Below are 50242 nucleotides of genomic sequence, written 5' to 3'. Positions count from 1 at the left end.
CCATACGGAGAACATCTGGCTGCGAACCAAGCGCCACAACGCCAGCGGCAAGGTCGTCTCCGGCACCGGCGGGGTCTGCTACCTGTACTTCCCGGCGCGTCCGACCCCGGCCCAGCGCAGGGCGCTCGCGGCGGTGGGCGTGCGCTGAGCCCCCGTGCGTCCGCGGCCCCCGGCTTTCCGGCCGGGGGCCGTCGCGCTGTCCGGCGGTCCGGCTGTGAGGAAGCTCTCTGCCGCGCACGGCGCGGACGATGGCAAGGTGGAGCAATCGGTGGGGGGACCGGGGGAGACCACTGCACGCACGAGACCAGCGAGATGCCATGACCGCGAACACCGCCACCGCCACCCGCGTCCGCACCGGCGGGCCCCGTGAGGACGGCCCCCAGATCGTCGAGCACATCATGGGCTGGACGCTCGTCGTGGTGCTGTCGATGCTGGTGACCCAGCTCGGCCTGCTCTGACCGTACGCACCATCGCTGCACCATCGCCCGTCCGTTCGCCGTCCGACGGCGCGGCCGCGGGCCCGGCACGGTGGCACCCTCCCGCCGCGGTCGTCCGGCGGTCCCGTGCAACCGGGCCGCCCTCGGCCCGGCCGGCATCACGCCCGGCGGTGCGGCCGGGCGGTCGGTGGACGGCGGGCCGCACCGCCCCGCGCCGGCCTCCGGCTCCGGGCCGGGACCAGCGGGCGCCTCCACGGCGCGGAGGGGCACGGGCACCCCGAAGCCGATCGGCCCGCCCCTCCCCGCGCCGCGATGCGCGGGGTCGCGCAGCGTTGCACGGGGCCGTGCCTCGCACCCCTGCCGCCCACCGCCGCCGAGGACGCCCGGCGGGACGATGCGGGCGACCGTGGTACCGGACCCCGCCCCTCCGCCCCGGCCTCCGCGCGCCGCGGCCGATGCGTCACCGGCAATTCTTGAAGTAAGCGGTCGTTAACCGGTGACGCGATCTCCGCGATCGGGCATACTCACAGCGCACAGCCCGCTGATCAGCGCTTCCGCGACCCGGAGCGCCCCGGCCGGCTGGGCGCCACAGAGCCACCCGGCGGAGCCGCCCACCCACGGTGCCCTCCCGCCGCCGTGCCCGAAAGGGAGGAGAGCGTCGCCATGCCCGACCGCGCCCCGCAGCCGGTGGACCGGCAACTGCCCACGGACGAGGCCAGGGACCTGATCTCCCTCGTCCGCGACATCGCGCAGCGCGAGATCGCGCCGCACGCGGCCGAGGAGGAGGACGCCGGACGCTTCCCGCGCGAGGTCTTCGCCCTCCTGTCCGAGGCCGGACTGCTCGGCCTGCCCTACGACTCCGAACACGGCGGCGGCGACCAGCCGTACGAGGTCTACCTCCAGGTCCTCGAGGAGCTGGCCGCGGCCCGGCTGACCGTCGGCCTCGGCGTCAGCGTCCACACCCTCGCCTCCTACGCCCTCGCCACGCACGGCACCAAGGAGCAGCGGGTCGAGCACCTGCCCGCGGTCCTCGGCGGAGGGCTGCTCGGCGCCTACTGCCTCTCCGAGCCGTCCTCCGGCTCCGACGCCGCCTCGCTGCGCACCCGGGCGGTCCGCGACGGCGACGACTGGGTGATCACCGGCACCAAGGCCTGGATCACCCACGGCGGCGTCGCCGACTTCTACACCGTCATGGCCCGCACCGGCGAGGAGGGCCCGCGCGGCATCACCGCGTTCCTCGTGCCCGGCGACGCCGAGGGGCTGAGCGCGGCGGCACCGGAGAAGAAGATGGGCATGAAGGGCTCGCCCACCGCACAGATCCACTTCGACGGCGTGCGCGTCCCCGACGCCCGGCGCCTCGGCGACGAGGGCCAGGGCTTCGCCATCGCGCTGGCCGCCCTCGACTCCGGACGGCTCGGCATCGCGGCGTGCGCGATCGGCGTCGCCCAGGCGGCGCTGGACGAGGCGGTCGGCTACGCCACCGAGCGGCGCCAGTTCGGCCGGCCGATCGCCGACTTCCAGGGGCTGCGCTTCATGCTGGCCGACATGGCCACCCAGATCGAGGCCGGCCGGGCCCTGTACCTGGCGGCGGCCCGGCTGCGCGACGCGGGCCGCCCCTTCGCCAAGCAGGCGGCCATGGCCAAGCTGCACTGCACGGACACGGCGATGAAGGTCGCCACGGACGCCGTGCAGGTCCTCGGCGGCTACGGCTACACGGCCGACTTCCCCGTCGAGCGCTACCTGCGTGAGGCCAAGGTCCTGCAGATCGTCGAGGGCACCAACCAGATCCAGCGCATGGTCATCGCCCGTCACCTCGCGGGTCCCGAGTCGCGGCGCTGAACTGCCCCGGCCGGACCAGGGGCGCCGCGAGCCGGACCCACTCCGGGTCGTGGCGTCCGGGCAGCGTCCGGCCGCCCTTGGCCCAGGCGCGGACGAGATCGCGGTAGATGGGCGGGTCCTGTGGCGGCGGAGCGGGCTGCGCGGGCGTGCGCGGGACCGTTTCCGCTGCTGCGGGGACGAGCATGCGGTACTGACGCCCGGTCGCGGTGTGGGTGGGGGTCATATCCGGGCAACGCGGAAACGGCCGGACAGGTCACCGGCCCGCGCAATCGAGCATGAGTTCCCGGCCGTCCGGGGACGTGCCGGAGCCGCCCCGCGCGTCAGGACGCGGGGCGGCCGACCGGTCGGCGAAACGTGCGGGGGCGCGACGCTCAGGCGGCGTGGCGGCGCATCGACGGCACGCGCATCGGGCGCGAGCCCGGGCCGCCGACGTGCGAGAACGGCTGCGTCCGCCAGTCGAGGCCCTGCGGCAGGGTCAGCAGCAGGGCGGTGTCCTGCTCCTGCGGCTCCACGGTCTCGTCCGCGGGCCGGGCGTCGGCGGCGCTGCGGCCGGTGCCGCGGCACACCGTGAGGCCGAACGGGTTCCACGGAGAGGCGCACAGCGCGTGCTCCGGCAGGAACTCCTCGTCCGACAGCAGGGCGATGGGCTGCGCGCAGTCCGGGCAGATCACCCGGTACATCTCGAAGGTGTCGTACGCGTCTGCCTCGTCGGCGTCGAAGGCGTCGGGTTCGACGCCCTCCGGCTCGGGCTCGGCGACCGGCTGGAGTCGCTTGGGCGCGGTACGACCAGGGCGTTGAAGACTCTGCATGGGATTCTCCCCCTCGGGCTGGGCCGTGACGGCAGTGCGGCCTCGACCACAGCAAGCACTTCCCGTCCGCCCGGCGGGGTAATCACGAGCACATCACGGAGAGCGCGCCGAGGCTGTGGCGTTGGTCACATGCCGGGCACGGGCGCCCGCCCGCGCGACCGGCGGGGGCACATCACAAACCGGTTATGACCTGCGCTGCACGGGTATCCGCGGAGATCACCCGCACTGTAGGTTCTTGCGCCATGGAGGAGCTGGACCGACAGATCGTGCAGCTGCTCGTCAAGGACGGGCGGATGAGCTACACCGACCTGGGCAAGGCCACGGGCCTGTCCACGTCGGCCGTGCACCAGCGCGTGCGCCGGCTGGAACAGCGCGGCGTCATCCGCGGCTACGCCGCCGTCGTGGACCCGGAGGCGGTCGGGCTGCCGATGACGGCGTTCATCTCGGTGAAGCCGTTCGACCCCAGCGCCCCCGACGACATCGCCGAACGCCTCGCCGGCGTCCCCGAGATCGAGGCCTGCCACAGCGTCGCCGGCGACGAGAACTACATCCTGAAGGTGCGCGTGGCCACCCCGCACGAGCTGGAGGAACTGCTGGCGCGGGTGCGTTCCCTCGCGGGCGTCTCGACCCGTACGACGGTCGTCCTGTCCACCCCCTACGAGGCCCGGCCGCCGCGCATCTGACACCGCGCCGTCCGGCGGCGAGCCCCGCGTGCGGGAGGTTCGGCGCGGCGCGGGAAACTGTCCGTCATGAGTGAGCGCACCGCCCCGACCGAGACCGTCCTGCTCCGCCGCGGAGAGGTCCACAGCCCCGCCGACCCGTTCGCCACGGCCATGGTCGTCGAACGCGGCCACATCGCCTGGGTCGGCTCCGAGGGCGCGGCCGACGCCTTCGCCGACGGCGTGGACGAGGTGGTCGACCTCGACGGCGCCCTGGTCACCCCGGCGTTCACCGACGCGCACGTGCACACCACCTCCACCGGCCTCGCGCTCACCGGCCTCGACCTGTCCGGCGCGCCCTCCCTGGAGGCGGCCCTGGCGAAGGTGCGGGAGTTCGCCGCCGCCCGCCCCCACGACCGGGTGCTCCTCGGGCACGGCTGGGACGCCTCGCGCTGGCCCGGCGGCCGTCCCCCGGCCCGCGCCGAACTGGACGAGGCCACCGGCGGGCGGCCCCTGTACCTGAGCCGCATCGACGTCCACTCCGCCGTCGTCACGACCGCCCTGCTCGACCTGGTCGCCGCAGACGTCCCGCGCGAGGACGCCCCGCTCACCCGCGACGCCCACCACGCCGTCCGCGCCGCCGCCCTCGCCGCCGTCGGGCCGGCCCAGCGCGCACAGGCGCAGCGCGCCGCCCTCGCGCACGCGGCCTCCCTCGGCATCGGCGCGGTCCACGAGTGCGGCGGCCCCGAGATCTCCTCCGAGGACGACTTCACCGGCCTGCTGCGGCTCGCCGCCGAGGAACCCGGAATCAGGGTCGTCGGCTACTGGGCCGAACGCGACGTCGACAAGGCCCGCGAGCTGGGCGCGCTCGGCGCCGCCGGGGACCTGTTCGTCGACGGCGCCCTCGGCTCGCACACCGCCTGCCTGCACCGGCCGTACGCCGACGCCGGCCACACCGGCACCGCCTACCTGGACGCCGCGGACGTCGCCGCCCATGTCGTCGCCTGCACCGAGGCGGGGATCCAGGCCGGTTTCCACGCGATCGGCGACGCGGCCGTGACCGCGGTCGTGGAGGGCGTGCGCGCCGCCGCCGAGAAGGTCGGCCTCGCCCGCATCCGGGCCGCCCGGCACCGCGTCGAGCACGCCGAGATGCTCACCCCCGAGACCGTCGCCGCCTTCGCCGAGCTGGGCCTGACCGCGTCCGTCCAGCCGGCCTTCGACGCGCTGTGGGGCGGCGAGGACGGCATGTACGCCGAGCGCCTCGGCGCAGAGCGCGCCCGGACCCTGAACCCCTTCGCCGCCCTGCTGCGCGCCGGCGTGCCCCTCGCCCTCGGCTCCGACAGCCCGGTCACGCCCCTGGACCCCTGGGGCACGGTCCGCGCCGCCGCCTTCCACCGCACGCCGGAGCACCGGGTCTCGGTCCGCGCGGCGTTCACGGCGCACACGCGCGGCGGCTGGCGGGCGGTCGGCCGGGACGACGCCGGTGTCCTGGTGCCCGGCGCGCCCGCGGACTACGCCGTGTGGCGCACCGGCGAGCTGGTCGTGCAGGCCCCCGACGACCGGGTCGCCCGCTGGTCGACCGACCCGCGTTCCGGCACGCCGGGCCTGCCCGATCTCAGCCCCGGGACGGACCTGCCCGTCTGCCTGCGCACGGTGGTGGGCGGACGGACGGTCTTCGTACGGCCGGGCGAGTGATCTCCACGGGCCGGACGGCACGGCCCGCGCGGCGGGGCGGCGTCGCGCGACCTGCGTATCTCCGGGCGGGGCCCCCGCACGCGGGTGAACCCGCAGGTCGGACGGCTGTTGACAGGCGGCGGCCCGGGGCCGGTAGGTTCGGCCGGGTCCACCACGGGACGCCCGACCGGGGACGTCCGCAACTCGCCGTGGCGCCGCTGGGTCAGGGACGGTGTACCGCACCGGGGCACCGTCGCTGGGAGCCAGGCGCAGCGACCGCGCCCACGGCGGGGGAACGTTCCGGCCCGGTCGGGACGGTGTGACCCGGGTGGGGCCCGGGCGCTCAGTAGACAACGGCTTTCGGTCGACCCGCAGCCAGCGGGTCCCAGGTCGGCCCGAAGGGCGCCGGGCCCCCCTCCGCAAGGGCGGGCGACGAGGCCGGACGGCGGGCCGTCACCGGGAGCTCGCCGGACCGACATCGCGCGTACGAACATCGCGTCACGTCGGCGCAGGCGGCGGCCACTATGGTGGACCTCTGCGTACGGACGTGAAGGGGCAGCAGTGAACGACGGCGAGGGGACCCGCGCGGCAGACGCCCAGGAGAGGCGTTTCGGCCCGCTCGGCACGCCATTGGTGATCATTCCGACCTACAACGAGGCGGAGAACATCAAGGCCATCGTCGGCCGGGTGCGCGAGGCCGTGCCCGCGGCGCACGTCCTCGTGGCCGACGACAACAGCCCCGACGGCACCGGCAAGCTCGCCGACGAACTCGCCGCAGGCGACGACCAAGTGCACGTCCTGCACCGCAAGGGCAAGGAGGGCCTGGGCGCCGCGTATCTCGCGGGCTTCCGCTGGGGTCTGGAACACGACTACGGCGTGCTGATCGAGATGGACGCCGACGGCTCCCACCAGCCCGAGGAACTGCCCCGCCTGCTGACCGCGCTCAAGGGCGCCGACCTGGTGCTCGGCTCCCGCTGGATGCCGGGCGGCCGGGTCGTGAACTGGCCCAAGGGCCGGGAGCTGATCTCCCGCGGCGGCAGCCTCTACTCCCGCGCCCTGCTGGACGTCCCCATCCGCGACGTCACCGGCGGCTACCGCGCCTTCCGCCGGGAGACCCTGGAGGGCCTCGGCCTGGAGGACGTCGCCTCGCAGGGGTACTGCTTCCAGGTCGACCTCGCCCGCCGCGCGATCAAGGCCGGCTATCACGTCGTGGAGGTCCCCATCACCTTCGTGGAGCGGGAGCACGGCGACTCCAAGATGAGCCGGGACATCCTGGTCGAGGCGCTGTGGCGGGTCACCTCGTGGGGCGTGGGGGAGCGGGTCGGGAGGATCATCGGCCGGGGCGGTCCCGAGAAGCCGTGACCCCGCCGCCGTGCCGTCCCGCCCTCGCCGGAGGGCTTATGCCGTGCTGAGCACCCGGCGGGCACACTGGGACCATGACGACTGGCGCTTCGACCTCTCCCCGCCCCGCCCGGCCCCGGCGCTCCCGGCTGCGGACGTTCCTGCCGCTCGCCGTCGCCGGCTGGCTGGTGCTGGAGATCTGGCTGCTGACCGTGGTCGCGGGCGCCGCGAGCGGGTTCGTGGTCTTCCTGCTGCTCGTCGCAGGCTTCCTGCTCGGCTCGGTGATCATCAAACGGGCGGGACGGCGAGCCTTCCGCAACCTCAACGAGGCGCTCGAGCGGGGCACCCCGCCGTCGAGCGGCGGCGGCAACGGCCTGATGATGCTGGGCGGACTGCTGCTGATGCTGCCCGGCCTGGTCTCCGACGCCCTCGGTCTGCTCCTGCTGGTGCCGCCGGTCCAGAAGGCACTGAGCCGGTACACGGAGCGCACGGTGGAGCGCAGACTCCGCGCCGCCGCGCCGGGCGGCCTCGGCGACGCCTTCCGGCAGGCCCGTATGCACCGGCCAGACGGCAAGGTCGTGCAGGGTGAGGTCGTCCGGGACGAGCCGGGCGACACGCCGCGCGAGCCGCGCCCGCCGCTGAACCGCTGAGCGGGACGGCCGGGCGGGACGGCCGGGCCGGAACAGCACCACGACCGCGGGCGCCGTACGTCTGGACGTACGGCGCCCGCGGTCGTTGTTCTGCCGGCGCTGGGATCATGGCACCCGGCCCTCGGACCGGGCCGCCGGGACTAGGCCGACTTGCGGCTGTCCCGCGGGTGCACCGCGATGTTCATCGCGCCGGAGCGCAGAACGGCCAGCCGCTCCTCGAGGACCTCTTCGAGCTCCTCGCGCGTGCGCCGCTCCATCAGCATGTCCCAGTGCGTACGCGCGGGCTTCGCCTTCTTCTCCTCCGGGCCGTCGCCGTCGACAAGGAGTGCCTGGGCCCCGCAGACCTTGCACTCCCACTCCGGCGGGATCTCCGCCTCTACCGAGAAGGGCATCTCGAAGCGATGTCCCTTCTCGCATGCGTACTCCACGGCCTGGCGCGGGGCCAGGTCGATGCCGCGGTCCGTCTCGTAGCTGGTCACCACGAGGCGCGTGCCGCGAAGAGCTCGCTCACTCATGAATCGTGCCTCCCGGGCTTGTCGCCCACAGGACAGGTGTCGCTGTCGTCGTCATCCGGTCAACGTCCGGTCGGCGGTAAAGATTCCCGTTCGGAGTCCCGTTCCGGGTCATGCGTCGCCGTCGTGGCCGCAGCCTTGTCAACCAGTGCAGTACCCACCGGCGCCCGGTTTGTCACACCTATTCGGAGATGTCACCCAGCGTTTCGGCATCTTTGACGCGCAGTAACGGTACGCCTGGCAGGCCAAACGCGTACACTACAGCCCTTTCGGCTCCAGTGCTAAATCCTTTCGGGAACGGGGTTCCCCGCGTCGGCGATCGCACGCCGTACGGGCACCCTCGCGAGCAGCAGGAACCCGAGGAGGAAGAAGGCCACCAGGGAGATGATCGCGTCCCGGTAGCTGCCGGTCAGCTGGTAGGTGAGGCCGAACAGCAACGGTCCCAGCCAGCTCGTCCCGCGGTCGCTCAGCTCGTACGCCGAGAAGTACTCGGCCTCCTTGCCGGGCGGCACCAGATGGGAGAACAGGGAGCGGGACAGGGCCTGGCTGCCGCCGAGGACGAGCCCGATCCCGGACGCCAGCACGAAGAACCACACCGGCGCCCCGGCGGGCAGGAAGTAGCCGGCCGCGAGGACCAGGGTCCAGGCCGCCAGCGAGCCGAGGATGGTCCGCTTGGCGCCGTACCGGCGGGCCAGCCGCCCCAGCGCCAGCGCGCCGGCCACCGCCAGCACCTGCACCAGCAGCACGGCCCCGATCAGCGTCGACTGCCCGAGGTCCAGCTCCTTCGAGCCGTAGATCGACGCCTGGGAGATCACCGTCTGGATGCCGTCGTTGTAGACGAGGTACGCCAGCAGGAAGGACAGCGTCAGCGGGTGGCGGCGCATGTCGCGCAGGGTCGCCGCGAGCTGCCGCCAGCCGGTGGCGGTCGCCTCACGGGCCGGGGCCGCCCCGCGGTCGCGCAGCCTTCGCAGCGGGATCACCGTGAACACCCCCCACCACAGACCGGCCGACGCCAGGCAGATGCGCACCGCCTGGCCCTCCGAGACGCCGAAGGAGTCGTGGGCGAGGTACAGCACCAGATGGGCGACCAGGACCAGCGCGCCGGAGGCGTAACCGAAGGCCCAGCCGCGTGAGGAGACCGCGTCGCGCTCCTCGGGGGCGGCGATCCTCGGCAGGTAGGAGTTGCAGAGCATCATCGCCACGGACTGCGAGGCGTTCGCGACGATCAGCAGCAGACCGCCGAGCAGATAGCGCTCGCCGTCCAGGAAGAACATGCCGGTGGTCGCGGCGGCGCCCAGATAGGCGGCCACGCCGAGCAGCGGCTTCTTGCGGCCGGTCCGGTCGGCGGCGGCGCCGGCCAGGGGCATCGCCAGCACGGCCACGATCACCGACAGCGACACCGAGTACGCGAAGAAGGAGCCGGCCCGCACCGGGATGCCCAGCGGGTGCACGAACCCGTCGGCGTCCGCGGCCTCCTCGGCCACCGAGGTCAGGTAGGGGCCCAGGAACACCGTGAGCACGCTCGTCGAGTAGACCGAGCAGGCCCAGTCGTAGAAGTACCAGCCGCGTCGCTCGCGCCGCCGCTCGGCGGCCTCGTCGGCCGCAGGTGTCCGCACGGTCTCGGTGCCCACCCCGTGCCCTCTCTTCCCCGTGAAGGCGCCGCGCGGGGGCCGTGCCGGCGGGGGAGCGGGGCCTCAGACCCAGACGCCCCGTTCCTCCATGACCTTGCGCAACGTGTCGATGTGATCGGTCATGATGCCATCGACCCCGAGGTCCAGCAGCCGGTGCATGCGCTCCGGTTCGTTGATCGTCCAGACGTGCACCTGAAGCCCGCGCGCGTGGGCGGCCCGGACGAAGCGGCGGTCCACCACCTGGATGCCCGACTGGTACTCCGGCACCTGGGCCGCGACCGCCGAGCCGCGCAGCGCCGCCGGCACGCCCCAGGAGCGCAGCCGCAGGTTGAGCACGCCGCGGGTGCCGTACGAGGTCGCCAGCCGCGGCCCGGCCAGGCGCTGGGCGCGCACCACCCGCGCCTCGGAGAAGGACCCCACGCAGATCCGGTCCCAGGCGCCGGTCCGGGCGATCAGGTTGAGGAACGGATGCAGTGCGGACTCCGCCTTGAGGTCGACGTTCCAGCGCACCTCGGGAAAGGTCTCCAGCAGCTCCTCGAACAGCGGCACCGGCTCGCTGCCCGCCACCCGCGCGCGGCGCACCTCGTCCCAGGGGAGGTCGGCGATCCGGCCCTGCCCGTCGGTCACCCGGTCCAGCGTCGCGTCGTGGAAGGCGACGAGCCGGCCGTCGCGGGTGGCGTGGACGTCGGTCTCGATGTACCGGTAACCGGCCTCCACCGCGCGCCCAAACTGCAGCACGGTGTTCTCCAGGCCGTCCGCCGCGCCGCCCCGGTGCGCGAAGGGGATCGGGCCGGGGTGGTCGAGATAGGGGTGCCGTATGCGCGTGGTCACGGACGCAGTATGACCCGCCGGGGTTGACCGGCGGCAACGACCGTGCTGCCGTCGGATGCCGACGGGACGGCGAAAACGCGCAGGAAGAACTGGGCGAGCGGGCCGATGGACACCGCGTACAGCAAGGTGCCGGCGCCGATGGTGCCGCCCAGCGCGAACCCGGAGGCTACGACGGCGACCTCGACCGCGGTGCGCATCAGCCGGATCGAGCGGCCGGTGCGCCGGTGCAGCCCGGTCATCAGCCCGTCGCGCGGGCCGGGTCCGAAGCGGGCGGCTATGTAGAGGCCGGTGGCCACCCCGTTGAGCAGGATGCCGGTGGCCAGCAGCGGGACGCGCACGGCGAGGGCGTCCGAGGCGGGCGCCAGGGCGAGGGCGCCGTCCATCGCCAGGCCGACCACGACGACGTTGGACACCGTGCCCAGCCCCGGGCGCTGGCGCAGCGGGATCCACAGCAGCAGCACGCCCGCGCCGACGACGATCGACACCACCCCGATGGTCATACCGGTCAGTTCGGCGAGCCCTTGGTGCAGCACGCCCCACGGTTCGAGCCCCAGGCCGGCCTCCACGAGCAGCGCCGAGCTGACTCCGTAGAGGGCGAGGCCCAGGTAGAGCTGGACGAGCCGACGCAACAGACGTCCCCCGGCGCGGGCGCCCGTTGGGCTGGAGGAGGTGGCGTGATTTCTGGAGGTGGAGAAGTCCTGTGAGCCGGATGAGCCCGGTGAGCCCAATGAGTCTGGTGTGTCTGGTGAGTCTGATGAGACGGACAAGGTGTCCCCCGGTGGTCGTCGTGGCCTGACGCATGCCACTCTGTGGCGTGGAGCGATCGGCCATCCATGGCCAATTCGGGGAAGGTGGACTGATAGTCATGGCCCAGTGGACTTCCGCGGTGGGCGCGGCGCAGCTCGGCCGGCTGCTCAAGTCGCAGCAGGACCGCCCGGCGGGCCCCGGCACACGCCGCCCGCCCGCCTACCGCTCGCTCGCCGACGGCATCCGGCTGCTGGTCCTGGAGGGCAGGGTGCCGGTCGCCGCCCGGCTGCCGGCCGAACGGGAACTGGCCCTGGCCCTGTCCGTCAGCCGCACCACCGTCGCCGCCGCCTACGAGGCGCTGCGCTCGGAGGGCTTCCTGGAGTCCCGGCGCGGCGCGGGCAGCTGGACCGCCGTGCCGGCCGGCAACCCGCTCCCCGCGCGCGGCCTCGAACCGCTGCCCCCGGAGGCCCTGGGGTCGATGATCGACCTCGGCACGGCCGCGCTGCCCGCGCCCGAGCCCTGGCTCACCCGCGCGGTCCAGGGCGCCCTGGAGGAGCTGCCGCCGTACGCGCACACGCACGGCGACTACCCGGCCGGGCTGCCCGCGCTGCGTGCCATGATCGCCGAGCGCTACTCCGCGCGCGGCATCCCCACCATGCCCGAGCAGATCATGGTGACGACCGGCGCGATGGGCGCCATCGACGCGATCTGCCACCTGTTCGCGGGGCGTGGCGAGCGGGTCGCCGTGGAGTCGCCGTCGTACGCCAACATCCTCCAGCTGATGCGGGAGGCGGGGGCGCGGCTGGTGCCCGTGGCGATGGCCGAGGGTCTCACCGGCTGGGACATGGACCGCTGGCGCCAGGTCCTGCGGGAGGCGGCGCCGCGCATCGCCTATGTCGTCGCCGACTTCCACAACCCGACCGGCGCCCTCGCCGGCGAGGACCAGCGCAGGCGGCTGGTGGAGTCGGCCCGCTCGGCGGGGACGGTGCTGGTCGCCGACGAGACGATGAGCGAGCTGTGGCTGGACCCGGACGTGGAGATGCCGCGGCCCGTGTGCGCCTTCGACCCGGCCGGGTCCACCGTCATCACCGTCGGCTCGGCGAGCAAGGCCTTCTGGGCGGGGATGCGCATCGGCTGGGTGCGGGCGGCGCCGGACGTGATCCGCAGCCTGGTCGCCGCGCGCGCGTACGCCGATCTGGGCACGCCGGTGCTGGAGCAGCTCGCGGTGAACTGGCTGTTCAGCACCGGGGGCTGGGAGCAGGCGGTGGAGATCCGGCGGGAGCAGGCGCGGGACAACCGGGACGCGCTGGTCGCCGCGGTGCGCCGGGTGCTGCCCGAGTGGGAGTTCGAGGTGCCGCGGGGCGGGCTGACGCTGTGGGTGCGCGCTGGGGGGCTGTCCGGGTCGCGGCTCGCGGAGGTGGGGGAGCGGGTCGGCGTGCGGGTCCCGTCCGGGCCGCGGTTCGGGGTCGACGGGGCCTTCGAGGGGTATGTGCGGCTGCCGTTCACCGTGGGCGGGGCGGTGGCGGAGGAGGCCGCCGCACGGCTCGCGGCGGCGGCCCGGCTGGTGGAGAGCGGCGGGACGGCGGGAGCGGACGCGCCGCGCACGTTCGTGGCGTAGGCCGCGGCGGGTGGGGACCGGGGGCCTACGGGGTCTTCGCCGGGGCGGTGTCGGCCCCCACCGACTCGGCGTCGAGGGTGGGCACGGGCGCGGGTCCGGCGTCGAGGGTGGGCACGGTCACCGGCTCGCCGTCCAGGGTGGGCACCGGGGTCTTGATCGTGACGACCGGCTCGGGGGCCGGCGCGTCCGCCGGCTCCGGCGCGGCCTCGCCCTCGACGGGGACCCGCTCGCCGTCCGCCGGGGCGGTGCGCGGCGGGAGCAGCTCCAGCACGGCCTGCCGGTGGGCGTCGCTCGTGGCGTCGTCGTACGGGTCCGGCGTCGCCGGCACCTGGAGACGCAGGACCGGGCCCGTGCCCAGGCGGGCGTAGCCGCGGCCGGGCGGGACCTGGGTCGGGGGCGTGGTGTGCGGGGGCGCGCCCAGCACGGCCTCCAGCTGGGCCGCGGTGGCCTGGCCGAGCGCCACGCGCGCGCGGGTGTGCTGGCGCACCGGGTCGCCGAGCGCGTCCAGGGTGTCGAACTGCTCGGCCACGACCACCGTGACGCTCGCCGCGCGGCCGTGCCGGAGCGGGATCTGGAGCAGGGACTGCGGGTCGCGGTGACCGTCGGCCGCGGCCACCTGGCTCAGCGCGGCCGGGCGGTCCAGCAGGATCCACAGGGGCCGCCTGGTGTCGTCCGGCGGCGGCTGGCCCGCCTGACGGGCGCGGTTGACGGCGATGAGCCGCCGTTCCGTCTCGGTGGCGGCCCACTCCAGGCCGGCCAGGGCGCCGGCGAGCGCGCACTCCACCGCCAGCACGCCGTCCCGTCCGGTCAGACAGGCGTATTCGCCGGTGCCGCCGCCGTCGACGACGAGCAGGTCGCCGTGCTGGACCGCCTGGAGGGCCACCGACCGCAGCAGCGTCGACGCGCCGCTGCCGGGCTGGCCGACGACCAGCAGATGCGGCTCGGTGGAGCGGATGCCGGTGCGCCAGACGACCGGCGGGACGTCGCGCCGCTCCTCGCCGTGGGTGAGCGGGAGCGTGCGCGGGACCTCGCCGGGGTCGGTGAAGCCGAGGACCGTCTCGCCGGGGGCGGTGACGAAGGGCTGGGCGGCGATGTCCGTGGGCAACGGCGCGAGCACCGAGACCGTGAGCTGGTTGCCCTCCTCGTCCCACAGGAAGTGGTACTCGCGGCCGCGGCCCGACTTGGCGCCGACCAGGTGCTCGATCCGCGCCCGGGCCTCGCGCTCGCCGTCCGCGAAGTAGGCCGGGTAGCGGATCACGAGATGGGTGGTGCGGCCGGTGCCGTCGAACTCGTACTCCGGGAAGGCCTTCTCCCACGCCCCGCCGTGGGAGTAGAGCGGGGCCGGGTCCTCGGGCACCGAGAAGTACGGGACCAGCGCCTCGTACAGGGCCCGCAGCCGCTGCGTGCGGGAGTCGTCCGCGCCGTCGCCGGCCGACCGGGAGCGGTCCCGCCCCTGCCAGGCCGCCGCCGCCATGAGCGTGACGACGGCGAGCAGCGGGCCGTACGGCACGAGCGTGACGACCAGGAGCACCGAGGCCGCCATGAACAGCAGGGGGCCCCGCCGGTCCTTGGGGGTGCCGGCCCACTTGCGCCGCCCGGCCGAGGCCAGCCGGCGCAGACCGCGCGTGATCGTGATCAGCGGGTGGAGGACGTCGGTGGCGCTGTCGGCCGCCGTCCGGGCCAGCTCCCGGCTCCGCGCGAACCGGGCGCTGCCGTTGCTCAGAATGCGGGGGAGGGGGCGCCGGGCCACTGCTGTCTCCTGGAGGTGCGTACGAGCGGGTCGGGGGGTCCGGGCGGACGGGGCGTCAGAACTTGAGGCCGCCCAGGAGGCTCGCCAGGCTCTCGCCGCCCGCCTTGATGCTCGGCGCGATGGCCGTGCTGGCGAGGTAGAAGCCGAACAGGACGGCGACCAGGGCGTGGGACACCTTGAGCCCGTCCTTGCGCAGGAAGATGAAGACGACGATGCCGAGCAGGACGACGCCTGAGATGGACAGGATCATGAGGTCTCCTGGTGTCGAGGGGGACAGTCACCATGAGTACTTCCAGGATCACAGCATGTATCCATACGATTAAAGGTGCAACTGGGTGAAAATCGCTCGATTTCGCCCAGGTGGCGGAGGTCGTCCCCGGCCTGTCGCCCGTGCGTCGTGCCCGGCGGGTGCATTGCTGATCCTTGCCTCGGCGGGCGCCGCTGATGTGCCCGCCGAGCCAGTACGCTGGCATTTCACCCGTACGGCCGCACCGCTCGCGGACGGACGGTGCTCCCCCCCCCACGGTCCCCGACGCGTGCAGTGAGAGGCGGTCCCGCCGATGACCGAAGCCCCCGACCCCGAGGTCGTGGAGTTCGCGACCAGGATCTTCGAGCTGGCCCGGCGGGGCCGGACCGAAGAACTCGCGGCGTACGTGGACGCGGGCGTGCCGGCCGACCTCACCAACGACCGCGGCGACTCCCTCGTGATGCTCGCCGCCTACCACGGCCACGCGGGAACCGTGCGCGCGCTGCTGGAGCGCGGCGCCGAGGCCGACCGCGTCAACGACCGGGGGCAGACCCCCCTCGCGGGGGCGGTTTTCAAGGGTGAGCAGGAGGTGATCCGGGCCCTGCTGGACGGCGGCGCCGACCCCTGCGCGGGCACTCCCTCGGCCATCGATACGGCACGTATGTTCGACAAGGGGGACCTGCTGGAGCTGTTCGGCACCAGCTGACCGCAGCGCCGCGGCCGGCCGGGAAACCCCGTCCGACCAGGCGCGACACGGAAAACGGGGGAGGCGGTACGGGACCGCCCGAAATTTCGGTCGCGGCATCGAGAAGCGCCGGGTCATCATGACGTCGTGATTCACGGACGCGATGGCTGGGCAGGTGTTGCCGCACCGCGCGGGCCGTGATGCGGCCCGCATGGGCCACCGACGAGAGGCAGAGGAAGATGGTCTACAACAAGCAAGAGACGGCGGGCGCCCCGACGTGTTGTCACGCGGCCAGGTAATGCACGTCCCCGGTTGCGTCGACGCTTGATGTGAGGCTGTTTCCCATGTTCGATCCGGTCATAGCGCCCAGTGGCACGCTGCTCGGCCTGCTCCAGCGGGGCCGCGGCGACGGCACGCTGCACGCGCTCACCGCCCCGCGCGACGAGGCGCTCACCGCGCTCGACCAGTGTGTGCGCCACGACCCCCGTCACGACTGGCAGGTCGAGAACCGCTCCCTCTACTACGCCCGGCTCTACCTCGACCTGGGCGGCGGCATCGACGCCATCGAGGCGCACCTGTTCGCCCCCGAGGACCTCGTCGACACCGACGAGTCCCGCACCGGTCTGGCCCTCGCCGTCCTCGGCCACCTCGCCTCCTACGGCAGGCGCGACGCCCTCGCCCTGCTGCGCCGGTACGCCGCCCACGGCGGCAACTGGGCCTGGGCCCTGGACGAACTCGCGCTGCGCGACGACGACGCCGGGCTTCGTGCCCTGGCCGCGCCCGTGCTGGCCCGGTTCGCCACCGACGCCGAGGGCGAGGCCGAGCTGGCCGCAGCCGTGCGCGACGCCTTCGAGCCCCGTCCCTGGCGGCTGTGGGCCGACGATCCGCGCCCGTCCATCGCCGGGCGGGTCCGCGCCGCCCAGGAGACCGGTTGCTTCGACCGCTGGACGCGCCAGATGCGGCCGGCCGGCCCCCGGCCCGGCTGGAGCGTCGCGGCCGTCTTCGCATGGGCCCAGCAGGGCATCGAGCGCGGCGCCGCGCTGCATGTCCCGGCAGCCCGCTGCCTCGCCGCCGTGGCGGGCCCCGAGGACCGGCCCGAGATCCTGCGAGCCGCCCAGGACGGCTCCGAGGGCGCCCGCTGCACCGCGCTGCGCTATCTCGCCGACAGCGCCGACCCCGATGCCCTCGACCTGATCGAGCTGGCCGTGGCGACCGGGCCGGCGCCCGTCCTGCAGGCCGCCGTCGACGCCTTCGAACGGATGAGCGGGCCCGTCGCCGTGGACCGGGCGCGCGGCTGGGCCCGTCGGCCCGACGAGCTGGGCGCTGCCGCCGGGCGGGTGCTCGCCTGCCGGGGCGGGACCAAGGACAGCGACCTCGTCCTCGGCGCGCTGCGCGAGGCCGTGCGGGGCGAGGGCCCGGACGCGCCGACCCTGTGGACCCTGGTCGACGGCGCCGGGCGTCTCGGCATCGTCTGCGCCGCCCCCGTGCTGCGCCACATCTACCGCGAGACGGCCTCCTCGCACCTGCGTGGCAGGGCGGCCAGGGCGCTCGCCGCCACCGACCCCTCCTTCCCCGCCGGATTCGCCGTCGAATGCCTTTGGGACTGCGAGGAGACCACCAGGGAACTCGCCGCCCGGCACGCCGAGACCGGCGACGCGCGGGTCGAGGAGCAACTGCGGCGGCTGGCGTCGGATCCGGCCGAGGAGGCGGAGGTCCAGACGGCGGTGCGCAGCCGGATCGGCCCCGACGCGCCCGCCGTGTGAACGAGGGGTTACCCGGGAGTCAGAAGTACATGGACGAGGCCTGACCTGCGCGGGTGTGCAGCGCAACGCTCATGGACCGTTCCCCGGCCGGAAAGATCGACGTTGACGCGGCCACGTCCGGCACGGCGACAACACCCCTATGCGTGTCGTCATCGTGACCGAATCCTTTCCCCCCGATGTGAACGGCGTGGCCCACTGCGCGCTCCAGACCGCCCGACACCTCGTCGATCGCGGTCACGCTCCCCTCGTCGTCGCACCGGCTCCCGCTCCCGGACAGCAGGCCGGCGCTCTCGCGCCGTGCCCGGTCGTCCACGTCCCCTCCCTCCCGCTCCCCGGCTACCCCCAGGTCCGCGTCGCCCTCCCCAGCCGGCGCCTGGCCGCGGCGCTCGTCGAGCACCGCCCCGACATCGTGCACCTGGCCAGCCCCTTCGTCCTCGGCGTCCGCGGCATGGCCGCCGCCGCCCGGCTGCGCATCCCCGCCGTGGCCGTCTACCAGACCGACCTGGCCGGATACGCCCGCACCTACCTGGGCGCCGGCGAGGCGGCCGCCTGGCGGCGCATCCGCTCCGTGCACTCCGCCGCCGACCGCACCCTCGCCCCGTCCACCGCCTCCCTGCGCGACCTGGAGATCCACGGCGTGCCCCGAGTCCGGCTGTGGCGGCGCGGCGTGGACACCGCGCGCTTCCGCCCGGGGCTGCGCGACGAGGCACTGCGCCGGGAACTCGCCCCGGGCGGCGAGCTGATCGTCGGTTACGTCGGACGGCTCGCCCCCGAGAAGCACGTCGAGCTGCTCTCCGGCGTCTGCGGCCTGCCCGGCGTGCGCGTCGTGGTCGTCGGCGACGGACCGAGCCGGCCCGGTCTGGAGGAGGCGCTGCCCGGCGCCGTCTTCCTCGGCCGCCGCACCGGCGACGAACTCGCCCGGATCTTCGCCTCCTTCGACGTCTTCGCCCACACCGGCCCGTTCGAGACCTTCTGCCAGACCGTCCAGGAGGCCATGGCGAGCGGCGTTCCCGTCGTCGCGCCCGCCGCCGGCGGCCCGCTGGACCTGGTCGACCACGGGCGCACCGGAATCCTCGTCCCGCCGCGCGACGCCGACGCCGTACGGGAGGCCGTGGCCGCCCTGGCCGCCGACGCGGAACTGCGCCGCGTCTTCGGCGCCACCGCGCGGGCCACGGTCGAGGGCCGCACCTGGGCCGCCGTCGGCGACCAGCTCATCGAGCACTACGCGGCCGTGCTCGAAGCCCGCAGGCCGGCGGTGGCGGCATGAGCGAGCCCCTGCGCATCGTCCGCCTGGCGAACTTCGTCGCCCCCTCCTCCGGCGGTCTGCGCACCGCCCTGCGCGAACTCGGCAAGGGCTTCAAGGCCGCCGGCCACGAGCCCGTCCTGATCGTGCCGGGCGAGCGCCACACCGACCAGGAGACCGAGCAGGGCCGCGTCATCACCCTGCCGGGGCCGCTCCTGCCCGGCACCGGCGGCTACCGCGTCCTGATCGACCGGCGCCGCGTCGCCGCCCTCCTGGAGGACCTGGGCCCCGACCGCCTGGAGGTCTCCGACCGCACCACCCTGCGCTGGACCGGCAAATGGGCCCGGCGCGCCCGGGTGCCCGCCGTGATGGTCTCCCACGAGACCGCCGACGGCGTGCTGCGCACCTGGGGCCTGTCCGAGAACCTGTCCCGCCGCGCCGCCGACAGCCTCAACGTCCGCACCGCCCACACCTACTCCAAGGTCGTGTGCACCACCGAGTTCGCCGAACGGGAGTTCGTCCGCATCGGCGCACGCAACGTCGTACGCGCCCCCCTGGGCGTCGACCTGGTGGCCCGGCATCCCGCCCTGCGCGACCCCGCGCTGCGCGACCGGCACGCCCACGCGGACGAGACGCTGCTGGTGATGTGCTCCCGGCTGTCCGTGGAGAAGCGGCCCGGCACCGCCCTTGACGCCCTGGAGGCGCTGCGTCGGCGCGGGGTGCGGGCCGTGCTGGTCGTCGCCGGCGACGGACCGCTGCGGGCCCGGCTGGAGCAGCGGGCGACCGAGCGCGGTCTGCCGGCCACCTTCCTCGGGCACGTCTCCGACCGCGGTCTGCTCGGCGCCCTCCAGGCCTCCGCCGACGTGTGCCTGGCCCCGGGGCCGGCCGAGACCTTCGGGCTCGCCGCGCTGGAGGCGATGGCCTGCGGCACACCGGTCGTCGCCAGCTCCTCCTCCGCGCTGCCCGAGGTGATCGGCTCCGCCGGGGCCACCGCGGCGGACAGCGGCAACGCCTTCGCCGACGCCGTCCAGGCCCTGCTGGACGGGCCCGAGAAGACGCGCCGGGAGGCGGCACGCGCGCGTGCCGAGTGCTTCGGCTGGGACACCGCCGTACGGGAGTTCCTCGCCGCGCACGACGCCAAGGCGACCGAGCGGCCCTTCGTCCCCGCGGAGGGCCTCGCATGAGACCCCCCGTCCGTTACGTGGCCCTCGGGGACTCGCTGACCGAGGGAGTGGGCGATCCGGTGGGGAACGGGTGGCGCGGCTGGGCCGCGCTGCTCGCCGGCGGGCTGTGCGAGCAGCCCGCCGGGTTCACCAACCTCGCGGTCAGCGGCGCCCAGACCCGGGACGTCCTGGAGAACCAGCTGCCCGCGGCGCTGACCCTGCGCGCCGACGTCGCCTCCGTCCTCGTCGGCGTCAACGACACGCTGCGCCGTACCTTCGACGTCCATCACGTCGCCGCCCGTCTCGACCGGGTGTACTCGGCCCTCGTCCAGCAGGGCGCGGTGCTGCTCACCGCCTGTCTGCCCGACCCCGGCGCGATGCTCGGGCTGCCCGGCGCCCTGGCCCGCCCGCTGGCCCGGCGCCAGCAGGCGGTGAACACGGTCGTGCACGCGCTGTCCGAGCGGTACGGGGCGCTGCACCTGCACGCCGCCGAGGGCGCCTGGCTCACCGACCGGGCCATGTGGAGCTCCGACCGGCTGCATCCCGCAGAGCGCGGCCACCGGCAGCTCGCGCTGCGCTTCCACGCCCTGCTGGCCGAGGCGGGCCTGGCGACCGGTCCGGCGCCCTCGCCCGAACCGGAGTTCCCGCCGCCCAGCAGGTCGGCGAGCCTGTGGTGGCTGGCCACGCAGGGCAGCGCCTGGATCGCGCGCCGGTGCAACGACCTGCTGCCCCAGTTGCTGCGCCTGGCCGCCGACGAGATGCGCCACCGCGCGCGGGGGACGGTCGGCCTGCTCGATCTGCGGGCCGCGCAGTCGGTGTCCGCGGCGCTGGCCGCGCTGCCGGCGCCGGAGCCCGTGGCGCGGCGGACGGGGGTTGCGGACCTCACGGCGGAGGGCCTGAGGGCGGAGGGCCTGACGGCGGCGGATCGGGCGGCGGCGCGGGGCCCGGCAGGGAGGAGGGACCTCGCCGTCGCCGACCTGGCGGTGAAGGAGCACGCCGTGCAGGGACCGACGGCGAAGGATGCGACCGTGAACCACCTGCCCGTGCCGGTGTCCGTCGGCGAGGCGCGGCCGGGTGCGGGGGTGGCCGCGTAGCGCCCGTACGGCGGGGATCCGGCGTGCGGTCAGCGGCGGCGCACCGGCACGAACCGCACCGGCGTGCCCGGGACCGCCTGAGCCGCCGCCGCGAGGTCGGCCGCGCGGACGACGGCGATCACCGGGTAACCGCCGGTGGTCGGGTGGTCGGCGAGGAAGACGACCGGCCGGCCGTCGGGCGGGACCTGGACCGCACCGAGGACCATGCCCTCGCTGGGGAGTTCGCCCGCGCGGGCCCGCTCCAGCACGGGCCCCTCGGTGCGCAGGCCGATGCGGTTGCTCGCGGGGGACACCCGGTACGCGCGCGAGGCGAACGCCGCCACCGCCGACGGGGTGAACCAGTCGTCGCGGGGACCGAGGGTCACCCGCAGGACGAGCTCGGCCGGGGGCGCCGGCTGAGGGGCCACGTCCACACGCGCGTGGGGCGCCCCGGCCATCCGCCCGAGGGGCAGCACCGCGCCGTCCGTGAGCGGCGGCGGGCCCAGGCCCGACAGCAGGTCCGTGGAGCGGCTGCCGAGCACCGGCTCGACGGCGATGCCGCCGGCGACGCCCACATAGCCGCGTACGCCCCGCACGGCCGGGCCGACGTCCAGCAGCGCGCCGCCGGGCACCCGCACCGGCGCGCCCCAGGCGGCCGGGCGTCCGTCGACGGTGACCCGGCAGGGCGCGCCGGCGACCGCCACGGTGACCGTCGAGCGGGGGCGCAGGGCGCAGCCGGCGAGGGTCGTCTCCAGGACGGCCGCCTCGGGCGGGTTGCCGACCAACCGGTTGACCAGCGCCGCCGCGGGCGGGTCGAGGGCGCCCGAGCGGGGCACCCCCAGGTGGGCGTGGCCCGGACGCCCCAGGTCCTGGACGGTGGTCAGCGCCCCGGCCCGTACGACGGCGAGCGCACGGTCGCTCATGACCGGCCCACCCGCCCCGCCGGAACGAAACGGACGCGCGTGCCCGGCGACAGCAGGGCGGCCGGCGCGCGCGTGTGGTCCCACAGCACCGCGTCGGTGGTGCCGATCAGCTGCCAGCCGCCCGGCGACGTGCGCGGGTAGACGCCGGTGTAGGCGCCCGCCAGCCCGACCGAACCGGCGGGCACGGCGGTGCGCGGCGTGTCGCGGCGGGGGACGTGGTATCGGGGCGGCAGACCAGTGAGGTAGCCGAAGCCGGGCGCGAACCCGCAGAAGGCGACCTCGTACTCGGTCCCGCAGTGGATGCGGGCCACCTCTTCCTCGGACACGCCCCACAGGGCGGCGACGTCCGCGAGGTCGGGCCCGTCGTAGCGCACGCGCAGCTCGACCGCCTCCCGCGCGGGCGGGGGAGCGGGCGGCGCTTCGGCGGCGGTCAGCTCACCGGCCAGCCGGCCCGGCTCGGCCAGACCGTCGAGGAGGACCGTACGGGCCGCAGGGACGATCTCCCGCACCACGAGCGAGCCCTCCGCGCGGCGGCGCAGCAGCTCGGCGTGGAGCGCCCGCGCCTCCCGCCCGGAGGCCACCTCCACGAGCAGGGCGTCGTCGCCGACGGGCAGCACTCTCATGCGAAGGCCTCCACCCGCACCCCGGACTCCTCCAGCCGCCGTCTGACCCGACGGGCCAGCTCTACGGCGCCGGGCGTGTCCCCGTGCAGGCACAGGGAGCGCGCGCGTACGCCGATGCGCGCCCCGGACAGGGAGGCGACCTTCCCGGTCCGGGCCAGGCTCAGCGAGCGCTCCACGACGGCCTCCGGGTCGCTGATCACGGCTCCGTCGTGGGCGCGCGGCACCAGCGTGCCCTCGTCGGTGTACGCGCGGTCGGCGAACGCCTCCGGGACGGCCGGGAGCCCCGCCTCGCCGGCCAGCTCCAGCAGCCGTGAGCCGGGCAGTCCCAGCACCGGCAGCGCGCCGCCGGCCAAAAGCACGCCGTCGACGACCGCGCGGGCCTGCGCCTCGTCGTGCACCGCGCGGTTGTACAGCGCCCCGTGCGGCTTGACGTAGGCCACGCGCGCGCCCGCCGCACGGGCGAACACCTCCAGGGCGCCGATCTGGTACGCCACCTCGGCCGCCAGCTCGGCGGGCGGCACGTCCATCGCGCGCCGCCCGAACCCGGCGAGGTCCCGGTAGGAGACCTGGGCGCCGATCGTCACCCCGCGCGCGGCGGCCAGCTCGCACACCCGGCGCATGGTGGGGGCGTCCCCGGCGTGGAAGCCACAGGCCACGTTGGCGCTGGTGACGACGGACAGCAGTCCCTCGTCGTCGGTCAGCCGCCAGCGCCCGAAGCCCTCTCCCAGGTCGGCGTTGAGATCGATCGCGGTCATGAGTCCCCTCGTGCCGGACGTGCGCTGTCCATTTTCTCACCCGAATGTGTCACCCGATGCGTCACCCGATTGCTGGCCGGGAAGACCTCGGCCTCGCCGTCCGACCCCACCGGACCGTGTCACCCGACGCGGTACTGCTCGTCGCGGGCGTCGGTCAGGAACATCTGCCCCGGCGCATGGGTGATGGCGAACGGCGGCCGGGACGCGATCACGGCGGCCTGCGGAGTCACGCCGCAGGCCCAGAACACCGGGATGTCCTCGGGCTCCGCGACCACCGGGTCGCCGAAGTCGGGACGGGCCAGGTCGGCGATGCCGAGGGCGGACGGGTCGCCGCAGTGCACCGGGCCGCCGTGCACCGCGGGCAGCAGACTGCTCTCCCGGATCGCCGCCGCCAGGCGCCCGGGCGGCACCGGACGCATCGACACCACCATGGGGCCGTGCAGCCGCCCGGCGGGCCGGCACTGACGGTTGGTCACGTACATGGGTACGTTGCGCCCCTGCTCGATGTGGCGCAGCGGGACGCCCGCGCCGGTCAGCGCCCACTCGAAGGTGAAACTGCACCCGATCAGGAACGACACCAGGTCGGGCCGCCAGTGGCGGAGCACGTCCGTCGGCTCGTCCACCAGCTCGCCCTTCCGCCACACCCGGTAGCGCGGCAGATCGGTTCGCAGGTCCGCGTCCGCCGCGAGCACCGTGGTCACGGCGCCCGGGTCGGTCACGTCGAGCACCGGGCAGGGCTGGGGATTGCGCTGGCAGAACAGCAGCATGTCGTACGCCCAGTCGGCGGGCACCGAGATCAGGTTCACCTGGGTGTGGCCCGCGGCGACCCCGGCGGTGGGGCCGGCCAGGCCCGCCCGGAAGCGGGCGCGGGCGGTTTCCGGGCTCCACGCGCGCGCGTGCGGGTCCACGACGGTCAGGGGACGGTCCTGTGTGCGGTTCACGCCAGTTCCCTTCCACGAGTCTCGGGCAGTCCGAACAGGGCCAGTGCGGCGAGGCCGTAACCGATCGCGCCGAAGACCAGCGCGCCGCCGACGCCCCAGCTGTCCGCCAGGAAGCCGACCGTCGTCGGGAAGACGGCGCCCACGGCCCGGCCGGTGTTGTACGTGAAGCCCTGCCCGGTGCCGCGCACCTCGGTCGGGTACAGCTCGCTCAGGAAGGAGCCGAAGCCGCTGAAGATGGCCGACATGCAGAACCCGAGCGGGAAGCCCAGCACCAGCAGCAGGGTGTTGGCGCCGCTGGGGATGTTGGCGTACGCCAGGATGCACACCGCCGACAGCAGGGCGAACAGCCAGATGTTGCGCCGGCGGCCCAGCCGGTCGGTGAGGTAACCCCCCGTCAGGTAGCCGAGGAACGCGCCGGAGATCAGGAACGTCAGATAACCGCCGGTGCCGACGACCGACAGGTCGCGCTCGGTCTTGAGGTACGTCGGCACCCACGTCGCCAGCGTGTAGTAGCCGCCCTGGACGCCGGTGGAGAGCAGCACGGCGAACACGGTCGTGCGCAGCAGACCCGGCGCCGCGGCCGTGCCCGGCCGGAAGATCGCGGCGAACGAGCCCTTGTGCGGGGCCCTCTCGCGGGCGGCGACCGCCTCCGGGGCGTCGTGCACCCGGCGGCGCATCCAGATGACCAGGACGGCGGGCAGCGCACCCGTCCAGAACATCACCCGCCAGGCCAGTTCGTCGCCGAGGAACGAGAACACCAGCGTGTAGACGATCGCCGCCAGGGCCCAGCCCACGGCCCAGGAACTCTGGATCACGCCGAGGGTGCGCCCGCGGTGCCGGGCGCTCGCGTACTCGGCCACCAGGATCGCGCCCACGGCCCATTCGCCGCCGAAGCCGAGGCCCTGGAGCGCCCGGAACACCAGCAGCGTCTCGTAGTTGGGCGCGAAGCCGCAGGCCACGGTGAAGACGGCGTAGGTGATCACCGTGATCATCAGCGCCCTGACCCGGCCGATCCGGTCCGCCAGCACGCCCGCGAGGGCGCCGCCGACCGCGGAGACCACCAGGGTGACGGTGGTGAACAGGCCCGTCTGGCCGCTGTCCAGGCCGAAGTGGGCGGCCAGCGCGACCATGCTCAGAGGGAGCGTGAAGTAGTCATACGAATCGAGCGCATAGCCGCCGAAGGCTCCGGCGAAGGCGCGTCGTCCGCGCGGGCCGAGGGCGCGGAGCCAGGCGAAGGCGCCGGTGTCCGCGGAGCCGCCGTTGCCGCTGGGGTCGCCCGTGCCGGCGGGCCCGCCCGTGCCGGCGCGATCGCCCGGTCCGGGTCCGCGGCCGGTGGCCGTGGGGCGGGGTGCAGGGGCCGGGGCGCCCGGCGCGGAGTCCGGGGACGGGACCGGCGCGGAAGCGGGCGTGGACGTCGGCGGAGGAGTCGGTGCAGGGTTCGCGCTCATGTGCACCTCGCAGTGGGTGGAGGGAGGGTGCTGCGGACTGAGCCGTGCCGTGCGGAAGCGACGGCCGCCACGGTGCGGGCGGCGACGCCGTACCCAGCAAGGTAGAGGATCGTTGAACGATCCCTCAATACCCTTGTTGTTTCGTTCCTGTTTCTGCGCTTGAATTCCGGCATGGCAGAGCAGCTGACCGGACTGGCCGACGACCGCGCGCTCCTGGGGCGCACCAGCACCGCCGAACGCGTCGCGGACATCCTCCGAAGCCGCATCGCCGAGGGTTATTTCCCGCCGGGGACCCGGCTGTCGGAGGAGAGCATCGGCGGCGCGCTCGGCGTTTCCCGCAACACGCTGCGCGAGGCGTTCCGGCTGCTCACCCACGAACGGCTGCTCGTTCACGAGCTCAACCGGGGGGTCTTCGTGCGCGTGCTCACGGTCGAGGACGTCGAGGACATCTACCGCACCCGGCGGCTCGTCGAGTGCGCGGTCGTGCGCGGACTCGGCGAGCCGCCGTACGCCCTGGACGGGCTCGCCGCCGCCGTCGAGGAGGGGCAGCGGGCCACCGTCGAGCACGACTGGAACGCGCTGGGCACCGCCAACATCCACTTCCACCGCGAGCTGGTCGCCCTCGCCGGCAGCGACCGCACCGGGGAGCTGATGCGCAGCGTCTTCGCGGAGCTGCGCCTGGCCTTCCACGTCGTGGACGACCCGCGCCGCCTGCACGAGCCCTATCTCGCGCGCAACCGCCAGATCCTCCAGGCCCTGCGCTCCGGCGACCGGGAGGGCGCCGAGCGGCTGCTGGAGGTCTACCTCGACGACTCGCGGGAGCGGATCGCGGAGGTCTACCGGCGCAGGGTGGCGCAGGAGCCGTAGGCGCGGGAGCAGGCACGCGAGCCGGCGGGCGCGGGAGCAGTGGACGCAGACGGGAGCGCTGCGGGCAGGGGGCGGTTCTGCGCCGTTTGGGTCGTTGTCAGACCGAGGACCTACTCTGTGCACCGTGACTTCGCCTGCATCGACGGACAGCGTTCCGCCCCAGTTCAGCGCGGGGCCGCGCCCCGCCGTGGGCCCGGCCGCCGACGAGGGACTGGCGCGGCGGCTGCGCGCGCTCGCCTGCACCGCGCCGCTGCACGACCTCGACGCGCGCAAGGCCAACCTGGCGGGCGAGTACTCGGTGTACGGCATGGCGGAGATCGCCCTCGCGGCCATCGACCTGATCACGCTGAACATGGACTTCGACACCGGCGCCGACCACGATCAGGTGGTCGCCCGGCTCGTCCCGCGCACAGCCGCCCAGGCCCCGCGCCGCCCCGCCGCCGAGCACGAGCGGGTGGCCCGCTGGGTCCTGGAGAACCTGATCAACGTCGGCAGCGTGGACCGCGGCTTCCGCGCCGTCTACGGCACCTTCGCCCCGGACGGCACATACGTCCGCCGTGACTACGACTTCAAGCTGATCGAGGAGGTGCCCGGCCCGGGCGGCAGCGTCTACCTGCGCACCACCGACGAAGCGGTGAACGTCCTCGTCGGCGCCCTCGACACCGATGTCACCAGCGCCCAGATCGCCGCCGAGGTCAAGCTGGAGGTGCTGATCAGCCGCGGCCGGCTCGCCGACGCCCAGCTCGCCGCCGAGCAGGCCCGCTACCGCACCGTGCAGTACTCCGAGACGCTGCGCAGGGCGCTGGAGGCCACCCGGCGCAACGTCCGCGCGGTGGACTGGCTCACCACCGTGCCCGACATGATCGCCGAGGCCCTCGACCATGTGGCCGACCGCTACCGTCACGAGAACGCCATCCTCACCAACATCCGCAAGGCCCGCGACGAGTCCGAGGACCCCGAGCACAAGCGGCGCGCCGCCGAACTGGTCGACATCGTCAAGGACTGCATCCGGCGCCACACCCAGCTCCAGTCACGTCTGCTGGAGGCCGGCCCGCTGTTCCGCGCCGAGCAGGACCGGCAGGCCTTCGCCCCGCCCGCCCCGGCGTCCGGGATCGACCTGTACGGACAGCTGGTCGCGCCGCTGCTGCCGCTGCCCCTGGAGCAGGCCATCCGCGTCACCGACGCCTTCTTCGCGCGCGGGACGGGACTGCGCACGCCGGTGTCCGTCAGGGTCGGCGACCTGGTCGACATCCTGCTGACACCGCCGGTCGAGCGGGAGCACCTGGGCGCGGAGATGCCGGAGCCGGACCTCATCGCCACGCCCGACGACAGTCGCTTCAGCGAGGAGCAGCTGGCGGCTGCCAGAAAGCTGCTGGACCTGCCCGCCGACGCCCCCCGGCGGCTGTCGGGCCTGCTGGCGCAGGCGCGCCGCCGCGACCCCGACCTGCCGTACCTGGTGGCCCTCATGGCGATCCACGCCGCGAGCCCCGCGGTCGGCACGGCTTACCGCCAGGGCGAGGAGAAGCTGCTGTTCGCGGTGGACGACGGGACGGAGCTGGACGATCCCGAGTTCGGCGGTGCCGACCTGATCGTGGGCACGGCGCTGCTGGACGCGGCCGGGATGGCGGCCGACCGGCAGGAGGTGGCGTGATGCGGCCCGCCGAGCGATCGGCAGCGGGTCGCGTGTTGCCCCACGTCGGACGGTCGGCAGAGGGCTTCGTGGTGCCGTACGTCGGCCGACCGGCGGGCGTTGGCGCGATGCCGCGTGCCGGGTCGCCGGTGGAAGGCCGTGCGACGCCGTATGCCGGCCCTCGCCGCGCTCGTGCCCGCACCGGTGTCGGAGCCCACCCGATGCCGTATGCCGGCCCTTGCCGCACCCGCGCCCGTACAGGCGTCGGACGCCGCGCCACGCCGTACGCCGCCCCCCGCCGCACCCGCACCGGCGCGGTCCCCGCACCCCGTCCCCAGAGCAAGGAGTCGCAGTCGTGAGCGAGCACGTCGAGTGGAGTGAGCCGGACGCCCCCTCCCCGGCGGGCGCCGCCGTCACCCCCGCCGACGCCGCCGACGCGGCCCGGCTCGTCGCCTTCGGGCTCCAGCCCAGGCTGCTGCCGGCGCGCGACCAGGAGTACGCCGACCTGCTGCGCCGCTACCGGGAGGACCCGCCGTTCGCCCGGCTCGCGGACGCCGTGGCCGCCGGGCTCGGGCTCGTCGTCCTGGAGGTGTCCCCCCGCGCGGGCATGGCCGTGACCGCCGCCGAGGACTCCGTGTTCGCCGTGCGCATGGGCGACTACGCCCGCCGCACCGCCGCCGACTCCGCCGACCGGTTCCTGCACGGGCTGGCCCACCTCGCCGTCGCCGCCATGGCCTTCCCGCGCCCCGAGGACCTCGCCGACGACGGCTACATCGGCCGCGTCACGGTCAACGGCGTCGACGCGTTCGTCCGCCAGGCCTGCCGCCGGCTGGAGGAACGGGCGGCGCAGCAGGGGGAGAACACCGACCCCGTCTCCGACGCGCCGGGACTGGAGGCCGCCTGGCGGATCTGGGTCAGACGCAGCGCCGCCGGCGCCACCAAGGACGCCCGCCGCCTCGCCGGCTCCACCACCGGCATCGTCGGCAAGGCCGTGGCCTTCCTCACGGACTCCGGGTTCCTCCAGCGGACCGGCGACGACAACGGCGGCACCTACCGCACCACCGCCCGCTACCAGCTCCAGGTCCGTGACATGGCCGGCAGCGCCGCCATGGCCGAGCTGCTGGACCTCGGCATCGTCCCGGTCACCGACGGCACGCCGACCCTGCTGCCGCCCGAGGACACCGACGACCTCGACCTGGTGGCCGACGCCGGGCTGCCCTTCCACTCCGCCTGAACCCCCACCTGCCGAAGACTTACGAGAGTCCGCCATGTACGAGCTGTCCCGGGTCCGCCTCTACTCCATCGGGCCCGCCGGCGCGCGCTACGCCGACACCGTGCTCGACCTGCGCGGTGTGGGTGAGCCCGTGCCCGACCCCGCACCCGCCCAGGCGGAGTTCTTCGAGGAGGAGCCCGCCGGCCCGCCGCGTCGGCCCGCGCCCGCGGGAGTGCTCTTCCTTGAGAACGGCGGCGGCAAGTCCGTGCTGCTGAAGCTGATCTTCTCGGTGATGCTGCCGGGCCACCGCAACACCCTCGGCGGCGCCAGCTCCGGCGTGCTGCGCAAGTTCCTGCTCGCCGACGACTGCGGACACGTCGCGCTGGAGTGGCAGCACGTCCTCACCGGCGAGCTGGTCGTCGTCGGCAAGGTCAGCGAGTGGCGCGGCCGCCAGGTCTCCAGCGACCCGCGGAAGTTCGCCGAGGCCTGGTACTCCTTCCGGCCGGGCCCCGGACTGAGCCTGGACAACCTGCCCGTGGCCGAGTCCACCGCCGTACGGCCGCCCGTCGAGGGCCAGTCCGGGGCGCAGGGGCGCCGCCGCACGATGAAGGGCTTCCGGGACGCCCTCACCGAGGCGGGCAAGGCCTACCCGCACCTCGAGGTGCACTGGGAGGACATCCATGAGCGCTGGACCGAGCACCTCGGCGACCTCGGCCTCGACCCCGAACTCTTCCGCTACCAGCGGGAGATGAACGCCGACGAGGGCGAGGCGGCCGGCCTCTTCGCGGTCAAGAAGGACTCCGACTTCACCGACCTGCTGCTGCGCGCCGTCACCGACACCCGCGACACGGACGGCCTCGCCGACCTCGTCAGCGGCTTCGGCAGCAAACTCGGCCGGCGCGCCGAGCTGATCGCCGAACGGGACTTCACCGCCGGATCGGTCGATCTGCTCGGACGGATCGTCGATGCCGCCGAGGCCCGCTCCCGCGCCCGGGACGTCCACGCCGGCGCCGAGCGGCGCACCCGGACCCTGGCCCGGCGGCTGTCCGCGCGCGGCGCGCAGGAGCGGGCGCGGGCCGCCGACCTCGCCCAGCGGGTCACGGCGGCCGCGCACGCCGTCACCCAGGCCGAGTCCGGGCGCGAGCGCAGCGCGCTGATCGCGGCCGAACTGGCCTACCGGCACGCCTCCCTCGCGCTCGCCGCCGCCGAGAAGCAGGCCGCCGCGCAAAAGCGCGAACTGGCCGAGGCGCGCACCCTGCACGCCGCCTGGCAGGCCGCCGAGGCCGTGCTGCGCCACCGTGCCGCCGCCGACCGGGTGGCCAGGGTCGCCGCCGCGATCCAGGAGGCCGAACGGGACGCCGCCCCCGCGCTCGCCGCGCGCACCAGGGCAGCCGTCGACCTCGTCCGGGCGTTGCACGCCGCCGCGCAGAGCGCCGAGTCCCTCGCCAACGAGGAGGAGGAGCGGTCCGCCGCCCTCCAGGAGGCCGGCGACCTCGCCCACCGGGACTCCACCGCCGCCGCCACCGAGGCGCAGCGGGCCCGCAGCGAGGCCGGGCACCTGCGCCAGCGCCTGTCCGAGGTCGAGCAGGAGACCGCCGAGGCCGTGCGCGCGGGCTGGCTGGACGACAGCGCGCCCGACGCCGACCCGGCGCGCGCGGCGCTCGCCGCCAGCGACGCCGAGAAGGCCGCCGTGGCCGCCTGGGACACCGCCCGCGAGGCGGCACGCCGCGCCGCCGAGCAGGCCCGGGAAGCGACCGCGGCCGAGTCCCGCGCGGAGCTGACGGCCGCCCGCGCGGCCGACGCCGCACTGTCCGCCGAACACGCCCACGACGCGGAGCGCCGCACCGCCCGGGCGCTGGCCGGCGAGGAAAGGCTCGCGGAGCTGCTGGGCCTCGCCGGGCACGACGTGCGCGTCGGCATCCCGCAGCCCAGGCAGGAGGACGCCGCCCCCACCGGGGAACCGGCCGACGGGACCGGCGCCCTCACCGCCGAGGAACTCGACCGCTTCGCCGACGAGTTGCGCGAACTCCTCGACGACGCCGTCTCCTCCGCGGAGCGGCAGCTGTTCGAACTGCGCACCGCCGCAGCCGACGACGCCCGCATCCTCGGCGCGCTCGGCGACGGGGGACTGCTGCCGCCGGGCCCGGACGTCCTGGCCACCGTGGAGTACCTCGGCGAGCACGGCATCCCCGCACTGCCCGGCTGGCGCTACCTCGCCCAGGCCGTCGACCCCGCCGACCACGCCCGTGTGCTGGCCGCCCGGCCCGAACTGGTCGACGGCGTGATCATCACCGACCCCGCCTCGCACGCCCGCGCCCGCGAGGCCCTCGGCGAGGCCGCGCTGCTCCCGCGCTCGGCCGTCGCCGTCGGCACCGCCGCCGCACTTCTCGCCCCGGCTCCGGCCGAGGGCTCCGGCACGGCCGACGTCTTCCTCGTACCGCCGAACCCCGCCATGCACGACGAACACGCCGCCGACGAGGAGCGGCAGGCGCTGCGCGCCCGGGCGACCGCGCGGGACGAGGAGATCCGCACCCTCGCCGCCCGTCTCGGCAAGGACCGGGAACTCTCCGCCCGCCTGGCCTCCTGGCGCGCCGGCTGCCCGGCCGGACGGCTGACCGAGCTGGCCCGGGCGGCCCACGACGCCCGCGCCTTCGCCGCCGAGGCCGAGGCCGAGCTGACCGAGGCGCGCACCCGGCGGGCGGAGGCCGAGGAGGCCGCCGCCGAGGCCGCGCAGGTGCGCGAGGAGCGGCAGGAGGCCGCGCAGAAGGCGCGGCGCGCGGCCGACGCACTCGCCGGGCTCGCCTCCCGGCTGCGCGAACGCGCCCGCTGGCAGGTGCGCCTGCGCGAACTCGCCGACGAGGCCGCCGAGTCGGAGGCCCGGGCCCAGGCGTGCCTGGAACGCGCCCGCGCCGCCGACGAGGACCGGCGCGCCGCTCAGCGCGCGGCCGACGACGCCCGCCGCACGGCGCGTGCCCTGCGCGCCGAGCGCTCCGAGATCGCCGGCGCCCCCGACGACGTACCGGACGACGACGCCGACACCCCGAAGGCGTCCCTGCCCGCCCTGCGCGAGGCGTACCGCGCCGCCTCCCAGGTGTACGAGAAGGTCGGCGTCGGCGCCGACCTGCGGGCCGAGCAGGCGCGCGCCGAGAGCGACGAGAGCGCGGCCCGCGCCGAGCTGGACCGGCTGAGCAACAAGGTCCGCACCCGTGCCGAGCAGCTTCTTCAGTCCCCCGACGGCTCCGACGGGCCTTCCCGGCAGGCCGCGGTCGTCCGTGCCGAGGAACTCGTGCAACTGCTGGAGACCCGGATGTCCAGCGCCAGCGAGCAGCTCGGCAGGCTGCGCGGCGAGGCCGAGCGGCTCGCGCCCGAGGACGGTGGCGCCCACACCGAACTCCCCGAGGAACTGCGGCCCCGCGACGCCGAGCACGCCCAGTCCCTGCTGCGCACGGCCACCGCCGAACTCGCCTCCCGTACCGAGGCGCTGTCCCGCGCGCGGGAGGCGCACGCCGAACTGCTCGACGCCCACCGCGCCGCCGAGGACGCGGCCGGCGGCTTCGACGAGATCGCCGCCCTGCTGCGCGACCTGCTGCGCGAGCCGGTCGGCGAGGAGGAACCGGGCGCGCCCGAGCCCTACCCCGGTGGGCTGGAGGAGGCCCGGAGGTCCGCCGCCGAGGCCCGCAGATCACTGCGCGGCTGCGCCGCCGACCTCTCGGCCGCCGAGGCAGCCGTGCGCGAGGCGAGCGACATCCTCGTCCGCCACGCCAACTCCACCCGCTACGAGCAGGTCCGCACCCCGGCCCGACAGCAGATCCGCGAACTGCCCGCCGCGGCCCTGCCCGAGCATGCCCGCAAGTGGGCCGACGCCTTCGCGCCCCGCCTGCGCGTCCTCACCGACGAACTGGACCAGCTGGAGCGCAACCGCGACTCGATCGTGGACCGTCTGCGCGGTCTGGTGGAGTCTGCCCTGGCCACCCTGCGCTCCGCCCAGCGGCTGTCCCGGCTGCCCGAAGGGCTCGGTGAGTGGTCGGGGCAGGAGTTCCTGCGCATCCGGTTCGAGGAACCCGACCAGGCCACCCTCACCGAGCGGCTCGGCGAGGTCGTCGACGAGGCGACCCGCGCCGCCGTCAAGAAGAACTCCGACCTGCGCCGCGACGGCATGTCCCTGCTGCTGCGCGGAGTGGCCGCCGCCCTCCAGCCCAAGGGCGTCGCCGTCGAGATCCTCAAACCGGACGCCGTGCTGCGCGCCGAGCGCGTCCCCGTCGGGCAGATGGGCGACGTGTTCTCCGGCGGCCAGCTGCTCACCGCCGCCATCGCCCTGTACTGCACGATGGCCGCACTGCGCAGCAACGACCGGGGTCGCGACAAGCACCGGCACGCGGGCACCCTGTTCCTGGACAACCCCATCGGCCGGGCCAACGCCACCTATCTGCTGGAACTCCAGCGGGCGGTGTCCGACGCCCTCGGCGTCCAGCTCCTCTACACCACCGGCCTGTTCGACACCACCGCGCTGGCGGAGTTCCCGCTGGTCATCAGGTTGCGCAACGACGCCGACCTCCGCGCGGGGCTGAAGTACATCAGCGTCGAGGAACACCTGCGCCCCGGACTGCCCCGGCCGAGCGCCGACGGCGAAGGGGAAGCGGTCCGCAGCGAGATCACGGCGACGCGGATGTTCAAACGCCCGGCCTGACGCGAACCCCGCCAACCACGGGGACCCGACGCGCTCTCAGGGGTGGGACAGCTGCCCGGTCCCGCCCCTCCTGCGTATCCGCTCCTGCGTCCGCTCGGCGGCCCGCGCCTGCCGCCGGGCCCGGCGACGCTCACGGCGCAGCGCCCGCGCGGTGCTGCTCGGCGTCGAGACCACGCCGTTGCGCTGGTTCCACACCTGGCGCGTCACCCAGACGTCGAGCACCGCCCAGGTGGCCGCCACCGTACTGGCGATGCTGGTGAGCACCATCGGGAGCGCCAGCCACGATCCGGCCAGGGTGGTCAGAAAAGCCACCATGGCCTGGATCAGCGTCACCGAGATGATCAGCACGGCCCGCACCGCCGCCGTGCGCACCGGGTCGGGCAGCCGCCGCCGCTTCGCGGGCTCCTCGACCCACAACGGCCGGTAACGGGGCCGCTCCCGGGCAGCCTCCCGCCCGGCGGGCCGCGCCGCCGGCCCGCCCGCCGCGGATATCCGCTCCGCCGGTCGCCGGTGCGCCGGTTCCCGTTCCTCGGTCGCCAACTGCCCTTCCGCTCCGCCGGATCGACCCGTCTCCACGCCGTGCTCCCGCGTGTCGGCGCCCTGCCGCGCGGCGCCTCGCGCGGCCCTGTCCTCGCCGGGCGTCGTTCGCTGCTCCGCCGTGCCCATCACCGTGTCACTCCCCATCGCCAGCAGACCGCTCGCCCTGTCCGAAGACCCGACTCTCCTCTGGCTGCCCGGCTTGCGCTGTTTTACGCTGCCCGGGTGCAGGATGCGGCTCCTGTGGCCGATTCCGCCCCCATTTCCTGTAGTGAAGGACGAACGGGACGCGCCGAAGATTCCCGGGCGTCGAATACTTCCGGCCAAATCCCCGCGCCCACCCATCGGATTCGGCCGCGCCGCCGCGACCGTATCCGGGGAGGCAATCTCCCCATGAGCGGACAACTCCCCATGCTCCACGGACCGGACGGAAGCCCTGCTTCCACAAGCGCCTTCGAATTGGCCGTGCGCCAGTAGTAGGCTCGCGCCGTTTGTTGACGCACATGCGTACCCCTCGCCGGCCGGTGGGGGTCGAGCTGGGGGAGTCCATGCGCTTTCGCGGGAAGTCCATCCGCCGGAAGATCGTGGCGCTGCTTCTGGTGCCGTTGGCGGCCCTGACCGCCATCTGGGCCTTCGCGTCGGTCCTCACCGGACTCGAGGCGAGCCGGCTGTTCCACGTGACGGCCGTGGTCGAGAACATCGGCTATCCCACCGAGGACACCATCCGCCTCCTCCAGCGGGAACGCCGCCAGACCCTGGTCCTGCTCGCCGACCCGCGCGACTCCGACAGCCGTGCCGCCCTCCAGCGCAGCCGCGCCGCCACCGACAAGGCCGTCGCCGAGATCCGCCGCAACGCCGAGGACCCCGACGTGCGCGAGGGCCTCGGCGGCACTGTCGACGAGCGCCTCACGGCGGTCCTGGACGCCTTCGAGGGCCTGGAGCCGTTGCGCCGCAGCGTCGAGGACCGCACCGTCGACCGCGCCGAGGCCCTCGGCTTCTACAACCGCCTGATCGACCCCTGCTTCATTCTGCTCACCGATCTCCACATCGTCGACGACGTGGAGATGGACACCCGGTACCGCGCCCTCGTCAACATCGCCCGTGCCCGCGAACTCCTCTCCCGCGAGGACGCCCTGCTCGGCTCCGCCCTCGTCGTCGGCGAGCCCACCCGCGACGAACTGCGCGAGGTGTCTGACCTCGTCGCCCAGCGCACCGTCCTCTACGACACCAACCTGCCCCTGCTGCCGGCCTCCGAGGGCGACCGCTACGAGCGCTTCTGGAAGAACGCCGCCACCGCCCCGCTGCGCGCGGCCGAGGAGGCCGCCCTTTCCGGAGACGACGCCGGCGCCGGGCAGGTCGACGCCCAGGACTGGGACACCGCCGCGGGCAAGGTCCTCGGTGAACTCGGCGCCCTCGACGACGAGGCGGCGGACCGCCACCAGGACCGCGTCCGCCCCATCGCCATCGGCATCATCGTCAAGGCCGTCGTCGCCGGCGTCCTCGGCCTGGTCGCCCTCCTCGTCTCCCTCGTCGTGTCCGTACGCGTCGGCCGTGGCCTCATCCGCGACCTGCGCCAGCTGCGCCTGGAGGCGCACGAGGCGTCCGGCGTGCGCCTGCCCAGCGTCATGCGCCGCCTGTCCGCGGGCGAACAGGTCGACGTGGAGACCGAGGTCCCGCGCCTGGAGTACGACAAGAACGAGATCGGCGAGGTCGGCCAAGCCCTCAACACCCTCCAGCGCGCCGCCGTCGAGGCCGCCGTCAAGCAGGCCGAACTGCGCTCCGGGGTCTCGGAGGTCTTCGTCAACCTCGCCCGCCGCAGCCAGGTCCTGCTGCACAAGCAGCTGACGCTCCTCGACGCCATGGAACGCCGGACCGAGGACACCGACGAACTCGCCGACCTCTTCCGCCTCGACCACCTCACCACCCGAATGCGCCGGCACGCCGAGGGCCTCGTCATCCTCTCCGGCGCCGCGCCCTCCCGGCAGTGGCGCAAGCCCGTCCAGCTCATGGACGTGGTGCGGGCGGCCGTCGCCGAGGTCGAGGACTACGAGCGCATCGAGGTCCGCAGGCTGCCGCGGATGGCGGTCACCGGCCCGGCGGTCGCCGACCTCACCCACCTCGTCGCCGAACTCCTCGAGAACGCCACGGTGTTCTCCCCGCCCCACACCGCCGTCCAGGTCCTCGGCGAGCCCGTCGCCAACGGCTTCACCCTGGAGATCCACGACCGCGGCCTCGGCATGACCGCCGAGGCGCTGCTGGACGCCAACCTCCGGCTCGCCGAGACCCCGGAGTTCGAGCTGTCGGACACCGACCGGCTCGGCCTGTTCGTGGTCAGCCGGCTCGCCCAGCGGCAGAACGTCCGCGTCTCCCTCCAGCCGTCCCCGTACGGGGGCACCACCGCCGTCGTCTTCATCCCCGACGCGCTGCTCACGGACGAGGTGCCGGACACCAACGGCGTCGGCTTCCGGCTCGACCGGCCCCGCGCCCCGCGGGAGGCCGAGCCCGCGGACAGCCGCCGGGCCGCGGTCTCCCAGCGGCCGGTGACCCTCCCCGGCCTCCCGGCCACCCTGCTCGACGGGCCGGTGGAACTCGAGGCGCCCGTCGCCCTGGACGCCATCGAGGACTTCCCGGGCGTCCTGGACGGCGCGGACGGCGAGCGCGGCGGACTCCTCGGCCCGCACCGTTCCGCCGCCCGCACCGACGACACGCGCGACGCCGGCGACCGGCACGACACCGAGCGGCAGGGCGGGGTGCCGCAACCCCGCCGCCGCACGCCCAAGCTGGTCAGCTCGCACGGGCGCCCGGTCACCGGTGGGCGGCCCTGGCGCCAGGACGGCGACGACGAGGCCCGGCCCGGCCCCGCCCCGCTGCACGCCGACCCCGAGCGCCCCGCGCCCCTGCCGACCCGCCGCCGCGGCAGCTCGCCGCTGGGCCGCAACCCGGCGTCGGGCGACCGGCCCGGCCCTGCCGACGGCCGTCTCACCGGACCCCGGCCGGGCGGCCCCGCCGGCGGCGAGCGCCCCGAACCCCAGGGCACCCCGGCCGACCGCGCGGGACTGCGGGCGCTCGACGGACGCGCCGACGCAGGCGACCGCCGCGCTCTCGACCGGCCTTCCGCCGCCCCGGCGCTCCCCGGACGCGCACCGTCCGGTCCGGCCGGCCCCGACCCGCAGGACGCCGCGGGCCGCCCCGGGCAGGACCGGCCCGGACCCGGCCCCGACGCCGTCCTCGGCGGGCTGCCGCGGCGCGTCCGCCAGGCCAGCCTGGCGCCGCAGCTGAGACAGGACCCCGGCCGCCGCGGCGGGGACAGAGCGGCGCCCGCCGACCGGGACGCCGACGAGGTCCGCAGCCGTATGGCCTCGCTCCAGCGCGGCTGGCAGCGCGGCCGCGAGGAGAACGCCACGGGGGACGACACGCCCCACGGCACAGCACCACAGGGAACGAACAAGGGGGACGGTCGATGACCGCACCGAAGACGACCGGCCGCACCGACAACGGCAAGTCCGTCGAGCTGAACTGGCTCCTCGACGACCTCGTGGACCGCGTCGCCAGCATCCGCAAGGCGGTCGTGCTCTCCGGGGACGGCCTGGCGACGGGGGTCTCCAAGGACCTCTCCAGGGAGGACGGCGAGCACCTGGCCGCCGTCGCGTCCGGCTTCCACAGCCTCGCCAAGGGCGTGGGCCGCCACTTCGACGCGGGCGGCGTCCGCCAGACGGTGGTCGAACTCGACGACGCCTTCCTCTTCGTCACCGCGGCCGGAGACGGCAGCTGCCTCGCCGTCCTGTCCGACGCCGACTCCGACGTCGGGCAGGTCGCCTACGAGATGACGCTGCTGGTCAAGCGGGTCGGCGCGCATCTGGCCACGGCTCCGCGCACCGATCTGCCCTCGGGCGGGTAGTGGGATGACATGAGCGCAGACGGTCAGGCAAGAAGCCACTGGTTCGACGACGAAGCGGGACCGGTCGTCCGTCCCTACGCCATGACGCGGGGCCGCACCAGCCATGCGGCCCAGCACCGCCTCGACGTCATCGCGGTGGTCGTCACGGAGCCCCACGCGGACGATCCGGAGGCGGATCCGACACTGTCCCCGGAACACGCCGACATCGTCGGACTGTGCCGCGAGACCCCCCAGTCGGTCGCCGAACTCGCGGCCGAACTCGACCTGCCCATCCAGGTGGTCAGGGTCCTCATCGGGGACCTCGTGGACGCCCGACTGGTCCATGTGACCCGACCGGTGCCGCCGGCCGAGCTGCCGGACGAGAGTATTCTGCGCGACGTGATCAACGGCCTCCGCGCGCTGTGAGCAGCGCGGGCAGCGAGGTGAAGACGTGACGGCCACCGCCGCGCCACCCCCGTCAAGTCCAGAGAGCAGGAAGAAGAGATCGATGATCTTCGGGCGTTCCGAGCGCGGCAGAGCCCCGGTGGAACCCGTCACGCTCAAGATCCTGGTGGCCGGCGGCTTCGGCGTCGGCAAGACCACCCTCGTCGGCGCGGTCAGCGAGATCAGGCCGCTGCGCACCGAGGAGGTGCTCACCGAGGCGGGTCGTCCGGTCGACGACACCAGCGGCGTGGAGGCCAAGCACACCACCACCGTGGCCATGGACTTCGGCCGCATCACCCTGCGCGAGGACCTGGTGCTGTACCTGTTCGGAACGCCCGGACAGGAGCGGTTCTGGTTCATGTGGGACGAACTGTCCGAGGGCGCGCTCGGCGCGGTGGTCCTCGCCGACACCCGCCGCCTGGAGGACTGCTTCCCCGCCATCGACTACTTCGAGCGGCGCTCCATCCCCTTCCTGGTCGGCGTCAACTGCTTCGAGGGCGCGGCCCGTTACCCGGCGTCGGCCATCCGGCAGGCGCTCGACCTGGACGACGACGTCCCCCTGCTGCTGTGCGACGCCCGCGACCGGCGGTCGGTCAAGGACATCCTCGTCGGGGTGGTCGAGCACGCGATGGACTACGGGACCCAACGCCGCCGGGCGCCCGTGACCACCTAGCCACGCGCACGCGCGCGTGGCCGGTGCCTCGGCCGTCGCCGCGACCCGCGCCCGGCCGACCGGCCACGCCCACGCGCGCGTGGGCCGCCCCGTCGCCGGGCTCCACGGCCCGGTGCCGACCGCAGTGCCGTAGCAGCAAGAAGCGCACCGCGCGCGAGGCGTCCGGCGCGGGCACTGCCTGGCCTGCTGCCGGTGCGCCCCGAGTCCGTCCGGGCCGTCCTGCGCGCCCTCGGCGGTGCCGGTCAAAACCCGGCCGGCGCTCCGGTGGACCGGCGCCGAGTCCGGCCCGTCGGAAAGAAACAACCGGCGCGGAGGATACGTCGTGCCCGCGCGCCCGGAGACATCCCAGGCAAGTCCCGTGGACGCGTTCGGCGCCCTCAGCCCCGTCCGGGGTCCGCGACGGCGCAGCCCGCCCCGCTCGGCGCCGCCTGCGTCCCGCGCCGTACCCGATGACCCGGCACACCGGCCCGGCCCACCACCCAGCTCGCCCCGCGCAGCGCCTTCGCGGCCTTCTTCAACGGCGCCAGACACGCGGCCGCCTCCCGGTGGTCCGGCACGCTGCCCGGCGCGCACACCACCGTCGCCAGCGACAACGTCACCGGCCGCCCGCCGGCCGACCAGAACGTGTCCAGCACCGACGCCGCGAGCGGATCCAGCCCCTCCCAGTCGGTCAGCACCAGGAAGTCGTCGCCGCCGATGTGCCCCACGCGCGTGCTCTCGGACGCCATGAGCTGCAGCGCCCGCCCCACCGACCGGATCAGTTCGTCGCCGGCCGCGAAACCGGCCCCGTCGTTGACCTGCTTGAAGTGGTCGACGTCCAGCCAACTCAGGGCGAACGGCCGCCCGTCCGCGATCCGCCGGTCCACCTCCGCGGTGATCGCGTCCGAACCGGGCAGCCGCGTCAGCGGATTGAGCCCGGCCGCCTCCTCGACGCGCGTCTCGGCCAGCGCCCGCACCAGGTCCACGAGCCGTACGACGCCGACGCAGCGCCCGTAGGCGTCCACCACGGCCACATCGTCCGACGTGCGGTCCCGCGCGCCGTCCGCGACGACGTCCAGCACCTCCCAGGCGGTCGCGTCGACCCCCACCGTCCGCGGCGGATCGCCCAGTTTCGCGGCGGGCCGGTCGGCGTACAGCGCATGCCCGTAGCGGCCCGACATCGACAGCAGGAAACGCGACCGGTGCACCGACCGGACGGGCGCCCCGGCCCGGTCCACGAGCAGCACCCCGGACACCTCCGGAGAGCCGGTGAGCAGCGCCCGCACCTGCCCGGCGGACGCGTGCGCGGGCAGCAGCGCGGCCGGGCGCACGAACTCCCGCACCAACGGCCCCGACCGGGGCGCCGGCGCCGTCGCGGGCGAACGGGGCGGAACGTACACGTCCGCCGCCGGCAGCCGGGACGGCGGCGCGAACAACTCGCCCTGCGCCAGCTGCGCCCCGGCCGCGAGCGCCGCCGCGCACTGCAGCTCCGTCTCCACGGCCTCCACCGACAGGAGCGCTCCCAACTCGTCGCAGAGCGTCCGCATCGCCCGCACGGCGGCGGGCCTGGCCAGCAGCGAGGCGTCGAGCTTCATCAGGTCGGGGCCGATGTCCGTGAGCAGCCGCAGCGGCAGGTCCCCGTCGCCCACGCCGTCGGCGCTGATCCGGAACCCCTGCGCGCGCAGCGCCGAAACGGCCTCCAGCAGCGCCTGCTGCGGCACGTGCGCGTACGGCGGGCAGACGTCGACCGTCACCTCCCACGGCATCCGCCCGGCGGCCCGCACGGCGTCGTGCAGCGGGGTGAGCCCACCGAGGTCGGCGAGGGTGGCGGCGAAGACGTTGACGTGCAGCGGCAGCAGGGTCTCCTTGCGCACCGCCGCCCGCACCGCCAACAGGGCCAGCCGGCGGTCGAGTTCCGGGTCCCGGCGGGCCTCGGCCAGCACGTCGCCGGCCTCCGGGCGGGCGAGGACCTCCAAGGCCGCCACCCCGCCGGTGGACAGATTGACCACCGGCTGGAACGCGAAGCGGAGCGAATCCGACCAGGAGTGCACGGGAGCATGATGGCCCGGCCCGGCAGCCCTCAAGCCCAGTTCATGAGACGTTCACGCAGCATTCCGAGCCGGTCACTCAGCGTACGAACATGCGCGCGACCCATGGACGAACACCCGCACTCCGGGCATGTGCCCCCGGCATCGCGGCAGCGGAGAGGACGCCCCTGCCAAGATCGGATACAGTCCGCCGCGTGTCCGAATCTGAAGCCTCCGTCCCCAACTCCGCGCCGGGTTCCCACTGTTCGAGCTGCGGATCGCCCTACGGAGAGGGCGTCACCGGCTGGCCCCGCACCTGCCCGGACTGCGGCCACGCCGCCTACCGCAACCCATTGCCCGTGGCGATAGCCCTCCAGCCCGTGTACGACGTCAAGGGCACCGCCCTGGTCGTCGTCACCCGCGCCGTCGACCCCGCGCGCGGCGGCGTCGCCCTGCCCGGCGGCTACATCGACGACCGCGAGGACTGGCGCAAAGCCGTCGTCCGGGAGCTGAAGGAGGAGACCGGCATCGACGCCGCCGCCCGCGACGTCCGCCTGGTCGACGCCGCCAGCTCGCCCGACGGCCACCTCCTGCTGTTCGGCCTCCTCCCGGAGCGCCCCGCCGACGACCTGCCCGAGTTCGCCGCGACGGACGAGACGGAGGGCCGGCACCTGCTGCGCGGCGCCGAGGAACTCGCCTTCCCCCTGCACACGATGGCCGCGCGGGCCTTCTTCGAGGGCCGCTACATCTGACCCCCGCCCTCCCCGAGCCCTCGTATCCGCACCCGGTGGGGCGGCACCCCGCCGCCCCCACCCTCCCGCTCGACGACCACCCGGCCGTCCTCCCGGCGCACGGCGTAGCGCACCGGCTCGGCCTCGTCCCACCCGTCGCCGGCGTCCGGTCCGACCACCCCGCCTCCGGCCCGCCCCGGGGCCGGAGCCCAGACCTCGAGCGCCGCCCCGCCGTCCCCGTCCCGCACCGGAATCACCGCCCCCGCGCGCGCGAGCACCGGAATCCTCGACAGCGGGGCGTCGACGACCACCCGCCCCGGCCCCTCGTACGCCCGCTCCGTCACCGTGTCGTACCAGCGCCCCCGCGGCAGCCGCACCGCACGCCGCTCCACCCCCGGCTCCAGCACCGGAGCCACCAGCAGGCAGTCGCCCAGCAGGAAGGCGTCCTCGCAGTCCCGCAGAGCCCGGTCCTCGGGCGCGCCCCACCACAGCGGCCGCACATACGGAGCCCCCGTCCGCCGCGCCAGATGCGCCAGCGTCACGAAGTACGGCAGCAACCGCCTGCGTTCCAGGAGAGCCACGCGCGCGTGCTCCAGCACATCGGCCCCGAACGCCCAGGGTTCCCGACGCCCCGCACGCGGCCCCGAGCCTGTCCGGAACAGCGGCAGATACGCGCCGAGCTGGAACCAGCGCAGATACAGCTCCGGCGACGGGCTCCCGTCGGAGCCGCCCACGTCAGCGCCCGAGTACGGCACCCCGCACAGCCCGAGCCCCAGCACCAGCGACAGCGACGCGCGCAGCCCCGGCCAGCCCGTGGCCACGTCCCCCGCCCAGGCGCCGCCGTAGCGCTGCAGGCCCGCCCAGCCGGAGCGGGAGAAGACGAACGGCCGCTGCCCGGGCGCCAGCCTCCCCAGGCCCTCGTACGCCGCCCTGGCCATGCACAGCCCGTACACGTTGTGCGCCTCACGATGGTCGCCGCCCCACCCTTCCAGAGCGTGCCGGGAGGACCGCGGCAGCGTCGGCTCCCCGAACGCCGCGAACGACGTCGGCTCGTTCATGTGGTGCCAGAACCCGGCGAAGCCCTGCGCGAGCCGCTCGGCGTACAGACCGCCCCACCACTCGCGCACGCGCGCGTGGGTGAAGTCCGGGTACACCACCTCGCCGGGCCGGGAGACGCCGCGCACCGGCCGGCCGGCCGCGTCCCGCACGAACACGTCCCGCGCGACCCCGGTCTCGTACACCGCGTCGCCCGGCTCCGCCGGCACCGCGGGGCCGACGACCGACACCAGCCGGACACCGTCCCGCAGCAGGTCCTCGGCGAGCGCGGGCAGCTTGGGGTAGCGGTCCCCGTCGACGGTGAACACCCGGTGCCCGTCATGGTGGCCGACGTCCAGGTGGACCGCGTCGAGCGGCAGCCCGTGCTCCTGATGGCCGGCGACGATCCGCCGCACCTCCTGCTCGCCGCCGAATCCCCACCGCGCGTGGTGATGACCGAGCGCCCAGGCCGGCGGCAGCGCGGCGGCCCCGGTCAGCGACGCCCAGGTGAGCAGCACGCGCGCGGGCGTGCCCACCATCACCCAGCACCGCAGCGGCCCGCCGTCCATGCGCAGCTCGCACACGCCCGGACGGTCGTGCCCCGAACCGGCGCCCTCCTCGCCCTCCCGCAGCGTCACCGTGCCGTCCCACGACGTGTCGTGGAACACCAGGTGCGCGCCCGCGTCGGCCACCACCAGCTGCACCGGCATCGTCAGGTGCAGCGGATCGTCGCCCGGTGCGAACCCCCGGCCGGGGTCGGTGTTCCACAACCGGTACACGCCGTCCCGCAGCCGCGGCCCCGACGCCCGTCCGCCGAGCCCGAAGAACCGCGCGTCGGCCCCCACCCGCGACCGCTGAAGCCAGCGAGCCTGCCCCCCGTCGACCGGCTCCCACCAACGCGGCGGCAGATCCCGGCGCAACGTGACACCGCCGGGCGTACGCACCTCCACCGCGCCCTCACGCGAGACCACCACCGTCATCCGCTCCGCCACGACCCGCCAGCCGCCGTCCTTGTCCGGCTCCAGCACGGCCCGGGGATCGGGCTCCGGACCATGCCCGGCGAGCCCGTACGACGGCTCGGGACCCGCCCCGTCCCAGCCCCAGAAGACGGCTCCGTTCACGGCGACGGCCATGCGCAGCTCGGACCGGTCGAACCGCAGCGTGCCGCCGCCCGGCCCGGGCTCCGCCTCCCGCAGCAGCCCCGGCACCCGCGCCCGCTCGGCGCCACGTCGCGGCAGCCCCTCGGCGTCGGCGCGCCTCCTGCGCCACGCGGCCCGCACGGTACGCAACCTCCGGCCCGCACCGCCCACCGAACCGACCACCCTCATCGAACGCACCAGGTCACGACCGTCCATGGTGCTCACCCTGCCACTGACCCGTGGACGCGGGTGCGTCGTTCAACTGCCGTTCACCAGTGCCGGGGCCACATCTTCATGTCACGGACTATGTGGGCGGCGCCCTGGTGCGGAAGTCGATCACATGGCATCGTCCGTGTCAGCCGCGCACGCGCACACCCCAGCCCGTGCGCGAGCGACGCCCACGACGCGCACAGCCCGGGAGCCGACCCATGTCGATCACGAACCCCCAGCCCCTCTGGCAGCCGGACGCGGACCGCATCGCGCAGGCACGCATCACCCGGTTCCAGGCCTGGGCCGCCGAACAGCACGGGGCCCCCGCCGACGGCGGCTACGCGGCACTCCACCGCTGGTCCGTCGACGAACTCGAGGCCTTCTGGAAGGCCGTCACCGAGTGGTTCGACGTACGGTTCTCGACCCCCTGCGCGCGCGTGCTCGGCGACCGGTCCATGCCCGGCGCGCAGTGGTTCCCGGGCGCGGCCCTCAACTACGCCGAGCACGCCCTGCGCGCCGCCGCCACCCGCCCGGACGAACCCGCCCTCCTGTGCGTCGACGAGACCCACGAGCCGCGCCCCGTCACCTGGTCCGAACTGCGCCGCCAGGTCGGCTCCCTGGCCGCCGAACTGCGCGCCCTCGGCGTCCGCCCCGGAGACCGCGTCAGCGGCTACCTCCCGAACGTCCCGCAGGCGGTCGTGGCCCTCCTCGCCACCGCCGCCGTGGGCGGCGTCTGGACGTCGTGCGCCCCCGACTTCGGCGCCCGCAGCGTCCTCGACCGCTTCCAGCAGATCGAACCCGTCGTCCTGTTCACCGTCGACGGCTACCGCTACGGCGGCAAGGAACACGACCGCCGCGCCACCGTCGCCGAACTCCGCCGCGAACTGCCCACCCTGCGCGCCGTCGTCCACATCCCCCTCCTCGGCACCGACGCCCCCGAAGGCGCCCTGGAGTGGTCCGCGCTGACGGGCTCCGACACCGAACCCGTCTTCGAGCAGGTCCCCTTCGACCACCCGCTGTGGGTGCTCTACTCCTCCGGCACCACCGGCCTGCCCAAGGCCATCGTCCAGTCCCAGGGCGGCATCCTCGTCGAACACCTCAAACAGCTCGGCCTGCACTGCGACCTCGGCCCCGGCGACCGCTTCTTCTGGTACACCTCGACCGGCTGGATGATGTGGAACTTCCTCGTCTCCGGCCTCCTGACGGGCACCACCGTCGTCCTGTACGACGGCAGCCCCGGCCACCCCGCCACCGACGCCCAGTGGCGCGTCGCCGAACGCACCGGCGCCACCTTCTTCGGCACCTCCGCCGCCTACGTCATGGCCTGCCGGAAGGCGGACGTCCACCCCGGACGCGACCACGACCTCTCCCGGGTGCGCTGCGTCGCCACCACCGGCTCCCCGCTGCCCCCCGACGGCTTCCGCTGGCTTCACGACGAGGTCCGCGGCGACCTGTGGATCGCCTCCGTCAGCGGCGGCACCGACGTCTGCTCCTGCTTCGCGGGAGCCGTCCCCACCCTGCCCGTGTACGTCGGCGAGCTCCAGGCCGCCTGCCTCGGCACCGACCTCCAGTCCTGGGACCCCAGCGGCAAGCCCCTGACCGACGAGGTCGGCGAACTCGTCGTCACCAACCCCATGCCGTCCATGCCGATCCGCTTCTGGAACGACCCCGACGGCAGCCGCTACCACGACAGCTACTTCGACACCTACCCCGGCGTCTGGCGCCACGGCGACTGGATCACCGTCACCTCCCGCGGCTCCGTCGTCATCCACGGCCGTTCCGACTCCACGCTCAACCGCCAAGGCGTCCGCATGGGCTCGGCCGACATCTACGAAGCCGTGGAGCGCCTCCCCGAGATCAGGGAATCCCTCGTCATCGGCGTCGAACAGCCCGACGGCGGTTACTGGATGCCCCTGTTCGTCCACCTCGCGCCCGGCGCCGTCCTGGACGAGGCCCTCCTGAACCGCATCAAGCGGACCATCCGCGAACAGCTCTCACCCCGCCACGTCCCCGACGAGATCATCGAGGTCCCCGGAATCCCGCACACCCTCACCGGCAAGCGCATCGAAGTTCCGGTCAAACGACTCCTCCAGGGCACCCCGCTGGAACGAGCGGTCAACCCCGGCTCCGTCGACAACCTCGACCTCCTCCACTTCTACGAGGACCTCGCCCGCAACCGAACGTGACCGGCCAGGCCCCTCCCGCCCCCTGTGACCTGTATCGATCGACCAGCTTCGACAGGCCCGACCTCCACTGTCAGTGGGTCCGGTTACTGTGAGTGAGCATTGATCGACTGCGCACAGGGGGAAGACATGGCGCACACCGACCACCGGACCATGCGGCACGCACTGCAGCGGGAAGTAGCGGGCGTCATCGGCCTGCTCACCGACGAGCACGACTTCCGCGCCATGCGGCGCTACCGCAGCTTCACCTTCGACGACCACAAGACCTACCTCCAACAGGTCGAGCACCTGCTCAGGGCCCGGGCCTCCGAGGGCAGCCACACCACGGTCGCCCTCTTCGACCCACAGGAGTACGCCGACTTCTGCGCCGACAACGGGCTCGACCCGGACACCCCGTCGAGCCGCACCCGCTTCACCGCCGAACTCGCGGCCGGCGGCCCCACCGTCCCCTACGACGGCAGGCCCCTCACCGACCTGGTACCGGCCCTGGTGGACGAGGCGGTCCGGCAGGCGACGTGGGAGTACGCCTCCACCCTCCTGGCCCGCCTCGGGGACTGCGCCACCTGCGGCGAGGACCTCGGCCGGGCCGCCTTCCACCACGCCTCGACCCTCCTCGTGCGCATCCTGGAAACGGCCCCGCCCGGAGAGCGGCACCTCGTCTGCAGCGTCTCCGCGCCGGCCGAGACCCTCGTAGCCGTCCTCCACGCCGACCAGGACACCGACGGCAGGACCCGGCTGGACGAAGCGGAAGCCCTCGAATTCACCACCGTCCTCGCCCTCGGCCTCGCCACCGAGAGCCCGGGCGGCCTCGTCATGCGCACCAGCGCCCCCGCCACACCCGACCGCGTCTACGGATGGCGGCTGCGCGCGTACGGCCTCGTGCCGCTGACCGCGGGGGAGGTCTTCGACGCCTACTGCACCGACGCCGAATCCGGCGACCTGATCTCCCCGGAATCCGGTGTTGACTACTGCACACCGCCCGACCTGGGCGAGGCGGGCCCCTCGGCCGAGCACCGGCACTGAGCCGCCGCCCGGCAACGCGAAGGGCGCTCCACCCGAGGGCGGAGCGCCCAGCGATCAACAACCCGCCCGGCTACTCCCCGGACAGCACGGCCCGAGCCGCCCTGCGCGCTTCGTCGGCACTGTCCGTCGCCCGTGCGGCCGCCGCCGCACGCTCGCACTGGGCCAGCGCGTACTTCGCCAGCGTCGCCCGCACATACGGAATCGACGCCGCGCCCATCGACAAGGAGGTGACACCCAGACCGGCCAGCACGCACGCGAGCAGCGGGTCAGACGCGGCCTCGCCGCAGACGCCGCAGCTCTTGCCCTCGGCTCGGGCCGCCTCCGCGGCCAGCGCGACCAGGTCGAGCAGCGCGGGCTGCCACGGGTCCTGCAGCCGGGACACCGCGCCCACCTGACGGTCGGCGGCGAAGGTGTACTGCGCGAGGTCGTTGGTCCCCAGCGACAGGAACTCCACCTCCCGCAGGATCGAACGCGCCCGCAGCGCGGCCGACGGAATCTCCACCATGGCACCGAACTTCGCATGCAGCCCAGCCTCCCGGCAGGCGTCCGCGAATGCCATGGCGTCGATCCGGTCCGCCACCATCGGCGCCATGACCTCAAGGTGCACCGGCAGACCCTCGGCCGCCCTCGCGAGCGCCGTCAGCTGGGTCCGCAGCACCTCGGGGTGGTCGAGCAGCGTGCGCAGCCCGCGCACGCCCAGCGCCGGGTTCGGCTCGTCGCCCGGCGTCAGGAAGCTCAGCGGCTTGTCCGCGCCCGCGTCCAGCACCCGCACGACGACCCGGCTCTCGGGAAACGCCTCGAGCACCTGGCGGTAGGCCTCGATCTGCTTCTCCTGGGAGGGCGCCTTCTTGTCGTCGTCCAGGAAGAGGAACTCGGTACGGAACAGACCGACGCCCTCGGCCCCGGCCTCCACCGCGGCCGCGACGTCCGCCGGCCCGCCGATGTTCGCCAGCAGCGGCACCTTGTGACCGTCCGACGTGGCGCCCGGCCCGGTGGACGCGGACAGCATCGCCCTGCGCTGCGCGGCGGCGGCCTCCAGCTGGGCCTTCTTCTCCGCGCCGGGTTCCACGAAGACCTCGCCGGTGCTGCCGTCCACCGCGATGACCGTGCCCTCGGACAGTTCGACCGCGCCCGGCAGCGCCACCACGGCGGGTACGCCCAGGGCCCGCGCAAGAATCGCGCTGTGACTGGTCGGCCCGCCCTCCTCGGTCACGAAGCCGAGCACGAGGGTCGGGTCCAGCAGCGCCGTGTCGGCCGGCGCCAGGTCACGCGCGACGAGCACGTACGGTTCGTCGCTGTCCGGCACACCCGGCATCGGCACGCCCAGCAGACGTGCGACGATGCGGTTGCGCACGTCATCGAGGTCGGCCACCCGGCCCGCGAGGTACTCCCCGGCGCCCGCCAGCAGGTCGCGGTAGGCGGCGAAGGCGTCGTAGACCGCGCGCTCGGCCGTACTGCCGACGGCGATCCGCCGGTCCACGTCCGCGATCAGCTCCGGGTCCTGGGCCATCATGGCCTGTGCCTCGAGCACCGCCTGGGCCTCGCCGCCGGCGAGGTTGCCGCGCGCGATCAGATCGGCGGCCACGGCGTCGACGGCCTTGCGGGCGCGCCCCTGCTCACGCTCCGCCTCCTCGGCCGGGATCCGCTTGGCGGGGGGTTCGAGCACCGCCGTCCCCATGTGCCGAACCTCGCCGATCGCCACACCGTGGCTCACGCCGACGCCTCGCAGCGTTGTCTCCATCTCACCCGTCTCCGGTAGTGCGGCGGGCCCGCCGCCGCTGTGGTTGATCCGATGGCCGTCACACGGGGACGGCGCTGACGTCAGTTCCAGGCGAAGAGGGACTCGCCGACCGTCACATCACCGCTGTCCCGGAGACCGGAGAGCGCCTCGGCCGTGGCGTCCAGCGCGACGACCGGGCACACCGGGGACTTGCCGGCCGCCTCCACGGCAGCCGGGTCCCAGCGCACCACGTCCTGCCCGCGGGAGACGGTGTCGCCCTTGTTCACGAGGAGCTCGAAGCCCTCCCCGTTGAGCTGGACGGTGTCGATGCCGAGATGCGTGAGGACGCCGTGCCCACTGTCGTCGACCACGACGAACGCGTGCGGGTGGAGAGAGACGATGACTCCGTCGACCGGCGCGACGGCCGTGGACGGCTCGCGCACGGGGTCGATGGCGGTTCCCGGGCCGACCATGGCCCCGGAGAAGACCGGGTCCGGCACGGCGGCCAGTCCGATGGCGCGTCCTGCCAGCGGCGACGTCACGGTGGTCATGGGAAGCCTCCCAGGGGATGGAGCTGAAGTGGCCGTTCAGAGGGAAGCTACCAGGTGGTGGTCTAGACCACCAACCGCCTGGATTTGCACGTGGTTCGAAGGCGCGTGTACAGTCGAACTCCTGCTTGAGGCCGAGCGATGCGACCCGCTCTCTCGGATCGGCAGTAACCAACTCGTCAGATCCTATCTTGGGCTGTCTTCCGCATGCCTGCGGAACGGTGGTCAGAGGGCCGGAAAAACACTGGTAGAGTTGGGAACACGAAGGGAAGCGCCCGGAGGAAAGCCCGAGAGGGTGAGTACAAAGGAAGCGGCCGTTCCTTGAGAACTCAACAGCGTGCCAAAAGTCAACGCCAG

Annotated in this window: 39 protein-coding genes and 2 pseudogenes; 24 read left to right on the top strand and 17 right to left on the bottom strand. The window is 74.5% G+C overall.

Going from position 1 to position 50242, the window contains the following annotated elements; all coding sequences use genetic code 11:
* From ABZY13_RS29925 to ABZY13_RS29915, 3 genes and pseudogenes are all read left to right on the top strand, one after another.
* Positions 1-148, top strand: a pseudogene (locus ABZY13_RS29925) (peptidase C39 family protein); the annotation flags it as partial.
* Positions 149-317: 169 nt separating this feature from the next.
* Positions 318-458, top strand: coding sequence for an SCO1431 family membrane protein (locus ABZY13_RS29920; protein WP_356636244.1), 141 nt, complete (start codon positions 318-320; stop codon positions 456-458).
* Between the two features lie 642 nt (positions 459-1100).
* Positions 1101-2276, top strand: coding sequence for an acyl-CoA dehydrogenase (locus tag ABZY13_RS29915; RefSeq protein ID WP_356636242.1), 1176 nt, complete (start codon positions 1101-1103; stop codon positions 2274-2276).
* A gap of 371 nt (positions 2277-2647) precedes the next feature.
* Here the strand turns inward: ABZY13_RS29915 and ABZY13_RS29910 are convergent, their stop codons facing one another.
* Positions 2648-3085: a hypothetical protein gene (locus ABZY13_RS29910; protein WP_356636240.1), complete on the bottom strand. Its 438-nt coding sequence runs from the start codon at positions 3083-3085 to the stop codon at positions 2648-2650.
* 242 nt (positions 3086-3327) lie between these two features.
* On the opposite strand from ABZY13_RS29910, the gene ABZY13_RS29905 reads away from it, so the two are divergent.
* The 4 genes from ABZY13_RS29905 (at position 3328) to fxsA (ending at position 7409) form a co-directional block, all read left to right on the top strand.
* Positions 3328-3768: an Lrp/AsnC family transcriptional regulator gene (locus tag ABZY13_RS29905; protein WP_039932055.1), complete on the top strand. Its 441-nt coding sequence runs from the start codon at positions 3328-3330 to the stop codon at positions 3766-3768.
* Between the two features lie 66 nt (positions 3769-3834).
* Complete coding sequence (locus tag ABZY13_RS29900) at positions 3835-5439, top strand: amidohydrolase (protein ID WP_356636237.1); 1605 nt, start codon at positions 3835-3837, stop codon at positions 5437-5439.
* A 540-nt stretch (positions 5440-5979) separates the two neighbouring features.
* On the top strand, positions 5980-6780 hold the full coding sequence (locus ABZY13_RS29895; protein WP_356636236.1) for a polyprenol monophosphomannose synthase: 801 nt from the start codon (positions 5980-5982) through the stop codon (positions 6778-6780).
* Positions 6781-6854: 74 nt separating this feature from the next.
* Entirely contained in the window at positions 6855-7409 is a 555-nt protein-coding gene (gene fxsA / locus ABZY13_RS29890; RefSeq protein ID WP_356636234.1) for an FxsA family membrane protein, read from the top strand.
* Between the two features lie 140 nt (positions 7410-7549).
* On the opposite strand, the gene ABZY13_RS29885 is transcribed toward fxsA, so the two are convergent.
* From ABZY13_RS29885 to ABZY13_RS29870, 4 genes are all read right to left on the bottom strand, one after another.
* Positions 7550-7924 carry an RNA polymerase-binding protein RbpA gene (locus ABZY13_RS29885; RefSeq protein ID WP_003977404.1) on the bottom strand — a complete coding sequence of 125 codons (375 nt, stop codon included), beginning with the start codon at positions 7922-7924 and terminating at the stop codon, positions 7550-7552.
* 278 nt (positions 7925-8202) lie between these two features.
* Complete coding sequence (locus ABZY13_RS29880; protein ID WP_356636231.1) at positions 8203-9552, bottom strand: MFS transporter; 1350 nt, start codon at positions 9550-9552, stop codon at positions 8203-8205.
* Between the two features lie 63 nt (positions 9553-9615).
* On the bottom strand, positions 9616-10383 hold the full coding sequence (locus ABZY13_RS29875) for a glycerophosphodiester phosphodiesterase (RefSeq protein ID WP_356636229.1): 768 nt from the start codon (positions 10381-10383) through the stop codon (positions 9616-9618).
* On the bottom strand, positions 10380-11015 hold the full coding sequence (locus ABZY13_RS29870) for a hypothetical protein (RefSeq protein ID WP_356636248.1): 636 nt from the start codon (positions 11013-11015) through the stop codon (positions 10380-10382). Before ABZY13_RS29870 ends, ABZY13_RS29875 begins: the two co-directional genes overlap by 4 nt.
* Positions 11016-11248: 233 nt before the next feature.
* Between ABZY13_RS29870 and ABZY13_RS29865 the strand changes: the two genes are divergently transcribed.
* A complete protein-coding gene (locus ABZY13_RS29865) occupies positions 11249-12748 on the top strand; it encodes a PLP-dependent aminotransferase family protein (RefSeq protein ID WP_356636227.1) in 1500 nt (499 codons plus the stop codon).
* A gap of 25 nt (positions 12749-12773) precedes the next feature.
* Here the strand turns inward: ABZY13_RS29865 and ABZY13_RS29860 are convergent, their stop codons facing one another.
* Positions 12774-14498: a hypothetical protein gene (locus tag ABZY13_RS29860; protein ID WP_356636225.1), complete on the bottom strand. Its 1725-nt coding sequence runs from the start codon at positions 14496-14498 to the stop codon at positions 12774-12776.
* Positions 14499-14553: 55 nt separating this feature from the next.
* Positions 14554-14748: a hypothetical protein gene (locus ABZY13_RS29855; RefSeq protein WP_356636223.1), complete on the bottom strand. Its 195-nt coding sequence runs from the start codon at positions 14746-14748 to the stop codon at positions 14554-14556.
* A 310-nt stretch (positions 14749-15058) separates the two neighbouring features.
* Here ABZY13_RS29855 and ABZY13_RS29850 point away from each other — a divergent pair, with 310 nt between their 5' ends.
* From ABZY13_RS29850 to ABZY13_RS29830, 5 genes and pseudogenes are all read left to right on the top strand, one after another.
* On the top strand, positions 15059-15451 hold the full coding sequence (locus tag ABZY13_RS29850) for an ankyrin repeat domain-containing protein (protein ID WP_356636221.1): 393 nt from the start codon (positions 15059-15061) through the stop codon (positions 15449-15451).
* Between the two features lie 323 nt (positions 15452-15774).
* Positions 15775-17193, top strand: a complete 1419-nt coding sequence (locus ABZY13_RS29845) for a HEAT repeat domain-containing protein (protein ID WP_356636219.1) — start codon at positions 15775-15777, stop codon at positions 17191-17193.
* A 139-nt stretch (positions 17194-17332) separates the two neighbouring features.
* Entirely contained in the window at positions 17333-18460 is a 1128-nt protein-coding gene (locus ABZY13_RS29840; protein ID WP_356636217.1) for a glycosyltransferase family 1 protein, read from the top strand.
* Positions 18457-19620, top strand: coding sequence for a glycosyltransferase (locus tag ABZY13_RS29835; RefSeq protein ID WP_356636215.1), 1164 nt, complete (start codon positions 18457-18459; stop codon positions 19618-19620). Before ABZY13_RS29840 ends, ABZY13_RS29835 begins: the two co-directional genes overlap by 4 nt.
* Positions 19617-20438, top strand: a pseudogene (locus ABZY13_RS29830) (SGNH/GDSL hydrolase family protein); the annotation flags it as partial. The gene ABZY13_RS29835 and the pseudogene ABZY13_RS29830, both read left to right, overlap by 4 nt.
* Before the next feature lie 284 nt (positions 20439-20722).
* Here the strand turns inward: ABZY13_RS29830 and ABZY13_RS29825 are convergent.
* The 5 genes from ABZY13_RS29825 to ABZY13_RS29805 all read right to left on the bottom strand — a co-directional run bounded on the left by ABZY13_RS29825 (position 20723) and on the right by ABZY13_RS29805 (position 25362).
* The gene (locus ABZY13_RS29825; protein ID WP_356636213.1) at positions 20723-21595 is read right to left on the bottom strand and encodes a biotin-dependent carboxyltransferase family protein; all 873 of its coding nucleotides are present in this window, start codon (positions 21593-21595) and stop codon (positions 20723-20725) included.
* A complete protein-coding gene (gene pxpB / locus ABZY13_RS29820; RefSeq protein ID WP_356636211.1) occupies positions 21592-22218 on the bottom strand; it encodes a 5-oxoprolinase subunit PxpB in 627 nt (208 codons plus the stop codon). The genes ABZY13_RS29825 and pxpB overlap by 4 nt, the downstream gene beginning before the upstream one ends.
* The gene (locus ABZY13_RS29815) at positions 22215-22973 is read right to left on the bottom strand and encodes a 5-oxoprolinase subunit PxpA (RefSeq protein WP_356636209.1); all 759 of its coding nucleotides are present in this window, start codon (positions 22971-22973) and stop codon (positions 22215-22217) included. The genes pxpB and ABZY13_RS29815 overlap by 4 nt, the downstream gene beginning before the upstream one ends.
* Positions 22974-23092: 119 nt before the next feature.
* Entirely contained in the window at positions 23093-23914 is an 822-nt protein-coding gene (locus tag ABZY13_RS29810; protein ID WP_356636207.1) for a putative hydro-lyase, read from the bottom strand.
* Positions 23911-25362, bottom strand: a complete 1452-nt coding sequence (locus ABZY13_RS29805) for an MFS transporter (RefSeq protein ID WP_356636205.1) — start codon at positions 25360-25362, stop codon at positions 23911-23913. The genes ABZY13_RS29810 and ABZY13_RS29805 overlap by 4 nt, the downstream gene beginning before the upstream one ends.
* Before the next feature lie 171 nt (positions 25363-25533).
* Here ABZY13_RS29805 and ABZY13_RS29800 point away from each other — a divergent pair, with 171 nt between their 5' ends.
* From ABZY13_RS29800 to ABZY13_RS29785, 4 genes are all read left to right on the top strand, one after another.
* Positions 25534-26229, top strand: a complete 696-nt coding sequence (locus ABZY13_RS29800; RefSeq protein ID WP_356636203.1) for a GntR family transcriptional regulator — start codon at positions 25534-25536, stop codon at positions 26227-26229.
* A 124-nt stretch (positions 26230-26353) separates the two neighbouring features.
* Complete coding sequence (locus ABZY13_RS29795) at positions 26354-27880, top strand: hypothetical protein (RefSeq protein WP_356636201.1); 1527 nt, start codon at positions 26354-26356, stop codon at positions 27878-27880.
* Between the two features lie 334 nt (positions 27881-28214).
* Positions 28215-29093: a hypothetical protein gene (locus ABZY13_RS29790; RefSeq protein ID WP_356636199.1), complete on the top strand. Its 879-nt coding sequence runs from the start codon at positions 28215-28217 to the stop codon at positions 29091-29093.
* Between the two features lie 34 nt (positions 29094-29127).
* Entirely contained in the window at positions 29128-33759 is a 4632-nt protein-coding gene (locus tag ABZY13_RS29785; protein ID WP_356636197.1) for a hypothetical protein, read from the top strand.
* A gap of 36 nt (positions 33760-33795) precedes the next feature.
* Here the strand turns inward: ABZY13_RS29785 and ABZY13_RS29780 are convergent, their stop codons facing one another.
* Positions 33796-34443 carry a hypothetical protein gene (locus tag ABZY13_RS29780; RefSeq protein ID WP_356636195.1) on the bottom strand — a complete coding sequence of 216 codons (648 nt, stop codon included), beginning with the start codon at positions 34441-34443 and terminating at the stop codon, positions 33796-33798.
* A 401-nt stretch (positions 34444-34844) separates the two neighbouring features.
* Between ABZY13_RS29780 and ABZY13_RS29775 the strand changes: the two genes are divergently transcribed.
* The 4 genes from ABZY13_RS29775 to ABZY13_RS29760 all read left to right on the top strand — a co-directional run bounded on the left by ABZY13_RS29775 (position 34845) and on the right by ABZY13_RS29760 (position 39290).
* On the top strand, positions 34845-37760 hold the full coding sequence (locus ABZY13_RS29775; RefSeq protein ID WP_356636246.1) for a nitrate- and nitrite sensing domain-containing protein: 2916 nt from the start codon (positions 34845-34847) through the stop codon (positions 37758-37760).
* Positions 37757-38194: a roadblock/LC7 domain-containing protein gene (locus tag ABZY13_RS29770; protein WP_356636193.1), complete on the top strand. Its 438-nt coding sequence runs from the start codon at positions 37757-37759 to the stop codon at positions 38192-38194. Before ABZY13_RS29775 ends, ABZY13_RS29770 begins: the two co-directional genes overlap by 4 nt.
* Before the next feature lie 9 nt (positions 38195-38203).
* Positions 38204-38599: a DUF742 domain-containing protein gene (locus ABZY13_RS29765; protein WP_356636191.1), complete on the top strand. Its 396-nt coding sequence runs from the start codon at positions 38204-38206 to the stop codon at positions 38597-38599.
* Positions 38600-38681: 82 nt separating this feature from the next.
* The gene (locus ABZY13_RS29760) at positions 38682-39290 is read left to right on the top strand and encodes an ATP/GTP-binding protein (protein WP_356636189.1); all 609 of its coding nucleotides are present in this window, start codon (positions 38682-38684) and stop codon (positions 39288-39290) included.
* Between the two features lie 377 nt (positions 39291-39667).
* Here ABZY13_RS29760 and ABZY13_RS29755 read toward each other — a convergent pair whose 3' ends face one another.
* Positions 39668-41320, bottom strand: a complete 1653-nt coding sequence (locus tag ABZY13_RS29755; RefSeq protein ID WP_356636187.1) for a GGDEF domain-containing protein — start codon at positions 41318-41320, stop codon at positions 39668-39670.
* 191 nt (positions 41321-41511) lie between these two features.
* Between ABZY13_RS29755 and ABZY13_RS29750 the strand changes: the two genes are divergently transcribed.
* Positions 41512-42048, top strand: coding sequence for an NUDIX domain-containing protein (locus ABZY13_RS29750; RefSeq protein ID WP_356636185.1), 537 nt, complete (start codon positions 41512-41514; stop codon positions 42046-42048).
* Here ABZY13_RS29750 and ABZY13_RS29745 read toward each other — a convergent pair.
* Positions 42039-44417: a glycoside hydrolase family 31 protein gene (locus tag ABZY13_RS29745; protein ID WP_356636183.1), complete on the bottom strand. Its 2379-nt coding sequence runs from the start codon at positions 44415-44417 to the stop codon at positions 42039-42041. The genes ABZY13_RS29750 and ABZY13_RS29745 overlap by 10 nt on opposite strands.
* 212 nt (positions 44418-44629) lie before the next feature.
* Between ABZY13_RS29745 and ABZY13_RS29740 the strand changes: the two genes are divergently transcribed.
* Complete coding sequence (locus tag ABZY13_RS29740) at positions 44630-46597, top strand: acetoacetate--CoA ligase (RefSeq protein ID WP_356636181.1); 1968 nt, start codon at positions 44630-44632, stop codon at positions 46595-46597.
* A 126-nt stretch (positions 46598-46723) separates the two neighbouring features.
* The gene (locus tag ABZY13_RS29735; protein ID WP_356636179.1) at positions 46724-47617 is read left to right on the top strand and encodes a hypothetical protein; all 894 of its coding nucleotides are present in this window, start codon (positions 46724-46726) and stop codon (positions 47615-47617) included.
* A gap of 70 nt (positions 47618-47687) precedes the next feature.
* On the opposite strand, the gene ptsP is transcribed toward ABZY13_RS29735, so the two are convergent.
* Together ptsP and ABZY13_RS29725 are read right to left on the bottom strand one after the other, a co-directional pair.
* Positions 47688-49358 carry a phosphoenolpyruvate--protein phosphotransferase gene (gene ptsP, locus ABZY13_RS29730; RefSeq protein ID WP_356636177.1) on the bottom strand — a complete coding sequence of 557 codons (1671 nt, stop codon included), beginning with the start codon at positions 49356-49358 and terminating at the stop codon, positions 47688-47690.
* Positions 49359-49438: 80 nt separating this feature from the next.
* Entirely contained in the window at positions 49439-49888 is a 450-nt protein-coding gene (locus ABZY13_RS29725) for a PTS glucose transporter subunit IIA (RefSeq protein WP_356636175.1), read from the bottom strand.
* Positions 49889-50242 lie beyond the last annotated feature (354 nt).

Origin of the sequence: Streptomyces sp. NPDC006610, assembly GCF_040611575.1 — a bacterium.
Classification (GTDB): Bacteria; Actinomycetota; Actinomycetes; order Streptomycetales; family Streptomycetaceae; genus Streptomyces.
This window is presented reverse-complemented; position numbering and strand designations above follow the sequence as displayed.

Excerpts from the sequence above, each read along its gene's own strand:
- ABZY13_RS29920 (WP_356636244.1), top strand. The coding sequence starts at position 318 with ATGACCGCGAACACCGCCACCGCCACCCGCGTCCGCACCGGCGGGCCC.
- ABZY13_RS29915 (WP_356636242.1), top strand. The coding sequence starts at position 1,101 with ATGCCCGACCGCGCCCCGCAGCCGGTGGACCGGCAACTGCCCACGGAC.
- ABZY13_RS29910 (WP_356636240.1), bottom strand. The coding sequence starts at position 3,085 with ATGCAGAGTCTTCAACGCCCTGGTCGTACCGCGCCCAAGCGACTCCAG.
- ABZY13_RS29905 (WP_039932055.1), top strand. The coding sequence starts at position 3,328 with ATGGAGGAGCTGGACCGACAGATCGTGCAGCTGCTCGTCAAGGACGGG.
- ABZY13_RS29900 (WP_356636237.1), top strand. The coding sequence starts at position 3,835 with ATGAGTGAGCGCACCGCCCCGACCGAGACCGTCCTGCTCCGCCGCGGA.
- fxsA (WP_356636234.1), top strand. The coding sequence starts at position 6,855 with ATGACGACTGGCGCTTCGACCTCTCCCCGCCCCGCCCGGCCCCGGCGC.
- ABZY13_RS29885 (WP_003977404.1), bottom strand. The coding sequence starts at position 7,924 with ATGAGTGAGCGAGCTCTTCGCGGCACGCGCCTCGTGGTGACCAGCTAC.
- ABZY13_RS29865 (WP_356636227.1), top strand. The coding sequence starts at position 11,249 with ATGGCCCAGTGGACTTCCGCGGTGGGCGCGGCGCAGCTCGGCCGGCTG.
- ABZY13_RS29855 (WP_356636223.1), bottom strand. The coding sequence starts at position 14,748 with ATGATCCTGTCCATCTCAGGCGTCGTCCTGCTCGGCATCGTCGTCTTC.
- ABZY13_RS29850 (WP_356636221.1), top strand. The coding sequence starts at position 15,059 with ATGACCGAAGCCCCCGACCCCGAGGTCGTGGAGTTCGCGACCAGGATC.
- ABZY13_RS29845 (WP_356636219.1), top strand. The coding sequence starts at position 15,775 with ATGTTCGATCCGGTCATAGCGCCCAGTGGCACGCTGCTCGGCCTGCTC.
- ABZY13_RS29840 (WP_356636217.1), top strand. The coding sequence starts at position 17,333 with ATGCGTGTCGTCATCGTGACCGAATCCTTTCCCCCCGATGTGAACGGC.
- ABZY13_RS29835 (WP_356636215.1), top strand. The coding sequence starts at position 18,457 with ATGAGCGAGCCCCTGCGCATCGTCCGCCTGGCGAACTTCGTCGCCCCC.
- ABZY13_RS29825 (WP_356636213.1), bottom strand. The coding sequence starts at position 21,595 with ATGAGCGACCGTGCGCTCGCCGTCGTACGGGCCGGGGCGCTGACCACC.
- pxpB (WP_356636211.1), bottom strand. The coding sequence starts at position 22,218 with ATGAGAGTGCTGCCCGTCGGCGACGACGCCCTGCTCGTGGAGGTGGCC.
- ABZY13_RS29815 (WP_356636209.1), bottom strand. The coding sequence starts at position 22,973 with ATGACCGCGATCGATCTCAACGCCGACCTGGGAGAGGGCTTCGGGCGC.
- ABZY13_RS29805 (WP_356636205.1), bottom strand. The coding sequence starts at position 25,362 with ATGAGCGCGAACCCTGCACCGACTCCTCCGCCGACGTCCACGCCCGCT.
- ABZY13_RS29800 (WP_356636203.1), top strand. The coding sequence starts at position 25,534 with ATGGCAGAGCAGCTGACCGGACTGGCCGACGACCGCGCGCTCCTGGGG.
- ABZY13_RS29785 (WP_356636197.1), top strand. The coding sequence starts at position 29,128 with ATGTACGAGCTGTCCCGGGTCCGCCTCTACTCCATCGGGCCCGCCGGC.
- ABZY13_RS29780 (WP_356636195.1), bottom strand. The coding sequence starts at position 34,443 with ATGGGGAGTGACACGGTGATGGGCACGGCGGAGCAGCGAACGACGCCC.
- ABZY13_RS29775 (WP_356636246.1), top strand. The coding sequence starts at position 34,845 with ATGCGCTTTCGCGGGAAGTCCATCCGCCGGAAGATCGTGGCGCTGCTT.
- ABZY13_RS29770 (WP_356636193.1), top strand. The coding sequence starts at position 37,757 with ATGACCGCACCGAAGACGACCGGCCGCACCGACAACGGCAAGTCCGTC.
- ABZY13_RS29765 (WP_356636191.1), top strand. The coding sequence starts at position 38,204 with ATGAGCGCAGACGGTCAGGCAAGAAGCCACTGGTTCGACGACGAAGCG.
- ABZY13_RS29760 (WP_356636189.1), top strand. The coding sequence starts at position 38,682 with ATGATCTTCGGGCGTTCCGAGCGCGGCAGAGCCCCGGTGGAACCCGTC.
- ABZY13_RS29745 (WP_356636183.1), bottom strand. The coding sequence starts at position 44,417 with ATGGACGGTCGTGACCTGGTGCGTTCGATGAGGGTGGTCGGTTCGGTG.
- ABZY13_RS29740 (WP_356636181.1), top strand. The coding sequence starts at position 44,630 with ATGTCGATCACGAACCCCCAGCCCCTCTGGCAGCCGGACGCGGACCGC.
- ABZY13_RS29735 (WP_356636179.1), top strand. The coding sequence starts at position 46,724 with ATGGCGCACACCGACCACCGGACCATGCGGCACGCACTGCAGCGGGAA.
- ptsP (WP_356636177.1), bottom strand. The coding sequence starts at position 49,358 with ATGGAGACAACGCTGCGAGGCGTCGGCGTGAGCCACGGTGTGGCGATC.
- ABZY13_RS29725 (WP_356636175.1), bottom strand. The coding sequence starts at position 49,888 with ATGACCACCGTGACGTCGCCGCTGGCAGGACGCGCCATCGGACTGGCC.